The 54388-nt window shown below is 59.5% G+C and carries 53 protein-coding genes and 14 pseudogenes (1 of these 67 only partly in view); 40 read left to right on the top strand and 27 right to left on the bottom strand.

Annotation, left to right across the window (positions count from 1 at the left end; translation table 11 throughout):
- Positions 1–259: 259 nt before the first annotated feature.
- Positions 260–1348, bottom strand: coding sequence for an AraC family transcriptional regulator (locus LPJGGPFB_RS24370; RefSeq protein ID WP_173422531.1), 1089 nt, complete (start codon positions 1346–1348; stop codon positions 260–262).
- 117 nt (positions 1349–1465) lie between these two features.
- Here LPJGGPFB_RS24370 and LPJGGPFB_RS24365 point away from each other — a divergent pair, with 117 nt between their 5' ends.
- Together LPJGGPFB_RS24365 and LPJGGPFB_RS33255 are read left to right on the top strand one after the other, a co-directional pair.
- On the top strand, positions 1466–2896 hold the full coding sequence (locus LPJGGPFB_RS24365; RefSeq protein WP_173422530.1) for a DUF1254 domain-containing protein: 1431 nt from the start codon (positions 1466–1468) through the stop codon (positions 2894–2896).
- Positions 2897–2924: 28 nt separating this feature from the next.
- Positions 2925–3089, top strand: a pseudogene (locus LPJGGPFB_RS33255) (LysR family transcriptional regulator); the annotation flags it as partial.
- Between the two features lie 254 nt (positions 3090–3343).
- Here LPJGGPFB_RS33255 and LPJGGPFB_RS24360 read toward each other — a convergent pair.
- The 3 genes and pseudogenes from LPJGGPFB_RS24360 to LPJGGPFB_RS33250 all read right to left on the bottom strand — a co-directional run.
- Positions 3344–3622 carry a helix-turn-helix transcriptional regulator gene (locus tag LPJGGPFB_RS24360; RefSeq protein WP_173422529.1) on the bottom strand — a complete coding sequence of 93 codons (279 nt, stop codon included), beginning with the start codon at positions 3620–3622 and terminating at the stop codon, positions 3344–3346.
- A gap of 3 nt (positions 3623–3625) precedes the next feature.
- Entirely contained in the window at positions 3626–4963 is a 1338-nt protein-coding gene (locus LPJGGPFB_RS24355) for a type II toxin-antitoxin system HipA family toxin (protein WP_173422528.1), read from the bottom strand.
- Positions 4964–5065: 102 nt separating this feature from the next.
- Positions 5066–5500: pseudogene (locus LPJGGPFB_RS33250) on the bottom strand (Fic family protein); the annotation flags it as partial.
- A 140-nt stretch (positions 5501–5640) separates the two neighbouring features.
- Between LPJGGPFB_RS33250 and LPJGGPFB_RS33760 the strand changes: the two are divergent.
- Positions 5641–5817 (top strand): LysR family transcriptional regulator, encoded by a 177-nt coding sequence (locus LPJGGPFB_RS33760; protein ID WP_427858486.1) that lies wholly within the window; start codon positions 5641–5643, stop codon positions 5815–5817.
- Positions 5781–6020, top strand: a pseudogene (locus LPJGGPFB_RS33755) (type 2 periplasmic-binding domain-containing protein); the annotation flags it as partial. The gene LPJGGPFB_RS33760 and the pseudogene LPJGGPFB_RS33755, both read left to right, overlap by 37 nt.
- A 167-nt stretch (positions 6021–6187) precedes the next feature.
- Here LPJGGPFB_RS33755 and LPJGGPFB_RS24345 read toward each other — a convergent pair.
- From LPJGGPFB_RS24345 to LPJGGPFB_RS33240, 7 genes and pseudogenes are all read right to left on the bottom strand, one after another.
- Entirely contained in the window at positions 6188–6445 is a 258-nt protein-coding gene (locus tag LPJGGPFB_RS24345) for a hypothetical protein (RefSeq protein ID WP_173422527.1), read from the bottom strand.
- A gap of 333 nt (positions 6446–6778) precedes the next feature.
- Positions 6779–7213 (bottom strand): RidA family protein, encoded by a 435-nt coding sequence (locus LPJGGPFB_RS24340; protein WP_173422899.1) that lies wholly within the window; start codon positions 7211–7213, stop codon positions 6779–6781.
- Positions 7167–7372, bottom strand: a pseudogene (locus LPJGGPFB_RS24335) (DUF2442 domain-containing protein); the annotation flags it as partial. The pseudogene LPJGGPFB_RS24335 and the gene LPJGGPFB_RS24340, both read right to left, overlap by 47 nt.
- Positions 7373–8015: 643 nt before the next feature.
- Positions 8016–8213 (bottom strand): response regulator, encoded by a 198-nt coding sequence (locus LPJGGPFB_RS24325; RefSeq protein ID WP_234903029.1) that lies wholly within the window; start codon positions 8211–8213, stop codon positions 8016–8018.
- Between the two features lie 230 nt (positions 8214–8443).
- Positions 8444–9487: a sensor histidine kinase gene (locus LPJGGPFB_RS24320; RefSeq protein ID WP_173422526.1), complete on the bottom strand. Its 1044-nt coding sequence runs from the start codon at positions 9485–9487 to the stop codon at positions 8444–8446.
- Positions 9484–10927: pseudogene (locus LPJGGPFB_RS24315) on the bottom strand (DUF7125 family protein). Before LPJGGPFB_RS24315 ends, LPJGGPFB_RS24320 begins: the two are co-directional and overlap by 4 nt.
- A 287-nt stretch (positions 10928–11214) precedes the next feature.
- Positions 11215–11328: a DUF1016 N-terminal domain-containing protein gene (locus tag LPJGGPFB_RS33240; RefSeq protein WP_234903075.1), complete on the bottom strand. Its 114-nt coding sequence runs from the start codon at positions 11326–11328 to the stop codon at positions 11215–11217.
- 458 nt (positions 11329–11786) lie between these two features.
- On the opposite strand from LPJGGPFB_RS33240, the gene LPJGGPFB_RS33235 reads away from it, so the two are divergent.
- Entirely contained in the window at positions 11787–12137 is a 351-nt protein-coding gene (locus tag LPJGGPFB_RS33235; protein WP_345791084.1) for a BA14K family protein, read from the top strand.
- Positions 12138–12189: 52 nt separating this feature from the next.
- On the opposite strand, the gene LPJGGPFB_RS24295 is transcribed toward LPJGGPFB_RS33235, so the two are convergent.
- A complete protein-coding gene (locus LPJGGPFB_RS24295) occupies positions 12190–12819 on the bottom strand; it encodes a hypothetical protein (RefSeq protein WP_173422524.1) in 630 nt (209 codons plus the stop codon).
- A 505-nt stretch (positions 12820–13324) separates the two neighbouring features.
- On the opposite strand from LPJGGPFB_RS24295, the gene LPJGGPFB_RS24290 reads away from it, so the two are divergent.
- From LPJGGPFB_RS24290 to LPJGGPFB_RS24265, 6 genes are all read left to right on the top strand, one after another.
- Positions 13325–13783 (top strand): MgtC/SapB family protein, encoded by a 459-nt coding sequence (locus LPJGGPFB_RS24290; protein ID WP_234903027.1) that lies wholly within the window; start codon positions 13325–13327, stop codon positions 13781–13783.
- 289 nt (positions 13784–14072) lie between these two features.
- Positions 14073–15845, top strand: a complete 1773-nt coding sequence (locus tag LPJGGPFB_RS24285) for a PAS domain S-box protein (protein WP_173422523.1) — start codon at positions 14073–14075, stop codon at positions 15843–15845.
- Between the two features lie 250 nt (positions 15846–16095).
- Positions 16096–17223, top strand: coding sequence for a PAS domain-containing protein (locus LPJGGPFB_RS24280; protein WP_173422522.1), 1128 nt, complete (start codon positions 16096–16098; stop codon positions 17221–17223).
- Complete coding sequence (locus tag LPJGGPFB_RS24275) at positions 17220–17642, top strand: response regulator (RefSeq protein ID WP_173422521.1); 423 nt, start codon at positions 17220–17222, stop codon at positions 17640–17642. The genes LPJGGPFB_RS24280 and LPJGGPFB_RS24275 overlap by 4 nt, the downstream gene beginning before the upstream one ends.
- A 45-nt stretch (positions 17643–17687) precedes the next feature.
- A complete protein-coding gene (locus LPJGGPFB_RS24270) occupies positions 17688–17900 on the top strand; it encodes a hypothetical protein (RefSeq protein WP_173422520.1) in 213 nt (70 codons plus the stop codon).
- A 141-nt stretch (positions 17901–18041) separates the two neighbouring features.
- Entirely contained in the window at positions 18042–18377 is a 336-nt protein-coding gene (locus tag LPJGGPFB_RS24265; protein ID WP_234903026.1) for a helix-turn-helix domain-containing protein, read from the top strand.
- 217 nt (positions 18378–18594) lie between these two features.
- Here the strand turns inward: LPJGGPFB_RS24265 and LPJGGPFB_RS24260 are convergent, their stop codons facing one another.
- Complete coding sequence (locus LPJGGPFB_RS24260) at positions 18595–18837, bottom strand: hypothetical protein (RefSeq protein ID WP_173422519.1); 243 nt, start codon at positions 18835–18837, stop codon at positions 18595–18597.
- A gap of 92 nt (positions 18838–18929) precedes the next feature.
- Between LPJGGPFB_RS24260 and LPJGGPFB_RS24255 the strand changes: the two genes are divergently transcribed.
- The 18 genes and pseudogenes from LPJGGPFB_RS24255 to LPJGGPFB_RS24170 form a co-directional block, all read left to right on the top strand.
- Positions 18930–19121, top strand: a complete 192-nt coding sequence (locus LPJGGPFB_RS24255) for a hypothetical protein (protein ID WP_210264592.1) — start codon at positions 18930–18932, stop codon at positions 19119–19121.
- A 508-nt stretch (positions 19122–19629) separates the two neighbouring features.
- A complete protein-coding gene (locus LPJGGPFB_RS24250; RefSeq protein WP_173422517.1) occupies positions 19630–20457 on the top strand; it encodes a transporter substrate-binding domain-containing protein in 828 nt (275 codons plus the stop codon).
- Between the two features lie 59 nt (positions 20458–20516).
- Complete coding sequence (locus tag LPJGGPFB_RS24245) at positions 20517–21797, top strand: NAD(P)/FAD-dependent oxidoreductase (protein WP_173422516.1); 1281 nt, start codon at positions 20517–20519, stop codon at positions 21795–21797.
- Between the two features lie 30 nt (positions 21798–21827).
- Positions 21828–22799 carry an amino acid ABC transporter permease gene (locus tag LPJGGPFB_RS24240; protein ID WP_173422515.1) on the top strand — a complete coding sequence of 324 codons (972 nt, stop codon included), beginning with the start codon at positions 21828–21830 and terminating at the stop codon, positions 22797–22799.
- A gap of 7 nt (positions 22800–22806) precedes the next feature.
- On the top strand, positions 22807–23676 hold the full coding sequence (locus LPJGGPFB_RS24235; RefSeq protein WP_345791069.1) for a DMT family transporter: 870 nt from the start codon (positions 22807–22809) through the stop codon (positions 23674–23676).
- Between the two features lie 351 nt (positions 23677–24027).
- Complete coding sequence (locus LPJGGPFB_RS24230) at positions 24028–24759, top strand: UTRA domain-containing protein (protein ID WP_173422513.1); 732 nt, start codon at positions 24028–24030, stop codon at positions 24757–24759.
- A gap of 108 nt (positions 24760–24867) precedes the next feature.
- Positions 24868–25890: a LacI family DNA-binding transcriptional regulator gene (locus tag LPJGGPFB_RS24225; RefSeq protein ID WP_173422512.1), complete on the top strand. Its 1023-nt coding sequence runs from the start codon at positions 24868–24870 to the stop codon at positions 25888–25890.
- 170 nt (positions 25891–26060) lie between these two features.
- Positions 26061–27074, top strand: a complete 1014-nt coding sequence (locus LPJGGPFB_RS24220) for an SIS domain-containing protein (RefSeq protein WP_173422511.1) — start codon at positions 26061–26063, stop codon at positions 27072–27074.
- 82 nt (positions 27075–27156) lie between these two features.
- Entirely contained in the window at positions 27157–28482 is a 1326-nt protein-coding gene (locus LPJGGPFB_RS24215; RefSeq protein ID WP_173422510.1) for an ABC transporter substrate-binding protein, read from the top strand.
- A 13-nt stretch (positions 28483–28495) separates the two neighbouring features.
- Positions 28496–29461, top strand: a complete 966-nt coding sequence (locus LPJGGPFB_RS24210) for a carbohydrate ABC transporter permease (RefSeq protein WP_173422509.1) — start codon at positions 28496–28498, stop codon at positions 29459–29461.
- Positions 29458–30318, top strand: coding sequence for an ABC transporter permease subunit (locus tag LPJGGPFB_RS33650; protein ID WP_173422508.1), 861 nt, complete (start codon positions 29458–29460; stop codon positions 30316–30318). Before LPJGGPFB_RS24210 ends, LPJGGPFB_RS33650 begins: the two co-directional genes overlap by 4 nt.
- 10 nt (positions 30319–30328) lie before the next feature.
- Positions 30329–31048: a sugar phosphate isomerase/epimerase family protein gene (locus LPJGGPFB_RS24200; RefSeq protein ID WP_173422507.1), complete on the top strand. Its 720-nt coding sequence runs from the start codon at positions 30329–30331 to the stop codon at positions 31046–31048.
- Positions 31045–31908 (top strand): PfkB family carbohydrate kinase, encoded by an 864-nt coding sequence (locus LPJGGPFB_RS24195; protein WP_173422506.1) that lies wholly within the window; start codon positions 31045–31047, stop codon positions 31906–31908. The genes LPJGGPFB_RS24200 and LPJGGPFB_RS24195 overlap by 4 nt, the downstream gene beginning before the upstream one ends.
- 2 nt (positions 31909–31910) lie before the next feature.
- A complete protein-coding gene (locus LPJGGPFB_RS24190) occupies positions 31911–33314 on the top strand; it encodes an NAD(P)/FAD-dependent oxidoreductase (RefSeq protein ID WP_173422505.1) in 1404 nt (467 codons plus the stop codon).
- 46 nt (positions 33315–33360) lie between these two features.
- Positions 33361–34488 (top strand): ABC transporter ATP-binding protein, encoded by a 1128-nt coding sequence (locus LPJGGPFB_RS24185; protein WP_173422504.1) that lies wholly within the window; start codon positions 33361–33363, stop codon positions 34486–34488.
- A 342-nt stretch (positions 34489–34830) separates the two neighbouring features.
- A complete protein-coding gene (locus LPJGGPFB_RS24180; protein WP_173422503.1) occupies positions 34831–35151 on the top strand; it encodes a hypothetical protein in 321 nt (106 codons plus the stop codon).
- A 566-nt stretch (positions 35152–35717) separates the two neighbouring features.
- Positions 35718–36098: pseudogene (locus tag LPJGGPFB_RS24175) on the top strand (pyridoxal-phosphate dependent enzyme); the annotation flags it as partial.
- Positions 36092–36343 (top strand): annotated as a pseudogene (locus LPJGGPFB_RS24170) (transposase domain-containing protein); the annotation flags it as partial. The pseudogenes LPJGGPFB_RS24175 and LPJGGPFB_RS24170, both read left to right, overlap by 7 nt.
- Before the next feature lie 335 nt (positions 36344–36678).
- Here the strand turns inward: LPJGGPFB_RS24170 and LPJGGPFB_RS24165 are convergent.
- Together LPJGGPFB_RS24165 and LPJGGPFB_RS24160 are read right to left on the bottom strand one after the other, a co-directional pair.
- Positions 36679–36981 (bottom strand): annotated as a pseudogene (locus LPJGGPFB_RS24165) (DUF1989 domain-containing protein); the annotation flags it as partial.
- Positions 36982–37002: 21 nt separating this feature from the next.
- A pseudogene (locus LPJGGPFB_RS24160) lies at positions 37003–37119 on the bottom strand (SAM-dependent methyltransferase); the annotation flags it as partial.
- A gap of 88 nt (positions 37120–37207) precedes the next feature.
- Here LPJGGPFB_RS24160 and LPJGGPFB_RS24155 point away from each other — a divergent pair.
- From LPJGGPFB_RS24155 to LPJGGPFB_RS32900, 7 genes and pseudogenes are all read left to right on the top strand, one after another.
- On the top strand, positions 37208–37960 hold the full coding sequence (locus tag LPJGGPFB_RS24155) for a FadR/GntR family transcriptional regulator (RefSeq protein WP_173422502.1): 753 nt from the start codon (positions 37208–37210) through the stop codon (positions 37958–37960).
- A gap of 35 nt (positions 37961–37995) precedes the next feature.
- Positions 37996–38988, top strand: coding sequence for a TRAP transporter substrate-binding protein (locus LPJGGPFB_RS24150; RefSeq protein WP_173422501.1), 993 nt, complete (start codon positions 37996–37998; stop codon positions 38986–38988).
- A 73-nt stretch (positions 38989–39061) separates the two neighbouring features.
- Positions 39062–39529: a TRAP transporter small permease gene (locus LPJGGPFB_RS24145; RefSeq protein WP_173422500.1), complete on the top strand. Its 468-nt coding sequence runs from the start codon at positions 39062–39064 to the stop codon at positions 39527–39529.
- 10 nt (positions 39530–39539) lie between these two features.
- Positions 39540–40817 (top strand): TRAP transporter large permease, encoded by a 1278-nt coding sequence (locus LPJGGPFB_RS24140; RefSeq protein WP_173422499.1) that lies wholly within the window; start codon positions 39540–39542, stop codon positions 40815–40817.
- A 15-nt stretch (positions 40818–40832) separates the two neighbouring features.
- Positions 40833–41279, top strand: coding sequence for a ribose 5-phosphate isomerase B (rpiB, locus tag LPJGGPFB_RS24135; RefSeq protein WP_173422498.1), 447 nt, complete (start codon positions 40833–40835; stop codon positions 41277–41279).
- Positions 41280–41822: 543 nt separating this feature from the next.
- Positions 41823–42212, top strand: coding sequence for a hypothetical protein (locus LPJGGPFB_RS32905; protein WP_234903097.1), 390 nt, complete (start codon positions 41823–41825; stop codon positions 42210–42212).
- Positions 42213–42446: pseudogene (locus LPJGGPFB_RS32900) on the top strand (LacI family transcriptional regulator); the annotation flags it as partial.
- Here the strand turns inward: LPJGGPFB_RS32900 and LPJGGPFB_RS32895 are convergent.
- A pseudogene (locus LPJGGPFB_RS32895) lies at positions 42429–42760 on the bottom strand (Fic family protein); the annotation flags it as partial. The pseudogenes LPJGGPFB_RS32900 and LPJGGPFB_RS32895 sit on opposite strands and share 18 nt — an antisense overlap.
- Positions 42761–42854: 94 nt before the next feature.
- Between LPJGGPFB_RS32895 and LPJGGPFB_RS24125 the strand changes: the two are divergent.
- The 3 genes from LPJGGPFB_RS24125 (at position 42855) to LPJGGPFB_RS24115 (ending at position 43937) form a co-directional block, all read left to right on the top strand.
- Positions 42855–43109, top strand: a complete 255-nt coding sequence (locus LPJGGPFB_RS24125; protein WP_173422496.1) for a type II toxin-antitoxin system ParD family antitoxin — start codon at positions 42855–42857, stop codon at positions 43107–43109.
- Entirely contained in the window at positions 43109–43402 is a 294-nt protein-coding gene (locus LPJGGPFB_RS24120; RefSeq protein WP_173422495.1) for a type II toxin-antitoxin system RelE/ParE family toxin, read from the top strand. Before LPJGGPFB_RS24125 ends, LPJGGPFB_RS24120 begins: the two co-directional genes overlap by 1 nt.
- Before the next feature lie 112 nt (positions 43403–43514).
- Positions 43515–43937, top strand: a complete 423-nt coding sequence (locus LPJGGPFB_RS24115; RefSeq protein ID WP_173422494.1) for a hypothetical protein — start codon at positions 43515–43517, stop codon at positions 43935–43937.
- Positions 43938–43946: 9 nt separating this feature from the next.
- Here LPJGGPFB_RS24115 and LPJGGPFB_RS24110 read toward each other — a convergent pair whose 3' ends face one another.
- The 3 genes from LPJGGPFB_RS24110 to LPJGGPFB_RS24100 are packed head-to-tail and all read right to left on the bottom strand — an operon-like array spanning position 43947 to position 45271.
- Positions 43947–44678, bottom strand: a complete 732-nt coding sequence (locus LPJGGPFB_RS24110; protein WP_173422493.1) for an SOS response-associated peptidase — start codon at positions 44676–44678, stop codon at positions 43947–43949.
- Between the two features lie 15 nt (positions 44679–44693).
- Positions 44694–45017, bottom strand: coding sequence for a hypothetical protein (locus LPJGGPFB_RS24105; RefSeq protein WP_173422492.1), 324 nt, complete (start codon positions 45015–45017; stop codon positions 44694–44696).
- A 5-nt stretch (positions 45018–45022) separates the two neighbouring features.
- Positions 45023–45271 carry a hypothetical protein gene (locus LPJGGPFB_RS24100; protein WP_173422491.1) on the bottom strand — a complete coding sequence of 83 codons (249 nt, stop codon included), beginning with the start codon at positions 45269–45271 and terminating at the stop codon, positions 45023–45025.
- Positions 45272–46491: 1220 nt separating this feature from the next.
- Here LPJGGPFB_RS24100 and LPJGGPFB_RS24095 point away from each other — a divergent pair.
- On the top strand, positions 46492–46962 hold the full coding sequence (locus LPJGGPFB_RS24095) for a BA14K family protein (protein WP_173422490.1): 471 nt from the start codon (positions 46492–46494) through the stop codon (positions 46960–46962).
- Positions 46963–47936: 974 nt separating this feature from the next.
- On the opposite strand, the gene LPJGGPFB_RS24090 is transcribed toward LPJGGPFB_RS24095, so the two are convergent.
- The 8 genes and pseudogenes from LPJGGPFB_RS24090 to LPJGGPFB_RS24060 form a co-directional block, all read right to left on the bottom strand.
- A complete protein-coding gene (locus LPJGGPFB_RS24090) occupies positions 47937–48236 on the bottom strand; it encodes a hypothetical protein (protein ID WP_173422489.1) in 300 nt (99 codons plus the stop codon).
- Between the two features lie 162 nt (positions 48237–48398).
- Positions 48399–48620: pseudogene (locus LPJGGPFB_RS24085) on the bottom strand (ATP-binding protein); the annotation flags it as partial.
- Between the two features lie 771 nt (positions 48621–49391).
- A complete protein-coding gene (locus tag LPJGGPFB_RS24080; protein WP_173422488.1) occupies positions 49392–49910 on the bottom strand; it encodes a DUF892 family protein in 519 nt (172 codons plus the stop codon).
- 698 nt (positions 49911–50608) lie between these two features.
- Positions 50609–51741, bottom strand: a pseudogene (locus LPJGGPFB_RS24075) (IS256 family transposase).
- Between the two features lie 347 nt (positions 51742–52088).
- Positions 52089–52346 carry a hypothetical protein gene (locus LPJGGPFB_RS24070; RefSeq protein ID WP_173422487.1) on the bottom strand — a complete coding sequence of 86 codons (258 nt, stop codon included), beginning with the start codon at positions 52344–52346 and terminating at the stop codon, positions 52089–52091.
- A gap of 281 nt (positions 52347–52627) precedes the next feature.
- Positions 52628–52993, bottom strand: coding sequence for a response regulator (locus tag LPJGGPFB_RS24065; RefSeq protein WP_345791068.1), 366 nt, complete (start codon positions 52991–52993; stop codon positions 52628–52630).
- Positions 52994–52996: 3 nt separating this feature from the next.
- Complete coding sequence (locus LPJGGPFB_RS33645) at positions 52997–53854, bottom strand: sensor histidine kinase (protein WP_345791083.1); 858 nt, start codon at positions 53852–53854, stop codon at positions 52997–52999.
- Positions 53779–54388, bottom strand: a pseudogene (locus LPJGGPFB_RS24060) (CheR family methyltransferase); it runs 1696 nt beyond the window's last position. Before LPJGGPFB_RS24060 ends, LPJGGPFB_RS33645 begins: the two are co-directional and overlap by 76 nt.

The following is a 54388-nucleotide window of genomic DNA, read 5'->3' as shown; positions in this document are numbered from 1 at the left end:
TAGGGCCAGCATCGTAACGAACGGACATTCGCTACGGTGGCATAGTGCACTGAGGCTCGATGGGCGTCGCGGCCAGCCTTCGTGCAGGGCTGCGCATGCAGATCGCCCATTTCTTCGGTGACCACCCTATGGGGCAGGCGGGAAGCGACGATGGACGCTGGTCCGTCCCACTTGCCCCCGCGCTGCCGGGCTGGCAAAAGCGTTGGAAGCGATGGACACGGCCGCCATCTGGCCTCGCGCGGCAGAACTGCGCACGGCCTTAGCGAGGGAACGCGGCGTGGAGGCCGCAACTGAATTCCGCAAATGATTGAGGGTCACACCGAGTTGAGCGCGGCGTCTGGACGGTGAACGCGGAGCGAAATTCCTTCGGCCCGTTGCCGGTCGCCTTTCGGAAAGCGCGAGCAAAGTTGGCTGGCGAGGAATACCCTAATTCGGCCGCAACGCGGGTAATCGAGACATTCCTGTCCCGGAGCAGTTCAGTGGCGCGCTGAACCCTAACTGCGGTCGCCAGGCTGCGAAAGTCCGTGCCTGCGCGGTTCAGCTCTCGTTGCAGTGTTCGGACGCTGGTGTCAGTCACTTGCGCGGCACCGTCGATCGACACGCTGCCCGTGAGAACCTGCGCCCGGATCTGCTCCATGATGACGTCGAGCAAATCGCGAGGCGCGCCGCCACGCCGGTCTCGCGCGACATCCTCGATGGTGACGATCGGCCATGCGACGTGCCTTGGACCAGCCGACAGATGACGGCGTTCCATCACAACGGTCACCGCGGGGGCGTTGAAGTGGACCGGACACTGGAAGATGTCTTCCAAAAGAACGGCTTGACGCGGCCTGTCGGTGTCGAGCTCGATGCGCAGCGGTCGCCAATCCCGGGGCAAATAGGCCCTGAAGAGACTGAGCAGGACGCCCGCCGCCGCAAAGCCGACATTTGCATATCCGGCATAGCCTGCCAGCGCAAAGACATAGCTGTATCGTACCTCGTCGCCGACGACCGAGACCGACATTCTGTCATCCGTACTATGAAAACAAAGACTGGAAATCGCGCGTCCGATGGCTTGGCCCAGGGTGCCGGCTCCAAGCACATAGCGTCCGTAGCTACCATAGTTGGCGACGTTCATCATCGGAGCCATCAGTACCCCGAAGTTGGCATCGCCGGCGGCCCGAGCGGCCGCCTCGACGAAGCGGATGACCGCCGCGTGCGGGATGAAGCAGTTTTCTCCCTCGGTCAGTTCGAGGTCGAAGCCGATGGCTCGATTGGCCTGCAGCAGCGCCTTTTGCCCGATTTCACCGCGGATGAAGGCCGGCATGCCATGCAATATGCGGTTGGAGATAACCGGGATCTCAGCCATGCATGCCGCGCTCCAGAAATAATACAACCTTGGCGTAAAATGAGTGGTTTCGAATTACGAATAGTGTCTAGTTCGGCAGATAAACCGGGGGCAGGAAGCCACAAGGGAGTAAGGCAAATGCTGACAAAGCGAGATCTACTTCGCTCCGCCACAATGATCGTCGCTGGCGCCGCGATTGCGAGGCCAAGCCTGGTGATGGCGCAGAACTACCCAGGCATAATCGAGGCCAAGGAGATCGCCGAGGAGGGCTTCATCTATGGTCTGCCGCTCGTTATGAACTATGCCATCATGTACGAATACGCGGTAGATCGCAATTCAGGGCAGTTCAAGGCGCCGTTCAACCAGATTAAGAACGAGCCCAACGTTTATACTTACAAGGACACGGCGATCGTCACACCCAACAGCGATACGCCCTATTCCTTCGTCTGGCTGGATTTGCGGGCGGAGCCGGTGGTGCTCTCGGTGCCGGCGATCGACCCGAAGCGCTACTACTCGGTCATGCTCTGTGACGGCAACACCTACAATTTCGGTTATATCGGCACACGCGCCACAGGAAGCGATGCCGGCGACTATATGGTGGTCGGCCCCGACTGGGAGGGTGAAACCCCGGCGGGCATCAAACAAGTGTTTCGGTCGAGCACGCAGTTTTCCCTCGCGGGCTATCGCACCCAGCTTTTTGGCCCGGATGATCTCGATAACGTCAAGAAAGTGCAGGATGGCTATAAGGTGCAGATGCTGTCGGCGTATCTGAAGCAGACGACGCCGCCGGCCGCGCCAACCATCGATTTCCCCGAGATCGACAAGGATCTCGTGAAGACCAACTTCTTCGACTATCTCGACTTCGCTCTGCAATTCGGCCCGGCGCAAGGCAACGAGAAGGAGATAAGGGCCAAGCTGGCGCGCATCGGCATCGGGCCGGGTAAGTCCTTCGACTTCAAGGACCTGCCACTGGAGCACAAGCTGGAGATTGGCCTCGGCATGAAGGCGGGCCAGCGGAAGGTCGACGAGGCCGTCGCCAATGCCGGCAAGGCGATCAATGGCTGGCGGGTCAGCGGTCTTCCAGGAGACAGCGCCCACTACAAAGGCGACTGGTTGAAACGCGCCATCGCCGCTCAGGCCGGCATCTATGGAAATGACCCGGAGGAAGCGACCTATCCCTACACGCGCGTCGATAGCAAGGGCCAGACACTCGACGGCAGCAAGCACAACTACACGATCACCTTTCCCGCAGGGCAACTTCCACCGGTGAACTCCTTCTGGTCGGTGACGATGTATGACGGCAAGAGCCAGCTTTTGATCAAAAATCCGATCGATCGTTACCTCATCAACTCGCCAATGCTTCCGGGTATGAAGAAGAACGAGGATGGTTCGCTCACCCTTTACATCCAGAAGGACAGCCCCGGCGCGGACAAGGAAGCCAATTGGCTGCCTGCTCCGGATGACACGATTTATCTCGTCATGCGCCTCTACTGGCCGAAGACAGAAGCGCCGTCCATATTGCCGGCGGGCGAAGGCACCTGGCAGCCGCCAGCCGTCGTGGCGCAGTAATTGTCCCGCCTATACTGTGCGTGGAACGCCGGGATGGACGCTGGATCTGCCCAATCGCAATTTCGAGCTCAGGAAGGTGAGGGGCGTCGACTTCAGGATCGGGCTTGGTGCCGCGTGGTCGAAGGATGATCCGACGGCCGCGCGCGATGACATCATCGATATTGCGCGGTCGTTGGTCCGGGCTGTTGAGTGAGGAGCTATGGTCCGCGACGACCGCAACACGTTCATTTCGCGCTGATCATTGAATCGAAGCCGGTCAGAAAAGCGTCCACCATGGCGTGAAGTCGGTGCGGTTCAACTCCATCGCGTGCTTGAACCGAAAGGCCGTGCAGCAAGGTTGCGCAGCAGTCGCCTATGGCGACTTCATCAACATGTGCCGGCATTTCCCCCGAATGTTTGCCCGTGTTCAGGCGCCCGAGTGTTCCGCTGGAGAAAGGTTTCAGGGCCTCATCGCGGGCTTGGTAAAAACCCTACGGTGAAACCGAACAGTCTTCCGATTTTTTCCAAAGTTTCCAAGGTCGGGTTCGCCTTGCCCGCCTCTATTTCGGCGATCTGCCTACGGGTTAGCCCTAGCGTCCTGGCGAACTCCTGTTGCGAAAGGCCGATGCTCTTGCGGATATCGATCACGGCTTCCGGGATTCGCAAGGAGCCCTGCCGGGCGCGCTCAGCCAAATCCTGACGCATTGCCAGGATCTGCTCCTTTGTCGGTTTTTTCCAGCGCGCCATTGGTCAGGACCTCGATGACCCTGCGAACGATGATCGAACGCCATCGGCAATCTCACCGCATCTCATCATGGCTCTATCGACAACTAGATCCGTCGCGCCCAGGTCCCTGGCGTATTGGGGTATCTGCCTCAGGCGGTCCGAAAGCGACTGCAATTGGCTGCCGATCCTCGCCTGGCCGTCCGGTTCGGGCCAAACATCCGCGCAGATCTGGCGCCAGTCCGGAAGATGGTCGCGGGCGGCATCGCGCATCGATGCCCATCGGGTAGACCGCAAAATGCCCTCCCTTGCCAAACGCATCGGGGCGAAATCAAAAAGTGGGGATAGCCGGATCGTCCCGTCCGGATATTTGCTGAGCGCGGAATTTCGGCCGTGATTGTCAGGATTGCCGAGCGCCAGGTTGACGATGTCGCGCTTCAGATATTCGGTCACATCTGCAAGTGGGTCGGCCGAATACGCCTTGAGAATGTCTATATAGGCTTCATGCGTGCCGATATGGCCGAAGTCTGCAACACCGATGGCCGAAACGAGGCTCTCCTGGCCAAGGCGGACCGTTTCTCCGTTCGCGCCCTTCTGTCGGTCGAACCTTGGAATGATCAGGACGCCTTCAGCGTAAAGAGACGGTTCCTTAACGTTCAAACCAAGTTCCAACGCCAATCGGGAATAGAGAGCTTCGCCCTCAAGTATCGTGCGATCAACAGGCTCATTGCTGCGAACGAGCTTGACGATGACGTGTCGAACGGCCTCCTCGTCACTCACGATGCTGTCGGCATAGTAAAGACCGTCTGCCGCTTGGGTCATGGACACTTTTGGCCATTCGCCCTGCAACCCACTTGAGCCCGAGGCGAGCATTGCAAAGCGATCCGCCACCTCCATGAAACGGTCGGAACGCTCGAGAATGTCTCCTTCTGTAACGCCCTGGCGCTGCAATCCGCGCAGGCGCTGCGATTCCGCCTCGGCCGCCTCCTTTATGCGTATGTTGCCTATTCCGCCAGTTGCTGCCCTCAGGAGCAGCGAACGGTCCGATGAGCGAGCCGCTTCGTTGAGACCAAGATGTTCGGCAAGTTTCCGTCTCGCATGCCCTTGTGGCATAAGGTCGAGAAGGAAGGGCGGCCAGCGGCTGCCGTGGCGGTTTTCAAGGTCGACGGGAAAGCGAACTGAGAGCGCACGATGATCGCCGACGGCATTTCCGACCGCGAAATCCCGTGCTGCTGTCGCGATGAAGTAATCAAGGTCGTAGTCGACTATAGAGCTGCCCTGGTAGCCGGCCTCATCATCCTGGAGGGCAACTGTCGCGGCTTCGTGCCATTTGCCTTCGAAGTGAATTTCCAGCGTCAATCTCATTAAACGACCCCTTTGAGGATCATTTAGAGAGAAAGCGCGAAATAATCAACCCATAAAGTGGGTCAATAAAGACTGTTTATACCATAGGGTATCAGTGGGAACTCAGTGGCCGCTTGCTCCGTCGCTGACCATTTCCATGTAGGCGCGATAGACGAACACCCGGCCCCGCCGTCGGCCCGTTACTTCTTCAACGATCCCAAGTCTTTGGAGTTGGTCTGAGCTGCGTTGACGGTCGGCATTGTCAGTCCGCTTCGCTTCATTGCTGCAGTCGCTGTCAAACAGGGACTTGTGCGCATGGCTTCGTGGATCTGGAGGACCGATCCCGTACGTTCAGACTCTCTGATGATCCGGTCGCGGTCGCCGTCGAATAGCCGTGCAATTTGACTGGCAGTCTCAAATGCTTGTTCCGCAGTTTCGGCGATCCCATCGAGAAAGAAACTCGAGCCAAGCTTCCCAGGTGCCGTGTTCTTGGACTTCCTGCAGCAGGCGGTAGTAATCGGACCTGCGTGATTTGAAATAGAAGCTCACGTAGAGCAGGAGTTTGCGCCGGAATGGACGCTGGACCTGCCAATCGCATTTCGAGCTTAGGAAGGTGAGGGGTATCGACTTCAGGGTCGGGCTTGGGGTTGCCTGGTCCAAGGACGATCCGACTGCATTTCGGTCGGGCTGCCGCCCGGGTGTGTATCGCCCAGCCGGCATTGAGCTGTCAGATCCAGTCACTAGAAAAAGAACTCGGCGTCCGTCCGTTGGAGCGCTCGACGCGACGAGTGGAACTGACAAGTGCCGGGAAGGTCTACTGCGATCGCTGTATCCGGAGAGTGTCGCCTATACCTGCGACGACACCTTCTCGCTGATGTCGCTGTTGTCGGCCGGTCTCGGCATCGGCTTTGGGGCGGAATGGACGCTGGCTCTGCCCAATCGCAATTTCGAGCTAAGGAAGGTGAGGGGTATCGACTTCAGGATCGGGCTTGGGGTTGCTTGGTCCAAGGATGACCCGATAGCTGCCCGCGACGACATCATTGATATCGCGCGGTCGCTGGTCAGGGCGGGAAGGTGAGCATCTGCTTCTTGTCCAGGGAATGTAGCAGGCACCGTTCCAGTCATAACTCGTCTGAGCTACGTACCGTGTAACGAGAACGTGCTGTTTCCTCATTACGTGAAGTTTGCGAATTGGAAGCGCCTTCCCGCCTGCTAGATGATCAGGGCATTCATGGGAGTGGTGACCTAGCGGATCATACGGGGGCTCACGCAGGCGAGCATCTTGATGACGTCTTCTTCCAGCGTCTGACAGAGATCCTCATACTCGGCCAAGATCGAACGGTCTGGCGTCGCTTGCTCACGTAACTCGTCGCGCTTTATTGCGGCCAGGCCGTAAGCTTCCAGCAAGTCGGTAAACGCCAAGAAGTACGCATCAGAGATCTGCTCCCGGTGCCTCGGCAGCCGCATCTTCAGGCGGGCCCGCCCCACCTTTTCGAAATCCATCGCCCGCTCCTCACTCCCTCGGACCAGATTGTCCTCCACCAAAACGAAAGTAGCAACAAGACCTTGAGCCGGCGGAAAAATATTGCGGAACTCGCGCTCTTCAGGCCGAACGCTGGGGAAGAGGAGCAACTTGCCGGGCCTAATCTTCCCGGATCCCGGCCGTTGGCCGTCGCCATGCTGATCCTCCGAGACGAGGCTTTCAATCGACCAAACCGCGCGGGAACGGGCTCTGGCAGCAAAGCCGCCCGCGCTTGGTGCGCTGTGCGAAGGATCATCAGCGTTTCGTTACAGAAGATCGCATGATGCGTCGAATGGGATGGGGTGAGATGGGAATCAACCCCCGGCTGGAATTCGAGCGATCACCTTGATCTCAAAATCGAAACCGGCGAGCCAGTTAACGCCGATCGCCGTCCAGTTCGGGTAGGGCGGGTTTGGGAAAACTTCGTTCTTCACCGCCATGATCGTCGCGAACTGGTTCTCGGGATCGGTATGGAAACTTGTCACGTCAACGATGTCGTCGAGGCTGCAACCGCCCGCCGCTAGGGTAGCCTTGAGATTGGCGAAGGCCAGTCGGACCTGCTCGGCAAAATCCGGCTCGGGTGACCCGTCTTCGCGGCTCCCCACCTGACCGGAAACGAACAAGAGATCTCCCGAGGCAATGGCGGCCGAATAGCCGTGGGCCTCGTAAAGCGCGTGACGGTTTTCAGGAAAAACGGGAGTGGGTTTCGCCCAAAAACTCGACTTCCGCCAACTGGGCAGGCGTTGCATTCTCCAGGCCTTGTATCGATCGGGCAGGGACCATGAAAGCTGCGCCATTTGGAAAATCCACGACAATGCGGCCGGAACGTTCATCGAAACGGACCGACGATGGGATCGGAGCGCGTACACCTTCAAGGTGGCTTCTCGGCAGTGACGATTTTCAAAGATGACTTCACCCTTGAATGCTTTCCCATTTCTCGATGAACAAGCGCTGGTTTGCCTGGACAATAGTGAGCGCCACGCTCAAATCTCGCATTTTTCATCCCCCGGTTCGATAACACGGTGAGGTCGAGAATGTTGATGCGGGCTTCACCGTCCGTAGACATGGGCGTGCGCGGGTTAACCATAGAGAACATCCGGACTCCTTTTGAAAAAGCTGGCGTAGAGTTCATTCCGGAAAACGGTGGCGGCGTAGGTGTGCGCTTCTCCAAGCCAAATGATTCAGATTGCCAGAACGCTTGATGCTGCGCTGCGAGGGAATACCTGTCCGCTAGTAGGCATCTTGTACTCGCCGTGACGCTTCCTATCTCAGATGGCATCCTCGACATGGAGCCTCGAGATGGATCAGGTGGCAACGAAAGTATTTTCCGATCACGAGATCGAAGTCATTCCGCCCACGCGTGACAAACGGAACGCGCAAAACACTGCAACCTGTTTGTGTTGTCAAAAGAAGCGTCTGGCCTCGCGAATGGACGTCGATGGTTGCGGCATATGTGAGGAGTGCCTCGCCCCCTGACCGTGTCGGCGTGAGTATTGAGGGGTATGTGGTTCAGGCCGACCTGACGTTTTCGGCTCTCGACTTCGCTGTCTTTCAGTCTTGGCCGATGTCCAAACTGACTTTTTGACCATCTCGCAGCGGATCTGCTCCTTCGATGCTACCGGGCATATCGATGTCCGTGAACATCAGCCGGATGTCGGAACGCGCGTTAAAGATTTGGATCACATCATCCGCATTCGACGCCTCGAAAACAGTAAACCCCTCATGCTCGAGCGACATTGCGATATCCATCCAACAAGTATCTCGTCCTCTACGACAAGAACCGTGATCCCCGTGTGCGCCATGCCTGACCATCTCCGTCTTTCGCGCTGTAAATTTACTTTTTTCTTAAAGTCGGAAGAACTGAGGTAACGCGTGCAAGACAGGCACGATCCAACTGGGAACGACTATTTTTCAGGGCATTAGGAAGGGGTCGACGCCTTTGCGATCGAGCAATTGGCGAAAAATCGATCCTACGGTTTCTAGTTGTTCGGAGAGATCCGTGAAAGCGGACCGCTCACGTCGCACCGAAAGCCACCGGGGGCAAAGGTGATGGCAGGTGACGATCCGAACAGCGCGCCCAAAGCTGAACGCACATACCGAGTTCCGTATCCTTGCCGCGAGGGTTCACGCACTGGAGGACCTCCCACTTCGACCCAGTTCAGGGAAAAGACGGGGTTATCCGATGTCGAGAGTTCCCAAACCACGTCGACCTTTCCATCGGGACGAGACAATGCTCCGTATTTGATGGCGTTTGTTATGAGTTCGTGCAGGCACAGTGCGACTGTCGTTCCCGCGTCCCGGGTGACGACAATGTCGGGGCCTTTGGCATCAACACGGCTTATGCCGTCGCTGTTGTAGGGAGATACGGTGCGTTCCACGACGGTGCTAAGCGAGACCTCCTCTCCACCCGCCTCGAAGACTGCGGCATGGACGTCGGAAAGCGCCTGAAGGCGAGCTCTGAAATCCTCTGCCAAGTCCTCGACGGTCGCGGTGCCACGTCTCGTCATCTGAAAGATTGAGGTGACGGTCGCCAAGATGTTCTTCACCCGGTGATTGAGCTCCAGACGCAGCTCCCTTTCGCGCTCAATGGAATCGCGGACCTGGCGCTGACGCAGTCGCACCAACAAATTTGACTGGATCGCGTTGACGAGTTCCAGCTGGGCGATGGGTCTTGTGTGGAACAACAGACGCGAGCCTGGCCATGAGGCCTGCAACTGACTGCGGATCCTTGCTATCGGCGCTCCGCGCTCCAATAGGATTATGATCGGCACTTCAGACCAGTCGGGCTGTTCCGCGAGATGCTCGGTTATCCTGGCGACCACTTCAGGGTTGAGCGCCTCATGCGTCATGACGATGACGCCCGGAAACAGTTGGAGATACTGGATTAAGTTGTCGCCAGTCCTGACGGCCCTGACCTCAACCTTCTGTTCCTGAAGGAAGGCGGAGATGTAGTCCGCGTCCTTGCGAAAGGGAGCAAGGACGAGCACCCAGTCAAGTTCGTCGGTGGGGTGAGTTGGATTCATTTCGGATCAGGCAGGGGATTAAAGGCAACAACGCTGACGCTGCCGCTTTCAATCAGCAGTTCCTGGATATTGAGGTCATGCGGTCCGTGACGTTTTTTCACCACGGTGATATTCCGTCGCAAGCGCCCTTCGTGCTCCATTATCCGCAGTAGGAGAACGGTGTCGCCAAGAAAACTGACATCGACATCAATCCCCACATTCTGGCCAATCAAACCATGCTGAGCGACGATCAGCATGGTCAGGACACCGGATCTCGCAAGATATTTGAGCAGTGACTGAATGTCACGAACCGCTTTCTCACGGTGGGGGAGGGAATTCAGATACCCGGTCAGGCTATCGATCACCACGACGCGCGCTTTATTCTGCGTCACCGCCTCCTGAACGATCTGGCCGAATTCTCCGGGCGAGATCTCGTTCGGGTTGAAATCGCGCAGGATCAGTTTGCCATCCTTATGGAACTGGCGCAGTTCCATGCCCAGGCCTTCGGAGCGGCGGAAGAAGGTTTCCAACCGTTCTTCGAACAGAAACAATGCGACATTCTCGCCGCGTTTCAGAGCCGCGGCCGCATAGAGGGAGGACATGGTCGATTTGCCGGTCCCCGATTGGCCGATGACGAGTGTCGTGGTTCCCGCCTCCTGGCCGCCACCGAACATCTCGTCAAGCTCTGCGACGCCGGACTTGATCAACTGCGGCTTGGAGCTCTCAGATGCGGTATTTGGCATGATGCGGGGGAAGACGACAACCCCTTTGCCCTCACGAATAGCCATGTCGTGATAGCCATCGGCAACCGGCACGCTCCGCATCTTCGAAACCTCGATCCGGCGGCGCACTCCACCATACTCCTCCAGCGATTTGTCAAATCGGATGACACCATGGGCTAGCCCCTCTACCTCTTCTCCGCTTCGGTCATGGCCGGTGGTCTGCGTGTCCAGCAGCAGCGCTACGACATCCTGTCTCGCAAGGAAGGACTTGAAGCCGATCAGCTCGCGCCGAAAACGAGGTGAATCGCCGGTGATCAGGCGGATATCAAGGAGTGAATCGTATACGAGGCGGCGAGGCTTGTGTTCCTCGATTGCCGCTTCGATGGCTTTCCTGGTCTCGTCCAGCCGGAGATCAGCGGTCATGAATATGCTCTGGTCATCAGCCTCATTGGACTGTGCCCGACGTCGACAGCTCTTCAACGCGGATGCCGTCCAGCGTCCAGCCATGCGAAGCAGCTATCGCCTCGAGTTCGGCGGCCGTCTGCGAAAGCGTAAGATAGATACAGCGTTCCCCCGCCTCGACACCGGCGCGCAGGAACTGGAGCGCGGCGGTCGTCTTGCCCGATCCCGGCGCTCCTTGAAGCATGTAGAGGTTCGATGCTGGCAGGCCGCCGCGCAGGATTTCGTCGAGCCCGGTAATTCCCGTGCTGACAATGGTGGGCTTTTTCCGTTTTGGCATGTTCGTCCTTCGCTACTCAAATCGATGGCGCGCATCATCCCTGGAAAGGCGCATAGACGTTATATTTGTCTTTCCCGAAACATCAATCACGTCGGTTATGCGAGTTGAACCACATGCAGTCGCATTGCTCGCAATAGTAGATGCTGATGGATGGAAAACTAAAGGTTGATCTTCGGTTGCCGCGCGAGTGGCGACGCAATTGTGCAACAAGCTGTTGCACGATTTGCTCGTCGAGGACGCCTCAGCAAAGGCGCGCAGGTATTTGTGGTTTCGTGGCGAAAGGCCCGTCACCTCGGGAAATCGCGCCGAAGGTCCGAGGCCAGTTGATCGATGACGCGGCGGCGCCATCCCTCAACGTTCTGACGTGCGAGGATCTCGCGGCCGATGCCCGAATAGAGCAGAATGAGTTCTCGGTTGACAGCAATGGCTGTCTTGAGGCGCGCTGATCGGATTCGCTCCTTGGGAAAGGAGAGAAGCGTAGCTGTCGCCGTCAGACGAAGAGATGGGTGTAGTCATGCGTGAGTCTCTAGCAGATCCGGGATGGATAGAATGCCTTCATCCACCCTCTGCGATTGTCGTCCGCCGGTGATAATGGGGTCAGCCGGGGACCGTTGCGGGAAGCATTTCATCGGCGTCAGGAGCGTCATCTGATCACGCGTATTGCAAATCAGCGCGCTCAGGTCATCCAGGCCACGCCTGGACGCCTTAATCCTCTGTTCAGCGATGACGAAATGATGGAACCACTTGCGGCTCGGGAGGCGGCGATCAAGGTCACGGCGGACGAGCTCGAGACCCTCAAGGAAGGCATTCGTCACCACGAGGCGCGGCTGCTTGGCTTGGACCGAACGCTGAGCCAGACATCCTCGCCGATCTGCAAGCCGCAAAGACGCGGGAATGGTGCAGCACGCGGTATCGATCTTACGATCCTGACGACAATAGCTACCAGCCCTACGGTGGAGGGCCGAGGCGTACATGCGCAACCCCCATCGAGATGCCGATGGCTCCTGGTCGCCAAGTCGCAGACATCGGCAGCGCGAACGAGCCTGACGCGAACGCGCGGTGGTGCAGGGAGCGGTACAGTTCGTATCGGGTCAAGGACAACACCTACCAGCCGTTTTCGGGGGGAAGGAAGCCGTGCCCGGGGCCGCGGTCCCAGTCGGCCAGTAATTCAGATCGGACTGCTGTTGGTTCTTCGGTGATCCAATTCTAGGGTTCCAGTTCAGCCCCAAAGGCCGCAGACCCGATGTTTCCGCGAAGGTGGATCAACGCAGAAAGCCTTCCCGTCCGAATTCTTCCCAACCCGCCAAACTCACGTCGGCCTCGTCGGAAGCCGGATTTGCGCTCGTCGCTGACTTCGGGGCGTTCTTCAACGACCGCGTCAACTTCGCTTTGTAAGCGGCCCTCCGTCGGTTTTCGGCTGCAGCCTCTACATCTTCGTCCCGCCACTGATCAACCAGCCCGCGGTCAAGAAGGTCTTCGACGACCCGCGGATCAAAGACGTGGAAGGTGATCTGCCTTGCCCGTCCTGCGAGCCGCACCGTCCGCGTCCCAGCGCTGAGGAGACGACCGTCGGCGAGCCAACGATGCCTCTCGCCCGGCTTGATTGTCAGGATGTCCTGTATCTCGCGGGGAATCACCGGGAGGTCTTCGATGTCCTTCATTGCGGAGGAAACGATGGTCGCTGCGGCGTCGAACTGCGTCTTGTCATCCGCGGGCATCGACAGCATGAGTTCACCCGCCTCCAGAACGAGCGATTTCTTTGAAGATATGGGAAGCCGCGAACGCATTTCTAACAGGATGCCGTGAGCCCGCACGGATGACCCAAGTGTAGCAGCTGGCGGCAGGGTCCAAGTCCTGAGGAGCTCGATATCATTCTTCTGTTGTTTCGGCATGGCACTTAGATGGGTTCTCGCCCGACAAGTTCAACGCAGCAAAACGGTCCTTTTCCCCGAAATGACGTTATCAGACGGCTGCGCCGCATTGGCTACAAGGATGCGAACCAATCCGCATACGGCGTGTTTTCCACCAAATGCCTGTTGAAGTCCGGCTTACCGTCGTCCCACCAGACGGGACCTCTCTCCCCAAGGGCGATCTTGGCATTGTCGACCCGGCTCCTTGCGACGATCGTCGCTATGCTATCGCCCTTGGCATCGCGAACTGCCCGTCTGGCGGACATGAGCTCCCTGACTAGTCGGTCGCGCTCGTCTGCCGGGAGAGCTGGATCGCTTTTGCGCCAAAGGCGGCCACGAACGACGAAGTATCTACCGTCGGGGGTGTCGGGGTAGTTTTGTCGATCATTAGTTCTCGTCATCCGATCCTACGTTGCCACGCGCCATCCGCTTGATGTGTTTGTCTGCGCCGCTATGTGCTGTCGACAAGAACGAGGGAGGATGGAATTTGATCGATCAGCTTGCCGCAATAGGAGTAACATTCGATGTCATTCCACATCTTGGCGCGCTCGTGGGGGCATATTTACTGGCGCTTCCTATCGGATGGGATCGGGAAAAAGGCGAGAGAAGCGCGGGGTTGCGCACATTCCCACTCGTCGCCATAGCCAGTTGCGGATTTATACAGGCCACCGAAAGCCTGACCACCGGAAACCCGGAAGCCACAGCCCGGATCGTCGAAGGGCTGATCACTGGCATGGGGTTTATCGGAGGCGGAGCTATCCTTGTTGTCAAAGCAAGCGTGCGTGGAACTGCTACAGCAGCGAGCCTTTGGGCGACGGGCGCGATCGGCACTTCCGTCGGTCTCGGCGCTTACGACGTAGCAATCGTCCTCGCAGTCATGACGTTCCTTACCCTTCGTCTCAACGTCAATCTCAAACCGGACGGCCCAGAGACCAAACCGGATTGAGTTGCCTTCATCCGCAGCGGACAAGCCGCGGTTTCGATCCGACAAGCAAGTATGATCGGCTCCAACCGGCCGGATCGCTGACTGAGGTATCTGTTGCGCGATTGGTGAAACTCGTCGATCCCTCTACCCAATCGCAGGACTCGACTGCAGCTTTCAATGCCCTTGATATCGCTGGAAGAACGACTAACTTGGCTCGGAAATTTCCGTGTGCGACGACAGAGCTTGGGGCTGGTTTTCTGTGACTTCACTTGGACAACACCGCGATCGGGCTTCCGCTGAGATCGCGCGCATGATTGAAGACGGGAATTGGGACGAGTCTATCCTGGGGCCGCCCTCGGCATGGCCGGCCTGCTTGAAGTCTGCCGTCGACCTCATGCTTCCATCGCACGCCCAGATCGTGATGTTTTGGGGCGAGCAGTACGTCGCCCTCTACAACGACGCTTACGCTCCGTCCATCGGCCTCAGGCATCCTCAGGCGTTCGGGCGCCCGGCAAAGGAGAACTGGAGCGAGCTCTGGGAAGACCTCAAGCCGTTGCTTGATCGGGTCCTTCACGGTGGCGAGACGGTGTCTGCGAAGGATCGCCAATTCTACATCGAGCGTCACGGGCATCCGGAACAAGTCTACTTCGACATCTCCTATTCGCCGATCAAAGACGAGAACGGCAAAATCCGCGGCGTCTTCTGCATCGTCAGCGAGACGACGGAAAGGGTGCGCTCGCAGCAGGCCCTCAAGGAAAGCGAGGAACGTCTGCGGGTGCTTTTTTCCCAGTCCGCTGCAGGTATCGGACAGATTGATCTTTCAGGCCGGATGGTCCTCGTCAACCAGCGCTTCTGCGAGATGCTCGGCTATCGAAGAGACGACCTGGTCGGCGTTCGGTTTCAGGACATCACGCATCCAGACGACCTCGCGGAAGCCGAGCGACGGTTCGAGCGCCTCGTCAACTTCGGCGAATCCTTTGACATGGAGAAGAGGTGCGTCAGAAAGGACGGGTCCCTCGTATGGACGGCGATATCGGTTTCGGCGCTCAGGGGTGACGATGGCCGGATCCGGCAGGTTGGATTCATTGCCATCGACATTTCGGCGAGCAAGGATGCGCAAGAGGCGGAACGCCACCTGGCTGCGATCATCGAGTCCTCGAACGATGCGATCCTCGGTATCGATCTCGGCATGACGATCACAAACTGGAACGCCGCCGCCGAAAAGCTCTACGGATATTCGCGAGACGAGGCGGTCGGAAAGTCCGTTTTGATGCTTGTGCCGGAGGAGCGGCACGACGAGGAGCCGGAAATCCTGCGACAGGTCAGCGCCGGGAATGTCGTAGAGCCCTACGAAACGCAGCGTCGAAGAAAGGATGGTCGTCTTGTCGACGTCCAACTCAGCGTTTCTCCTATATATGACAGCGGCGGAAAGACGATCGGCGCCTCGAAGATATCCCAGGACATCACGGCGAGAAAGGAGGCTGAACGTCTGCAGACGGTTTTGACCGGTGAACTCAATCATCGCGTCAAGAACGTCTTTGCCACGGTCCTCGCCATCGCGAAACAGACCCTGGGGCGGGAGGGGACGGGGCAGGACGAAGTGGGGGCCTTCCAGGAACGGCTCACGTCGATGGCGAAGGCGCATGATCTGCTCACGCATCGGGACTGGCAGCGCGCCGATCTTTTGGCACTGGTCAGGCAAGTGCTCGAGCCCTATCCCCCAGAACGTTTCAAGATTGAGGGACCTCCCGTGCTTCTACCGCAAAAGGCAGTTGTCTCGTTCTCTTTGGCTATCCACGAGTTGGCGACGAACGCCGCAAAATATGGCGCATTGTCTGCCGCTCAGGGCAAGGTCCGGATCTCCTGGCGCCTTGGGGAGGGGCATGAGGGAGCGAATGCCAGGTTACACTTCAGGTGGGCTGAACAAGGTGGTCCCACCGTGAAGCCGCCAACAAAGAAGGGCTTCGGTTCGCGTCTGGTTGAGAGGCTTCTCGCGGCCGAGCTGAACGGCCGGTCGACCATCAGCTACGATCCTACAGGGGTCGTGTGCGAAATCGACGCGGTGCTCGACATAGATGCGTGAGCCAGGAAACAGTTCGGTTGAATGGCGACGACCGATGCTCGCCCCGAGGTCCACCGCCAGCTCAATGTGCACTTCTTGGCAGGCTTTTGCTTCCGATAATTTGATTCCTTGAATTCGAAATTCTTCGGCCTAATTGCCTCTCCTGACATCTCTCATGGTTGGGGGATACAAAGAGACGAGCCGCATTCTGGGCAATGGAGCTAGACGGCACACGCCGCATTAAGTCTGATGATCAAACAACCAGGCCGCCATGCAGGAATATGATCAGAGACGTGCAGACGCGCGAGACGCCGGACAGCGCCTTGTTGCGCGACAGGTGCGCGAGGACCCCTTTGCGGCCGCCTTCAAGGCGACGCGGATGCCGATGATTGTCACCGATCCGACCCAACCTGACAATCCCATTATCTTCTGCAACACTGCCTTCGAGAAGCTCACCGGCTATTCAAGCGTCGAAGTTGTGGGGCGCAACTGTCGCTTTCTACAAGGCGCGGATACCAATCCGGGAACCGTAGCGCGGATCCGCTCGGCAATTGACGCCGGATCAGATATCGCAGTCGACATCCTCAACTACAGGAAAAACGGCCAGTCGTTTTGGAACGCGCTGTTCCTGTCGCCGGTTCGCGACGACAATGACAAGATCGTCTATTTCTTCGCCTCGCAGCTCGATTTCACCAACGTCAAAAGTAGAGAGGCAGAACTTGCCGCTGCCCGTCACCAGGCTGAGGAGGCCGTGGCCGAGGCAACGGGGAACCTGCGAGCCGCGCTCGCCACGCGCACGCTGCTCGTGCATGAAGTCGATCATCGCGTTAAGAACAATCTTCTGACGATGGCGTCGATCGTGAAGATGCAGGCGCGATTGACAAAGGACGAGGGGCAACGGTCTGCGTTGATGTCGGTTCTCAACCGCATTGAGGCGATCAGCACCGTCCAGCGAAAGTTGTTTACGACCGACGACGTCGCCCGGTTCGACATTGCCGACTTCGCTCGGGAGCTGGCGACCGACCTTGTGGGAGCCATAAAGCGTGACGACATCCACCTTACCCTTGATCTCACCCCGGTCTACGTCCCTGCGGTAAAGGCTTCTCCACTATCATTGATCGTCAACGAACTCGTCGGCGATGCCGTACGCCGGGGCCTCAGCGACGGTGGAGGGGAGATCCATATCCTCGTCAAGCGGCTCAACGGTCATTTCCTCATTCGGGTCGAAGACACCTCCGAACCCGTCGAACCCGATGAAACCAGCGCCGAGTTGGGTCGGATGCTGCTTGAGGCTTCGGCACGCCAGGTTGAGGCCACCATCGAGCGAACCCAGGCGGGCAGGCGAACGATTGTTGATGTTACGCTGCTTGTGGAAAGCGAAAAGGATGTACCCTGTTGAAAGTCATGATCGTCGAGGACGAGATGCTGCTCGCCATGGAACTGGAGAGCGAAGTGCAGGCGGCGGGCCATTCGGTCGTCGGGGTTGCGGCAAGCAGTGGGCAGGCAGCCGACATCGTCCGCGACGCGCCGCCGGAGTTTGCTTTCGTCGATATCCAACTGCAAGACGGGCCAACGGGAATTAACGTGGGACGTATGCTCGCCGAGAAGCGCATTCCCTACGTCTTCGTCAGCGGCAACATCAAGAAACTTCCGGACGACTTCGCAGGCGCCATCGGGGCAATCGAGAAGCCTTATACGATAAACGGCATGGCGAACGCGCTAGCCTACATCTCGGCGTTGGTACAAGGAGACGACAGCGTGCCGCCGCCTGCCAGCCTTGTGCTTGCGCAAGACGCTCTGAGGCGTGTCCGCAATTAATCATCCCCACAAGCTATCGTTATCGACGCCCTGTCGCGCTATTGCATGGCGCTGGTCGGTGATGATCAGAACGGCTTATGTAGTCAGTCTTGGGTGCCGATTGACAGCGACGAAGGTGCCGGTGGCCAATTCCCGTACCAGCGGCTCATTGAAGGGCGTATTGGCGAAGTCGAAGACACCCGGTCGATCAAGAGCAGCCATTGCCATGAAGTCGGATGCGAGTGTGCAGATGCTGCGGGCATCCTGGGCGCGGCCTGATTGCATCTGTCCCGTAACCCTGACACGAATGCAACGTTGCGTAAATAGCCTTAGACACAGCTGCCGCCCCCCAACATCTGAGAGTTGCCGAGCGCGGGATGGTGAACATATAGCGTCCGAGTTCAAACGACAGGAATGCATATGGGCAAGATGACGGAAACAGCGATGGAAACTTCCGTGCAGATTGGCGAGCGTCTCAGAGCCATACGCCAAACGCGCGGGCTCTCCCAGGAAAAGGTCGCGACAGCTCTTGGCATCACGTTTCAGCAGGTGCAGAAATATGAGCGTGGGACGAACCGGATCTCCGTGCCAACACTGATTCAGATCTGTGAAGTGTTGAAGGCGCACCCCATGGAAATCATCGGGGACTTTCCGGAGGATGACGGAGCAGAGAGACCTAACGTCCTGCTTCAGCGGCTTGAGAAGGCAGAGGGCAAACTCGCACGGGTACAGAAAATACTCTCCGAGCGGGATTGACGCTGACCTGCAGCCATTGCCAGCGACTGTTTTTGGCCGAGAATTGAACAGCAGCGCTAGTTTGGCGTCAGGGCTCGGCTCATCGATAAGTTGTGCCACGATCCCCTGGGATTTGGGGCAACAACTCGGCCGTGATCATATGCTGTCCTTCGGCGAGGTTAAGTTCGCCGTGCGCCCCGACCTTTACCCAACAGGAGCCGGACTTGCCTGCAGGGAGTTACTTGATAAATCCCGGATACTGTACTTCTTCCTTGTTCACTCCCTTGGAATCCAACCGAACCGGAGCAGGCCCCGACACGTCGGCCATGTACCGGCGTGCGACAAGCCAGTCGCGCAATATATTCTCAATCGCGGCGGCTCGACCAGCGGGCCGTGGCGAAAGGTCCGGATCGGTCATGTAGGCCGCGAGCCCGGCCTCAAGGTCATCTGCAAGAAGAGACAAGTCTGTTGAATCGGGCATGGTAGGCTCCTCTAGGCTTCAGCAAGATAACGAGCATTCATGGCGCCGGTTCCCAGCGAGGAGACGCGATCGGGCATCGGATGGAACGGCAGATGGGGCTGACCGGCATTCCACGGTTGGGCGCCCGCACAGCATTCGTGCGCATTGAAGAAGGCGTCGAAGACCGGATCGGGGGCAGCCTCAAGACGGATCATTACGGTACCGATAAAGGTTCCGGCTTGGTTGAAGGTTGCACAGCGACCGCCGTCGGCGACGATCTCGCGAACGGCCTCGCTGGCCGATAGACAAGCGCAATGACCCAGCCGGGACGAGCAAGGGCTTCGACCGAGCGTAGCGCGCTGTTCGTGGAGTATCCCGTGGAGGGGCCCGAATGGTCGGTAGGGACGGCCATAGGCCTTCTGGATGCTGGTCCTACTGGCTTAAGGCCTCGCAACCCGTGCTGAGCATCCCATGCTGGCTGCCTTGCGGCCGGATCGGTTCAGGTCATAACCACGAAACCGCTATACAAATTTGACCCCTGCCAGGGTGCGCCTTTTGTCGTGATGAGGCGCGACGGTTATCAGGAATGCGTGTCCCCCTAGTCTTCTTCTCGATCGAAGCAAATGGTTTGATCTGGAGTGGCCGATCTGTCGACCAGCCAGCTTCATATCTATAAGACATGTATTGATCTCGTTCTTTCATGAATCGGAAAGAGTGGCCCCTTGACTCGCGACAGCGGGTGTTGAGACACTTGGGTTGTCAGACATCTTACATAAACGGGGATCCAAACTGACGGATCACAAGGAGGACCACATGAAAAAGCTCTTCATGCGACTGACCGTAGGTGTTGCCTTTGTCGCTGCCGCCGTATCGGCCCATGCTGGCGAGACGTTGGATCGCGTCATGGAAAAGAAGGCGATGGTCGTCGCCACCAACAGCGGCTGGCCACCCCAGAGTTATCTCGACGACAGCAACGAGATGGTTGGCTTCGACATCGACGTGTCGCGCGAGATCGCCAAGCGCCTCGGGGTCGAGGTGAGCTTCGAGACGCCGGACTGGGCGACCCTCACGGGTGGGCGATGGCAGGGCCGTTACGACCTCGGTGTCGGTTCGGTCACGCCCACTAAGGCACGCGCCCAAGTGATCGATTTCGTCGGTATCTACTACTACAGCCCCTATGTGTACGTCGTGCACAAGGACAGCGACGCCAAGACCGTCACCGACCTCAACGGCAAAGTGGTCGGCGTCGAAACGGCGACGACCTCGGAAGACTTCATCAACCGCAAGCTGGAAATCGACGCCCCGGGCCTGCCGCCGATCGAATACAAGCTCGAGCCGGGTGAGGTCCGCACCTTCGCCGATTCCATGCTGCCCTTCGACGACCTGCGCCTCGGCGCTGGCGTTCGCCTCGATGCGGTGATCGCACCCGAACAGACCGCTATGAATGCCATTAAGAATGGCTATCCGGTCAAGGTTCTCGATGGCGAATATGCCTTCCGTGAGCCACTCGTCGTTATCGCCGAGAAGGTCGACCCGGAGTGGACGGCCAAGGTCGGTGGAATCGTCGAAGAGATGAAGAGTGACGGCACGCTCGGCCAGCTCACCACCAAGTGGTATGGCAAAGACTACAGCGCCGACTGATAAACACCGGTGCGGGCGTCCTTTCGCCCGCAACCTTTCATTGGAGGGGGAGCGTGCCGATGACTTATCCAGACACCTACTATAGACGAACGATGGCAGACCGAACGGGGCGACCAGCCCTTTCGGGTACGGTCGAATGTGACGCGGTCATCATCGGCGGCGGCCTTGCCGGCCTTTCGACGGCGCTGCAGCTTGCGCGCGCCGGTAAGAGCGTCACGGTGCTGGAGGCCGAGAGCGTCGGCTTCGGTGCGTCCGGCCGAAATGGCGGGTTCGTCAGCCCCGGTTATGCAACCGGCGGCGACGACATAGCCCGCGTCACCGGCAAAGATGCGGCGCGCAAGCTGCACCTCCTCTCCGTCGAAGGCATGGAATTCGTCCGCGAGAACATCAAGGCGCTCGGCATCGATGATGCGAAGCCAGAGCGGGGGATCATGAGCGTTCTGCGATACGACGATAGCGCGAGCCTAAAGGCCTATGCCGAGGATGTGAGCCGCGAATACGGCTACGAACTCGAATACATGGACCAGGACGCCGTGCGTGCCGTGCTGAAATCCGAGCGCTACTTCCAGGCATTGCGTAATCCGAATGCCTTCCATATGCACCCGCTTAACTATCTGCGTGCCATCGCGGCGGAGATCGAGCGGCTTGGTGGGCGCATCTGTGAGCAGTCGCCGGCGACTTCAGTGGATTCTTCCCATTCTGAAAAACGTGTAAAAACCGCACGGGGCGAGGTTAAGGCCCGTGACGTCGTCTTCACGACGGGTGGGTATACCGGTTCGCTAAATGCCAGGCTGAAGCGTTCCTATCTGCCGATTGCCACGTATGTGATGGTCAGCGAGGAGGCGCCGGAGCTGATCGCCACAGCGATCGCCACGAAGAACGCAATCGGCGACAACCGCCGGGCGGGTGACTACTACCGCCTCGTCGACGGCGGCCGCCGGATCCTCTGGGGCGGGCGTATCACCACGCACGCTGCCTCGACCGCTGGCCTCGTCAAGGAACTGCGGGCCGAAATGGTCGATACCTATCCGCAACTCGCCGGACTCAAGACGGAGCTCGCCTGGTCAGGCCTCATGTCCTATGCCCGTCACCTGATGCCTCAGATCGGGCGTATGAGCCCAGGCATCTGGTACTGCACCGCTTTCGGCGGTCACGGCCTCAACACCACGGCGATCGGCGGCAAGGTCATTGCCGAGGGCATTTTGGGGACAAGCGAACGTTACAAGCTTTACGAGCCATTCGGTCTCGTCTGGGCCGGCGGCCTTGCCGGGCTTGCGGTGGCACAGCTCACCTACTGGAAACTCCAGGCGCAGGACTGGTGGCGCGAGCGTGCGGCTTAAGCAGCTTCTACATTAAAAAGGGGGCGGAATATGATTGGTCGACTGATACTCACCTATCCCGAAGCGTCGCGCAGGGCCGGCGGCTTGCTAATCCTTGCGATCGTCGTGGTGCTCCTTTACGCCCTCGGGGTCAGTTCCGCCTGGATCGGCCATGTTCTGCCGTCCTCGACAGACTGGCTAAAGGAGAACCCTGCGATCAGCCGCGTAGCCTCGTCGGTGCTGATCGCGCTCATCGTTGCCGCCAATTGGAAGGCGCTGCGCCAGCTGTCACGCCGCCAGCAGATCATCGCTGTCTGGCTTGAGCTTTTCGCGCTCCTGATGCTGTTCTTCTACTCCTTCGATCTTTCCTTCGCCTTCATCGCCAAGAAGATCGGCTTCCTCATCACGCAGGGCGTGACGACGACGCTCTTCATTTCGGCGATTTCGATCGTCATCGCCACCATCATCGCGCTGGCTGGCGCCATCGCGAAACTCTCCAACAATGGCGTGATCTACGGGCTTGCAACGTTCTATACGTCGCTTTTCCGCGGACTGCCGCTGCTCATGCAAATCTACATCATCTATCTCGGCCTGCCGCAGGTGGGTTACGTGATCGGCGCCGTACCGGCCGGCATTCTTGCGCTCTCGCTCTGCTACGGCGCCTACATGACGGAAATTTTTCGCGCCGGTATCCAGAGCATCAATCGAGGACAGACGGAGGGCGCCACCGCGCTCGGTCTTAGCCCGGCGCAGACGATGATGCTGGTCATCTTGCCGCAGGCCATGCGCGTTATCATCCCGCCAACCGGCAACCAGTTCATCGCAATGCTGAAGGATTCCTCGCTGGTCTCCGTCGTCGGCGTCTGGGAAATCATGTATCTCGCCCGCACTCAGGGCCAGACGGAATTCAGACATATCGAGATGCTGATCACCGCCTCGATGATCTACTGGGCCCTTTCGATTTGCCTGGAATATGCCCAGTCCCGCATCGAGGAAAGGTTTGGCCGCTTCAATGTCCGCTGAGGCATCCGTGGCAGACGGGGACGGCACGCCGGTCGTGCCGTCCAACGGTCGGGGCGCGCTGCTCGTGCTCGCCGCCTTCTTTGTGTTCTCTGCAACCGATGCGATCGTCAAGATCATGGCAGGAAAGATGCCGGCGCCGCAGGTGACCTTTTTCGTCACCATTGCAGCTCTCCTTCTGCTCCTGGTCCATGCGCTCGTGACCGGCCGTCTTCGCCGCCTCATCCCGCGCGAACCGTCGCTCGCCTTCTGGCGAGCGCTGCTGCTGGCCCTCGATACGCTGCTGATACACTATGCCTTCGCCAAGTTGCCACTTGCGGAAGCCTATCTTATCGCCTTCATGACGCCGATCCTGGTGGCGATGCTGAGCTTCGTCTTCCTCGGGGAACGGCTGTCGCGTATTGGCTGGGCCGGTGTATTGATCGGGTTTGCCGGCGTCGTCGTGGCGCTGAAACCGGGCGTCGCGCCGCTCAATTTCGGCCATCTCGCCGCCTTTGGTTCCGCCGTGCTTTTTGCACTTTCGTTAATCCTCCTGCGCCGGGCGAAGGTGGCGGAAACGGATGAAGCGCTGGTCGCCAGCCTGCTCGTCGTCATGACGCCTGTCGCCTTCGCGGTTGCGGCTGTTTCGGGCGAGCCAGCGCCGCCCGATCTTTCCGATCTTGGCTTCTCAGTCGCAGGCGGTGCCTTGATGCTGGGTGGACATGCGTTGCTGGTGCGCGCTTTCCGTGTTGGCGAGGCTTCGGTCGTTGCACCGTTCCAGTACAGTCAGATCATCTGGGGCTGCCTATACGGCATGTTCCTCTTCGCAACGCCGTTAGAGGTTTACACGCTGCTGGGCGCGGCAATCATCATTCTGTCCGGCTGGCTTGTCCTGAAATAGCCTCGAGGGCAGTGGGTTTCTGGCGGCGGTGCTGGCAAGAAGATGATTTCTGTGCCGGCCGAAGACAGGATACGATCACCGTTTCGATCCGGTTCGGCGAGCCGAGACGCCCGACTGGGTGCGCAGGAATGGCTGTTCGTCGAAGTTCAGCATGGCCTGTCTTCATTGTCACAGATTCCAAAGTTGTAAGACAACGGACATTGTGGATATGGCCTGTCAAGGTGACGCTTGGAGATCCAGCGGCTGGTAGCGCACCATCTCGCGCACGATTCCTGCATGCGCCATGCACTTGACCATCCCGGATTTGTCAGACAAGGAAGTTGCAACGACAATGAATGACGAGGCACGCCGGTGGAGGAACCCCTTCGCGATTCACGCACCCTCGCTGTCCAGCTCCGGGACCGGATCGCCGATCTTATTAAGGATAAAGGGCTGAAGCCGGGCGACAGGTTGCCGACCGAAGCACAGCTGACGCAGCGTTTTAAGATTTCCCGGCCGGCGCTGCGCGAGGCGCTGAAATTGCTCGAACAAGACGATGTGATTAATGTCGAGCACGGCCGCGGCCGGTTCGTCTCGGCGCTCTCGGCCGTGCAGGTCGATCGACCGATCACCGTCTTCGAGAGCGTCACGGACATGGCGCGGCACTACGGCTACCGGACGGTCAACAAGGTGCTTTCGATCTCCGAGGAGGCGCCGGACGCGTGCGTCGCCGAGAGCCTAAGGCTTGGCCCGGCGGAACGCGTGATCCGTATCGAGCGCATCCGCCTGCACGAGGATGAGCCGATCCTCTACTGCATCGATTACATGCCGCGCAGCCTCATCGAAGAGCGCCTCTACGACATCGACTGGAGTGGCTCGCTGATGCAGCTCATGGAGGAATACGGGAACCGTCCGCGCATGTCGGCGGCCAGCGTTTCCGCCGTCATGCTGCCGGACGACGTGGTCGAGCGCCATGGCCTAAAGGACTTCGGTCCGGCGCTTCTCATCACGGAAACCTGTTTCAACGCTGCCGGCGCGCCGGTTAACTACGCCATCGACTACCATCGCGGCAGCCATTTCTCCTTCAGCCTCGTTCGTAAATGACGCCGCTTTAGGGGCAGGAAGTCGTCCGTCACCCGCATGACTAGGCGAACCTGCTGCCCGAAGCTACAAGGGATCGCGAAGCGTCCTGCTTGTAAGATTGGAGGTGACATGGTCCGTAAACCGGCGACTTTGAAGGATGTGGCGGCGCTGGCCAATGTATCGCGCGCAACGGCCGCGCGGGCTCTCAACAGTTACGGATATGTCGGCGACGAAACCGCCCAGAAGGTCCAGGCGGCCGCAGAAAAGCTCGGCTATCGCGGCAACCGCCTCGCGCAGGCGCTGCGCAGCGGTCAATTGCCGATCGTCGGCTGCATCGTCGGCGATATCCAGAACCCGTTCTTCGCCCGTATCGCGCACGATGTCGAGGTGCTCGCGCGCGAGCGCGGGCACAATCTCGTCATCGGCAGCAGCGAGGAGGAGTTGGCGCAGGAAATTTCCCTTCTGGCGAGCCTGCGGTCGCTCAGCATACGCGGCTTCATTGTCGCGCCAACCTCGCAGGGCAACAACGCCCACCTGCAGGGTCTGATCGACGAGGACGTGCCGCTGGTGCTGATCGACCGTGTCGCCGAGGGCGTCGATTGCGACAGCGTCGTCGTCGACAACGAGGGCGGCGCCCGCAAGGCCGTCGAATACCTGATCGGCATGGGCCATACCCGCATCGGTCTGTTGCAGGACGACATGCGTATCTTCACCTCCCGCGAGCGCAGGAGCGGTTATAGGTCGGCGCTCGCCGCCGCTGCGATCGCGGCCGACGACCGTATGGTCGCCGTGTCGCAATCCACGGTGGAACACGCGGTCGATGCGACCATACGGCTCTTCAGCCAGAAGTCCCCGCCGACGGCGCTTTTCACCGTCGACAGCCTGATGACCCAGGGCGCACTGCTGGCCTTCCGTTCCATGGGCGTTTCCATCCCGCACGACGTCTCGCTCATCGGTTTCGACGACTTCAATCTGGCGACGTTCACCGATCCGCAGATTACGGTCGTTTCGCAGCCCGTCCCAGAAATCGGCCGCGCGGCCGCCCGGATTTTATTCGAACGGCTCGCCGGCAAGGACGACGCGCCGCAGGAAATCCGGTTTGAAACCAAGCTGATAGTTCGCGGCTCCGTCAGTCGTCGCAGCGGCGTCTGAGCGTAGCAAACCCCCGCCTCAAAATATTCGAGACGCCCACTTGCCAGCGCGAAAGTCTTGTGCACTAAATATATGTGAGATCGATCTCACATCGTCTCAGAGATTATTCGCGCAAGGACGCCACGTCGCCTCGGAGGCGATTTCGCGCAGCGCAAAACGGGAAGGTACAAATGCTCAACTTCGATAGAGATCGCTTTGTGAAAATACAAAGCGGTGCAGTCGCAATCGCCGACGACATGCGCGCCCTGATGCGCGGTCTGCTCGACGACGGTCTGGAACGCATTTTCTTCATGGGGACCGGCGGCGTGCAGTTCCTCACCCAGCCGGCCATCGAGCTTGCGCGCGCTTCGACGGTTTTCCCGGTTTCGGCGGCCTATTCGGCGCAAGTCGTGCTGGAGCCCCCGGCCGGCCTGAACGAGAAGGCGTTGGTCGTCCTGCCCTCGCTGTCCGGCACCACGAAGGAAAGCGTGCAGCTCCTGTCCTTCCTCAAGGAGCGTGGCGTCAGGACGCTGTCGCTCACCGGCCACAAGGACACGCCGCTCGGCCGTGACGCCGACCACAACTTCACCAATTTTGCAGAGGACGATACCTCCTCGGAATCCTTCTACCTGCAGACCCTGATCATCGTCCTCGCGCTTCTGGCCGAGCGCGGCGAATATCCCGATTTCGATGCGACGGTGGCCGAACTCAAGCTGCTGCCGGAGCTGCTGGTTTCGGTTAAAGAAGGCTATGAGGCTGATGCCGCGGCCCTCGCCAGGGACATCAAGGACGAGACTTACCATATCTTCACGGGCGCGGGCGCCGCGTGGCCGGAAGCCCACTATTACGGCATGTGCATCCTCGAAGAGATGCAGTGGATCCGCACTCGTCCGGTTCATGCGTCGGACTTCTTCCACGGTACGCTCGAGCTGCTGGAGCCGGGCGTCAGCCTGTTCATCTTCAAGGGTGAGGATGCTTGCCGGCCGCTCACGGAGCGTGTCGAGAATTTTGCCCGACGCTACACCGACAAGGTGCGTGTCCTCGATGCCGCGTCCGCCAGCCTGCCGGGCGTTTCCGGCAAGACTCGCAGCGTCATCTCCCCGGTCCTCCTCGCGACCATGCTGGAGCGCCTGAGCGCCCATCTGGAAGTCCTGCGCGATCATCCGCTGACGACGCGCCGCTACTACAAGCGCGTCGAATATTGAGGTTCGCCCGGTCCGGCGAACGCGCCGGACCGGGATGCCGTCATGCATGCCCCAGGAAACAAAAAAAGAGAGGAACTGCGAAATGAAGACCAACACGTTCTTGAGCACGACAAGGCTCGGGTCGACTGTCGCGGCCGCATTCGTCATCGGCGGCGTCAGCGGCGCGAGCGCGGCCGATCCCGTCGTTGCCGATCCCAATGCCGCGGTCGAATATTCCGGCACGGTCAGCGTGCTGACGAAATTCGGCTTGCAGCAGCTCTCCCCCTTCTTCGTCAATGCGGCCCAGGCATACGAAAAGCTGCATCCCGACGTGAAAGTGGAGCTCATCCAGGAGAGCGACGACAGCGTGAAGGGCAAGACGAAGGCGCTGGTGGCTTCCAATTCGCTGCCAGATGTCTATTTCACCTGGACGGGAAGCTGGGGCGAGAATTTCGTGCGCGGCAACCGAGCCGTCGATCTGACGCCGGTCATCGGCCCGGAAACCGAATGGGGAAAGACGCTCGCCGCCGCCGCCGTCTCCGCCTTCCAGTACAACGGTAAGCTTTACGGCATTCCGCTTTATCTTGACGCCAAGTTCATGGGCTACAACAAGAGCCTGTTCGAAAAGGCGGGCGTTTCCGTGCCCCAGACCTTCGACGAGCTCCTGGCTGCTTGCGCTGCACTGCGCAAGTCGGGCGTCACGCCGGTTTCTTTCGGCAATAAGGAGGGCTGGCCGGGCGTGCACTATGCCGGGCAACTGCTCGCCTACAACGTGCCGCAGGCGACGCTCGAAAAGGACTTCGTCCCGGCTACGGCGGAATTTGCAGATCCCGGCTACGTCGCCAGCCTAACGCAATTCAAAAAGCTGATCGACGAATGCTCCGACGGATCGGGCACCAACGGCTCCTCCTATGCCACGGCCCTGCAGCAGTTCAGCAACGGCCAGTCCGCCATGTACTACCAGGAGATCATCGAGTTCGACCAAGCGACGGCCGACGGTGCGCTGAAGCGCGAGGACTTCGGCTTCTTCAAGCTGCCGGCGCCCGCCGACGCCAAGGGCGACGTCAAGTCCATCGAGGGCGCGCCCGAGGGATACATGATCAGCACCGCCTCGAAGAACATTCCGCTGGCGATCGACTTCATGCGGTTCGTCACCTCAGCCGACAACGGCAAGGTGCTTTCGGCGCCGCCCTACGGCCAGCCGAGCGCGACGGTCGGCGGCTATTCCGCCGATGCCATGAACCCCGCGGTCGTGGACGGCCTGAAGGTGATCGCCGATTCCTCCTATCTCATGCCCTGGCTCGACACGGCCAATCCGCCGCGCGTGGCGGCCGCCTGGCTTTCGGGCCTCCAGGCGCTGATCGGCAACACCATGACCCCTGAAGAGGTCATGGGACGGGTCAGGGAAGCGGCGGCTTCGTCCAAGTAGGAACAGGCCGACGATGACTGTCATAAAGCAAGACTATAAGGGTGGAGCCGTCAAAATCGGCTTCGCCGGGCCGGGCCGGCCTGAAAAAGACCGGCTCGGTCCGTTCGCCGGGATCCTGTCCTTCCGCTGGGTCCTTATCGCCTTCGTCCTGATCCTCTGGTTTGTCTATTACCCGATCATTGACAACTTCTTCGTCAGCACGCGGAACCAGGACATCTTCACGGGCCAGACCGACTTCGTCGGGCTCGACAATTACCGGCGCCTGCAGGACGATCCGGTCGTATGGACGGCGATCGTCAACAACACGCTCTATGCGGTCATCTCCGTCATTTTCCAGGTTTTCGGCGCGTTCGTGCTCGCCGCGCTCATCGAGGGGCTGAGCGAGGAGAGATGGCGCCGGTTTTGGCGCGCCGTCTATTTCATACCCTCGGCCATCTCGATCACCGTCACCGGCCTCCTGTTCTATTTCATTTACCAGCCCGATATCGGCCTACTGGATTCGGCGTTGACGCAAATCGGGTTTGCGCATTGGTCCCGCGCCTGGCTCGGCGAGGAGGGAACCGCGATCTATGCCATCATCGCCATGAGCCAGTGGCAGGGCTTTGGATATTCCACGCTGCTGTTTGCCATCGCGATCCAGAAGATCCCGCGCGAACTCTACGACGCAGCGATCATGGACGGTGCGGGAACCTGGCGGCGCCTGTGGAACATCACCTTTCCGCTGACCCGCGAAATGACTGGCCTCATGGTGATCGTCACGATCACCGGCGCGTTCCAGGTCTTCAACGAGGTCATGGTGATGACCGGTGGAGGGCCGAACAACAGCAGCCAGGTGCTGGGCACATGGCTCTACCAGCAGGGCTTCATCGAAAACGACTTCGGCTACGGCGCGGCCATCGCATCGGTCATCTTCGTCATCACGCTCATCACCGGCTTCGCGCAGCTCTGGTACACCAAGCGACGGAGGGTCGATCTGTGAGCACGTCCTCTCAACTCCCGGAAGCTCGGCGCACCGATTTCATCGCCGGATTAGCGAAGGTCTGCCTCGTCACCTTCCTCGTCAGCCTCGGCGTCATCGTGCTCTATCCGCTGTTGTGGATGGCGCTGAACGGCTTCAAAACCAATGCTGAGATCTTCGGCAATCCGTTCGCCTTACCGGGCGGTTTCAGCATCGCGAACTACATCTCGGCCTGGAACCAGGGCATCCGCAACTATATCGCGACGAGCATCATCGTCACCTTGGGCTCGGCCATCTGTACGGTGCTGGTCAGCGCCTGTACCGCCTACGGCCTCACCCGCTCGAAACTGCCGGGAAAGCCCTTCTTCGTCGGCATCGTGCTCGGCGGGCTCATGCTGAGCCCGACGGTCGCGGTCATCCCGCTCGTGCGCATGATGCAGGAGCTCGGCCTCTACAATACCTACTGGGCGCTGATCATCCTCTATATCGCCTTCCGCATTCCCTTCACGACCTTCCTCATCCGCGCCTATATGCTCGGCCTGCCGCGTGACCTGGACGAGGCGGCCATCATGGACGGGGCGAGCGAAGGCCAGATCTTCTGGCGGGTGACGCTGCCGCTCTGCAAACCGATCCTGGTCTCATGCGTGATCCTGCATGTCCTCTTCGCTTGGAACGAATATCTCTTCGCCATGATCTTCACCAGCGGCGCGGACCTCCAGACACTGCCCGTCGGCCTCACCTCCATCATGTCGAAGCACGGAACGAACTACGCCGTCGTCTTCGCGGCGATGACGCTCTCGGCGTTTCCCATCGTCGTCACCTTCTTCGCGGCTCAGCGCTTCTTCATCCGCGGGCTTGCCGAGGGCATCGGCAAATAGGGCAGGGCATATGTTGAACCGCAAACAGCTCATCGGTGCGAACTTCTCCTTTCAGCACCATCCGTTCCGCTGGACTGCCGAGCACCTGTGCGCCATGGGGTTCGACCGGATGGAACTGTGGGGGATCGCCCCCCATCTCGACCTCTTCCACGACAGCTGCGCGCAACGTTTCCTGCACGCCGCCGACATCTGCGCCGAGCTTGGCGCGACTTACCTCTTCCTAACGCCGGGCCGTGGCTTCGAGTGCGAAAGCCGGGACATCGCCTTTGCGCATTCGGTCGCATCCATCACCCGGATTGCGGCGCATGCCAGAGACATTGGCGTGTCCTGCCTGCTGGAGCCGCTCCAGCCCGTCGAAAGCAATATCCTAACAAATGCGGATGAGCTTTATGCCCTGAGGCGTTCGCTCGACGACGACCATATCGACGTGGTTCTTGACCTTGTCGCCATGGCGACGGCGGGCGACAGCGTCTTGGGCTATTTCGAGCGGTTCGCAAAGTGCATCGCCCACGTCCATGTCGTCGACGGCACGCCGGCTGGGCATCTGGCCTGGGGTGACGGCAACCTGCCGCTCAGCGACTATCTCGCCGAACTCGGCATGTATGGTTTTACCGGCACGCTGACGTTCGAGCCCTTCGGCAACGGAAGCTATGCCCTCGATCCCCCTTTCACCTGGCGGCGGTGCCTCGAGGCGGTTGCCCCTCATTTCAATCAAGTGGAACAAGCATGAAGAACGCCAATCCTACCCTGATCGCCGTCGGCGACAATTGCCTCGACGCCTATCTCAGCAAGGGCTTCCTCACCGTGGGCGGCAATGCCCTCAATGTCGCCGTCCAGTGGCGCCGGCAGGGCTTGAATGCCCGTTATTTCGGCGCGCTCGGGCCGGACGAGGAAGCGGAGATCATGGTTGGCGCCATTGAGGATGCAGGCCTCGCCCGGGCCGATATCGAAATACGTCCGGGCGCTTCGGCTGTGACGCTCCTGAGCGACGACGCCGGCGAGCGGCGCTTTCTCTTAGAGTCCCTCGGCGTCGGCGAGGACTATGTCCCTAACGCTGAACGTTACACAGCGCTGTTGCAGGCCAACTGGGTGCATCTCGGTACAAATTCGAGCGAGCGGCTGGTCCGCCGCCTCGTCGCCGATGCCGTGGCATTCAGCATCGATGTCTCCACACGGCATTTCGACCTCCCGCTCGAAGGGGTGCCACTGGTGTTCGCTTCCGGCCCTGAAGACCCTACCGAGCCGGTCGAGCCGCTGATCGCGCGGTTCAAGGCGGCGGGCGCGCGCCAGGTTGTGATCACCTGCGGCAGGCGCGGTTCCTTCCATGACGATGGCGGCACGCTGTTTGAGGCCGGCTCGGTGCCGGTGGCCGTGGTCGATACCTGCGGCGCGGGGGACAGTTTCATTGCGACTTTCCTCGTATCGCGCTTCTTCGAGATGCTTTCCGGGGAGGCGGCTCTTGACCGTTCTGCCGGGAGGGCAGCGGAAACCTGCACACATCTCGGTGGGTTTCCCCAGCCGATCCAGGCAATTCCCCAATGGTTGCTGGACAAGTACGACAGCGTTATCCGCACGACACAAAGGGCTTGAGCATGAACATCATCAAGATGAGGCCGCCTGTGGCTGCAGCAAAGGGTGACCGTTCCTACTGGCTGCAGAGCATCGATGCGGACGCCGTCACCGCTCCTTTGCATGGCAGTGAGGACTGCGACGTGGCGATCGTCGGCGGCGGATATGCCGGTCTCTGGTCGGCTCTTCGGATAAAGGAGGAAGCCCCGCAGACGCGCGTGACCGTTCTTGAGGCTGACTTCTGCGGGTCGGGCGCTTCTGGCCGCAATGGCGGTCAGGTTCACAGCTGGTTTGCCGAAATCGATATGCTGCGGGCGCTTGTGGGTGCAGATGAAGCACTCATGCTGTGCCGCGCGACCACTGATGCCATCGAAGAACTGAGCAGCTTGCAGGCCGCAGGCACCATCGACATGGATCTGCGGCTCGACGGCTGGCTGTGGACGGCAAGCTCGACCGCTCAGGAAGGCGCCTGGGCGCAAGCTTGCAACGTGTGCCGTACGATGGGCGAAGACCGCTTCCGACCGCTCAAGCGTACAGAAATCCTGCTGCGCACGGGCTCCGTAGCCTCCTATGTCGGCATCGTGGAGGAGAGGGCAGGGACTGTCCACCCCGCAAAGCTCGCCCTCGGCCTGCGCCGGCTCGCCCTTTCCAGGGGCGTCGTTATTCGCGAGCACAGTCCGGTTCTCGAAATCGTGCCAGGCGACAGACCGCAGTTGCGAACAGCAAAAGGCGTGCTGTCTGCCGGCAAGGTGATCCTTGCCGCAAACGCCTGGCTGTCGGCAATTCCGGAACTGCACCCCTATCTCTACGTCGTCAGCAGCCAGGTCATCGCCACCGCACCTGTACCTGACGTTCTGGATGAAATCGGCTGGACCGGTGGCGCCTCGATCTGCGATGCGCAGCATCACGTGCTCTATTATCAGCGAACGCCAGGCGGCGAAGTCATCTTCGGGCGTGGCACGGGCGGCATTGCCTTTGGTGACCGGATCGACCATCGATTCAACCGCAGCGGCGATGCCGGGGCGGACAATATCCGCGAAATGCATCGGGTCTATCCGCAACTCAAAGGCGTGCCAGTTCTCTACGATTGGACCGGGCCCATCGACTGCACGGCGCAGCACCTCCCGGTTTTTGATCGTCTGAGAGATCACCCGAACATCTTCTATGCCATGGGTTTCAACGGCACGGGCATCGCGCAAGCGCCAGTCGCCGGGAAGATCATGGCAAGCCTTGTGCTGGGCCGCGACGATGTGTGGAGCCGGTGCGGGCTGGTCGGCATCGCCAGACGGACGCGGCTGCCGCCAGAACCCCTGCGCTACGCGGGGGCCAGGGTAGTCCGTGGGGCCATTCGCCGGAAGAATGACCTCGAAATCCAAAACCGGAAGCCGGATCGGATAACGCGGTTCCTGGCCGGGCTCGCGCCCTGACGGGCGGTGTCTTCGCGGGTGAAATCAAGGAAATGGAGCGGGAACGATGGCTGATCTGACGCTGAGAAACATACGCAAGGCTTATGCCGATTTTGAGGTGCTGCACGGGATCGACCTCGATATCAAGTCGGGAGAATTCATCGTCTTTGTCGGGCCCTCCGGCTGCGGAAAGTCGACACTGCTGCGTACGATCGCGGGTCTCGAGACGATAACATCGGGCGACCTCGTCATCGAAGGGGAGCGGATGAACACGGTGGCGCCTTCCAAGCGCGGCATTTCCATGGTGTTCCAGTCCTATGCCCTCTATCCGCATATGACCGTCTATGAAAACATGGCTTTCGGACTGCGCATTGCCGGCGTGTCGAAGACCGAGATCGACGGGCGGGTTCACAAGGCGGGAGAGATCCTGCAACTCGGCAAGTATCTGCAGAGGTTGCCGAAAGCGCTTTCGGGCGGACAGCGGCAACGGGTTGCCATCGGCCGCGCCATCGTCCGCAATCCGCGGGTCTTCCTCTTCGACGAACCGCTTTCCAACCTCGACGCGGCGTTGCGGGTGGCGACACGGATCGAAATCGCCAAATTGAAGCGAAACATGCCGGATGTGACCATGATCTATGTGACCCATGACCAGGTAGAGGCAATGACCTTGGCCGACCGCATCGTCGTATTCAAGGACGGGAACATCGAGCAGGTTGGAACGCCCCTGGAACTATATAAGCGACCGGCCAACCTTTTCGTCGCCCAGTTCATCGGCTCGCCCGCGATGAACATTCTCGAAGGCACGGTCGTCGGGAAGTCGGAGGGCGTCGCGCACCTCATGCTTCAATGCGGCGCGGCGCTAGAGGTGTCTGACGATCGCGGGGCGCTGTCAGTGGGCGAAAGGATCAGCATCGGCATTCGCCCTGAGAACACGCACCTCATGGCATCAAGGGAAAGTGGACCGGTGATTACCGGCACGGTCGATTTTGTCGAGCATCTGGGCGAAGTTCAGATTCTTTACGTCGATGTGGCCGGTTCTGCGCAAAAATACCTGATCAAGGCGGCGGACGACAGAGCATACGCAAGCATGGACACCATACGGTTCACGGCCCAAGCGCCTGACATCCACATTTTTGATGCAGAAGGTAGTTCTATCGCCGGGCGAGTCCTGGAGGCACACCCGCTCGAGCGATAGTGCACTCACCACACCGGGTGGCGGGCGCGCATGGCTGCAAATGTCGCACCGTTACCGCTTGATCGACCCGCGTGCCGTACAAGCCCTGAACTCGACCGCTTTTTCATCGGTTCACGATGCTAAAACTATAGCCGTTAGCCATGCACCCAGTGCCAGCAACAGCCACACTCTAGCGGGCTTGAACCGCCTCCTGCGGGCACCTTCCCAATCGTAGGTCATCATGTCCTCCTCTCGGTGGCGCACAATGCACAAATGTAGGCCAGAGGAAAAGCCCGTTAAGAAAGAGTTCGCGCGATAAGCAGGGGGCGCGACCTCTGGTGGTGCGTTACTTAGAGACGGCTCTTGAGCCCTTACGATCCCCTGCTTTTCGGCATGCTTGGCACCCGGTCAATCGCACTCATCCGCCTGGACGAATTCGAGGAAGCCGCAGAATCGGCGGTCAAGGCGGCGGCCCGCCCGAATGCGCATGTCCACATCCTGGCGACTGCCGCCCATTGTCTCGCACTCTCCGGGCGTATCGGTGAAGCCCGCAACTATGCTGCCCCCATCCGTCTCCAGAACCCGGATTACCGAACGGATAACTTCCTCGACGCGGTCCCTTTCACGCCCGACGTCATCGCCCGATATCGCGAAGCGGCGGTCGTGATCGTACTGGCGACCTGAGCCATCGAACAGAATGGGTCAAAGTGGGTGAAGGGATGGCTGAGTGTCGGCGCCCGGAATTGTTCAGATAATTCGCATCCAGTGCGCCTGCATGCTCGGCACGGTGATTGATCGGATGCGGCGGTCGCCGCCTGGGGATCTCCGGACTGCGGGTGTACGAAGGCGAGCGCATAGTGACCGTGGGCAAAGTTGGGGCTCAGATGGATGGAGTGCTCCAATTCGCGCACCGCCTGGTCGTGGTCGCCCGTCAGCCAAGGGGCGCGACCCATCGACCAACAGGCTCTGCCCGGCCGCTTCAGCGCCTCCTTAGCCTCGGCGTCGCGGTCGCCCCAGAGCTGGAGTGCCCTTTGCCAGTGGGTGAAGGAGAGACCCGCGTGCGCCCGCGAGAATGTCGGGCAAGGTCACGGCCACGCCGTGCCGCATGAGCGTCATCGGTCCGAGGAGCCGGAGTTCCAGCTCCTGCGCCGAAAAAACCACGCTTGGGCCATCCGTTTGCATGCGCACTCCCACGCGGACAGTTTAGCATCCCTGGCGCAACCAAGAATCCGGAAGTGTGAGAGGTTTCCATGCCCATCAATTCAGGACAAGGAACCACGAGCGGCCGCGGGCGGCTTTTCGACAGTGTGCTTGAGACGATCGGGGACACGCCGGCGATCCGCGTCAACAATCTCCGGGCCGGCAATGCGACGATCTATGTCAAGGCGGAGTTCTTCAATCTGGCTTCGTCTGTCAAGGACAGGCTCGCCATAGCGATAATCGAGGAAGCCGAGCGCTGCGGCAAGCTGAAGCCCGGTCAGACCGTGGTCGAGGCAACCAGCGGCAACACCGGCATCGGGCTTGCGATGGTCTGCGCGCAAAATGGCTATCCGCTCGTCGTTACCATGGCCGATAGTCTCTCCGCCGAGCGCCGCCGGCTGATGGGCATCCTGGGTGCCAAGGTCGTGCTGCCGAGCCAGCTCTGCGAGGCTTCGCACTCGGCAGAAAATCGTGGCTCTTCGCCGGATCAGATCGGGGAGCTGACCCTGCCGCTTTCATGGCCACGCTGATCATGAGTGCCAAGCTCAACGACATCGATCCGCAGGCGTGGCTTGCCGAGGTTCTTACCCGCATCGCGGACACTCCGATTACCAGGTTGGAGCAACTGCTTCCGTGGAATTGGACGCCCCCGACCATCAACGCTCAAGGGGCCTGACCTGCGGCCTTCACCGGATGCTTACAGAGATCAGGCCCGACTACAAGTTCAACGTGTTCGTCGATCAGGATATCATATTCCCCGGGTCGTATACGAACAAAACCACTATTGGATGAGAAACGAACGAAGCCCTTGTCGAGGGAGTCCACCGCCCCACGTCCTTGAAAAGGCATCGTCGGCATCAGTTTGAGAAGCGCGGCTCGCTCGTTCGAGCTTCAATTTAATCTAACAGAAGCCTGCCTACTAGCTAAGCGGTTTGGCCGCTGGCGTCCCAAATAGGAGGCAGCGTATAGTTCCGATATGGCGGTGGTAGTCCAAAAACGTGGCGCGGCCTTTTAAAGTCCGTGCGAGCGATCGTAGCCATTTACCTGCGGCGCCTGCCAACCCTTGGGCAAGCCCTGCGGCTTGTAGATCTCGACAGTCAACGGATAGCAAGGGGCAGTGTCGGAGGAGTGTTCTGAGGAGCAATCGCCGCCGGGGCAGGCCGACATATTGCCGAGCAAGTCGATTTCGGCGAAGAACTCGAGATAATCGCCCGGACGCACGGGGCTGGCTTTCATGAAATACTGCCCGGTGTTGCGGGTGAAGCCGGTGCACATGAAGAGGTTGAGCACGTCGTGCACATGAGGCTCGGCGTCCTTCTAACTGCGGTCGCGAACCAGGTTCTGGCGGCCCGCAGACGCCCAGGCGCCGAGTTCCGGCCCCAACGGAAACCGGTGGCCGAAAGCCAGGTCGAACATTTCGGACCGTTTCCACCAGTGGTCCCTAATCACCAACCCGACTTGAAATTTTCCCCGTCGGTGGCAGCCGCCTTGACGTCATATACAACTGGTGTATTAGTGGTCATACCAGTGGAGGCCAGTTATGAATACAGTCGTTGCGGAGGAGGCAGCGGACATTGCAGGGACGGAGAAGGTTCTCACCTTCTTCCGGGAGCAACTGCTGTCCGGAGCGCTGAAAGAGGGGGATCGCCTGCTGGGCGAACGGGAACTGTCGCTGACCCTTGGTGTCTCCCGGCCCGTTTTGCGGGAGGCGCTGCGATCGCTGGCGAACCTCGGCTTTCTCGACATACGCCACGGCAAGGGGGCATTCGTCCGCAGGGCGGACATGGCCGTGCTCGGCGACTTTCTGACCTTTTGCCTGGCCCAGCAGCCCGACATGATGGATGATATCATGCAGGCGCGCATCGCTATCGAGTGCCAGGCCATCCGTCTTGCATGCCTTCGCGCGACAGACGGCGACCTTTCCCGGATCGGTGGACTGCTAGCCCGCCTGATGGAGACACTGGACGACGCCGAGGATGGCGGTGCGGCCGACTTCGCATTCCATCACGCGCTGGTCGAAGCCAGCCGAAGCCCGGCGCTCATCACGATCTACCAGTCCATCGCGACCTTGCTGAGGCGCAGCCACGTCAATCGGCGCGTGGAGACGCACGAAATCGGCGGTATCCGCGACTACCTCGTCGAGGCCCATCGCGAGATCTATCTCTGCCTGCTTTCGCGCGAGCCGAACGAGGCAGAACACAAGCTGAGACAACATTTTGCGATTGGCGACGAGCTCCGACGCAAGGGCTACATCGCCGCATTCACCAAGAAGGATCTGCCGAAAGAGGAGTGAGGCAGATCAGTCTTTTATCCAAGGAGGAGGAAAAAATGCTGAACATACTGAAACTGGGCGCCATAACAGCGGTGGCCCTGGGAACATCACTCGCCGCCGTCACCGCGATGGCCGCCGAACTGCGATATGCGCATGTCGGCGCCGAAGGAGACATTCAGACGGTCTACGCGGCTCAGGCTGCAGAAGCGATCAAGGCCGCGACCAATGGCGACGTCACGGTCACGGTCTATCCGGCCAGTCAGCTTGGCGGCGTTGCCGAGATGGTCGATGGCGTGCGCATGGGGTCCATCTCCATGGGCCATCACGACTTCGCTTCGCTTGCCCGTCTCGTGCCGGAAGTCGCGGTGTTCAACGCGCCTTTCATCTATCGTGACGGCGCCCATGCGCTGGCGGCAACCGATCCGGACACTTCGCCGGCCCTGCAAGCGGTCAATGAAAAGCTGATTGCCCAGGGTGTACGCATCATCGGCCGCATTTATCGCGGCGACCGGCATATATCATCAAACTTTCCGGTCAAGACACCGGCCGATCTCGCCGGCAAGCCATTCCGCGCAGTGCCGCTCGAACTTTGGGTCTCCATGGTAAAGGGCTTCGGCGCCATTCCCACGCCGGTCGAGGTCGCCGAGCTTCCGACCGCCCTAATGACCGGGGTCGTCGTCGGACAGGAGAACCCGTTGACGATGATAGCATCCAACAACCTCAACGAGGTCCAGTCGCATCTTTCGATGACCGGCCACATGCGGGCCGTGCTGGCTGTCTTCATCAACGAGGAAGTCTGGCAGGGCATGAGCGAGGAGCAGCGTGCCGCGATCACCAAGGTGTTGGACGATGAGGCGGAGAAGTCCTTGCAGATGGCAACACAAGCTGAAGCCAAACTGGTCGAGGACCTCAAGGGCCGGGGCATGACGGTGATCACTGAAGCCGACGGGCTGGACGTTGCGACCTTCCGCGAGAAGGTGAGCGCTCAGATCAAGCAGGACTTTCCGAACTTCGAGCCGCTAATCGCCCAGATCGAGGCCGTTGAGTAACCATCGGCAGCGCAGGGGCGGACATGCGACGCCCCTGCGACAAATTCCCATATTCCGCATAGGAGTTAGCAAGATGCGCTTGCCCGAACGCGTCCTGACCGCGATCGTCGCCGTGCTCGTCGCGGGCCTGGTACTGGTGCCGACCGCGCAGGTCGTCATGCGCAACGTCTTCACCCTGCCCTTCATCGGGGCGGAGGAACTGACGCGCTTCCTTTTGATCTGCCTCGTCTTCTGCGCTTATCCGCTTGTCGTGGAGAACGGCGAGAACATCGTCATGGGGGAGATCAAGGCCAGCCTGCCCGCAAAACTGCGCGCGATCGTCAATGTCAGCATTTCCGTCAGCGCAATTGCAATCACCGGATTTCTGGCCTGGGTCACGGCCACGAACATCTCGAAGAACCTCGCGAATGCCACGCCGACGTTGGGCATCCCGTTCTGGATTTTCCTAGGAGCCACGCTCTTCGGCTTCGCCGGCGCAGCGCTGGTCCATCTGATCCACCTGCGCAAGCCGCCGCAGGCGGACAAGAATATCGCAGTCTGAGGAGCGTCCCATGGGTTTTCTGGTCGTCGTCGCCTTTTTGGGCCTCTTCATTCTCGGCTTTCCGGTCGTTTATGCCATCCTGTTGCCGTCCATCGCCTACGTGCTCATCGAGGGGCTGCCGTTTGGGCTGCTGGCGCAGCGAATAACCTATGCGCTGGATTCCTTCCCGCTCGTCGCAGTGCCGCTTTTCATTTTTGTCGGCAACCTCATGAACCTTTCCGGTATCACAGACCGCATTTTCCGGTTCGCCTATACCCTGGTCGGTCGGATCCCCGGCGGCCTGGCGCAGGTGAATGTCTTCGGCAGCCTGGTGTTTTCCGGCATGTCGGGCGCCGCGCTTGCCGATATCGGCGGCCTCGGCCGCATCGAGATCGACGCCATGAGAAAACGCGGCTTCAACCCGGCCTTCGCCGGCGCGGTGACCGCAGCGTCCGCCACGCTCGGACCGATCTTCCCGCCCTCAATCCCGCTGATCGTCTATGGCTCGGTCACCAGCGTCTCCATCGTCCAGTTGCTGGTCGCCGGTATCATGCCGGCCATCGTCTGTACGATCCTTCTCATGCTGACCGTCCTGGTCGTGGCCCTGCGCCACAAGCATCCGCGCGCAGAGCGCTGGTCTACCCCCGGCGAAATCTTGCAGACGCTGCTGCCCGCTCTGCCCGCCATCGTCGCGCCTGTGCTGATGGTCGGTGGAATGATCGCCGGCGCCTTCACGCCTACCGAGGCCGCAGCGATCACGGCAGTCTACGTCATATTCATCAGCGCCGTGTTCTATCGCGAACTGACCTTCGCGCACCTGTGGAATTCGGCCGTGCTGACGGCCCGCAGTTCCAGCGCCATTCTCATCATCGTGGCGTCTGCGGCGCTGTTCGGCTGGATCCTGGCGGTTGAGCAGGTTCCTCAGACCTTCGCGGCAGCACTTCTGGGGCTATCGAATGATCCGCTGATGCTGCTGATCATAGCCAACCTCATCTTCTTCGTTGCCGGCATGTTCCTCGATTCCACCACGGCGACGCTGCTTCTGGTTCCGATCATCGCACCACCGCTGGTGCTGGCCGGCGTCGACCCTGTCCAGCTCGGCATCGTGACGATCTTCAACCTGATGCTGGGCCTGTTGACACCACCCATGGGTTTGTCGCTGTTTCTTGTTTCGGACATTGCCAAGGTGTCGGTGAGACAGCTCCTGCGCGCCCTGCTGCCCTTCTATATCCCGCTCCTGTCCACACTGATGATCCTGACCTTCGCGAAGGATTTCACGCTGTGGCTGCCCCGCCTGATTGCTCAATAACCTGGAGAACCAAAAATGCGCATCGTCATCGGCTCGGACCACGCCGGCTTTCCGCTCAAGTCCACCATCGTGGAGCACATTAAGTCCCTCGGCCACGAGGTCGTGGATGTCGGCTCCTATGATCCGAATCCCGTCGACTTCCCGGATGTCGCGAAGAACGTGACTGCTTCCATCATTGCCGGAACGGCCGAACGCGGCCTGCTCGTCTGCGGTACCGGTGTCGGGGCCTCGATTGCGGCGAACAAGGTCAAGGGCATCCGCGCGGCAGTTTGCCACGATGTCCACTCCGCGCACCAGTCGGTGGAGCACGACGATGTGAACGTCATGTGCATCGGCGCACAGATCGTCGGCGCATGGCTCGCCACGGACCTGGTCGATGCGTACCTCAAGGCCGAATTCTCGACGGATGAGGACTTCCGCCGCCGGGTGCGCAAGCTCGCCGACATGGACGACCAACGCTAGGCTTCGCCGCGGCTTTGGACAGTCGATCATGGGTGCTGGCGGCGACGTGTATAGACCCGTCGCCGGCGGCCACGCGGAACGTGCCGCCGCGATGGTCGCGTCGCCTTAACTGGTCACAATTGCGAACCCTCGTCCACTGACCGGGATGGCCTATGTCCGTGCCGGTCGCATCTCTCGAGTTCACAAAGAGCTGGCACCCTGAGCCTCAGAGGGTTGAGGCCCGGAGGCAACGCGAACGAGAGCATGTCGCCTGATCCAAATAAAGGACGCACATCGGATCTTCAGCGCTTGACCATAACGCCGAAGCAGAGAGGCGAACCTTGACCTCCGAAGTTGTCGCGTCGACTGGCGCATTGCCGAGCTCGAACAGCGCAGCATGGATATCAGGCTCAATGTCTATGCCAAGGCGGCGGCGGGACTTGCCGAAGAGCCCGACCTCGTCTTCATCGTGACCGGCGGCATACCGGATTTTCGGTCCGGTCGTCGGGAGCGAAGTATGCCTCAGCGTGGTCGGTGCGCTTGGAAATCCCAAGCAGGTTGCCGATGATGATCTATGATGCGAGCGGACGCCACCCAGCGCCCTCGGTTGCCGCGGAAATCGCGGCGGCTGGCAAGGCAGTGACGTTCGTTGCGCGCGCACGAGGGCGGCATGAGGTGGTGTTGCGTGATTTGCTGACCGACTGGGAATTACGCGAACCCAACGCGCAGGTCATTGTCGAACATGGGACGATGCCAGTGAACGACGTCTTCGACGAATTGCGGCCGCTCTCGGTGAATGCTGGCGTCACGGAGATCGAAAGACTAGTCGGTTCAACGCCTCTGCGTGCCCGGCCCCCCTCTGGCTTCGAACTGCACAAGATTGGCGACGCGGTCAGCAGGCGATCGGCTAATGCGGCCATGCTGGATGCCCTGCGGCTTGGGGTGCAGTTCTGACGGCGCATCATGTCTGCCGAGGTGTCGCGCGCAGGCCTGATCTTGGCTGTTCCCAGCAGTCCAACGGTCAGTGCGGCAGTAGAAGCAGTTGTGGAGCGGGGTCTCCCGGTCGTCCATGTTGTAACGCGTGCCTCTGGGACGAAAGGGGAGTTCGTCGGCATTGACAGCTACGCTGCGGGACGGACTGCGACTCATCTTATTGCTCGAATGACCCGCCCAAAGGGCTCGGTTGTTGTATTCTCGGACTTCCTGCAGCAGCCGGTAGTAATTAGCCCTTCGCGATTTGAAATAGAGGCTGAGATAAAGCAAGGGTTCCCGAAGTACGCCGGTGGCGCAAAGAAATAGCGTGATCAGGAGGCGGCCGAGACGACCATTGCCGTCCAGGAAAGGGTGGATGGTTTCAAACTGAACGTGAATGAGCCCCGCCTTGATCAGCGGGGGAACCTCGGGTGTATCCGAATGAACGAAGCTCTCCCATTCTCCGAGACAATTCATGACTTCGTTGGGAGGAGGGGCACGAACATGGCGTTTCCGGCAGGACTCGAACCTGCGGTCAATCGGTTCGACAACGTCCTCCGCAGTCTTCTGTGATTTGACAAACTTTGCCATCACGGAGTATTTTGAGATACCAAGGAGACTCGAATGGCGACGATGAATGTGTCCCTGCCGGACCCGATGAAAGAGTGGGTTGAAGCGCAAGCCAAGACCGGTCGATACTCGAACGCGAGTGATTACGTTAGGGACCTTATCCGCAGAGACCAAGCCCGTACTGATAAAATTGCCGAAATGCAACGTTTCGTCGATGACGGACTTAAAAGTGGCGTTGGAACTCGTTCGAAGGACGAGTTGTTCGCAGCAGCAATCGCGCGAGCCGAGATCACCCGCGGGCGCGATTAATGCCATTCAGCCTCTCTGTCGAAGCGGAAGAGGATATCGTCTCAATCGCCGAACAAGGCGTCCGCGATTATGGATCCCCGGTCGCCGAACGGTATCACCATGAGCTTTTTGTTCTGCTTGAGCTTATATCCGCGAACCCTCGAATGGCACGTGAACGCCATGAGATTTCCCCGCCTGTTAGGATCCATCCCTTCAAGGTCCACCTAGTAGTCTATCGGATCAACGACGATGGAAGAATTTTCGTGATCCGCATCCGCCACGCGCACGAAGATTGGATTGGAGACTCACTTTAACGCTCCGTAGGATAACCGCAAGTCAGTAAACGGCGTCCCGCAGCTCTGCAACTGGCAATGGCGTTGCCCTCTATACCGAAACAGTTTCGCCCAGCGGCTCGGCCGCGCGGTAATGAACTCCCTTGCGGAGATCATAGAAACCGACGGCGGCACGGATGGTTACCTCTATGATGCCGAAGGCATCGCCCAGGACATCGACGCGTGTTACCAAAAACTCGTCGCCGAAGAGGAAGCGGCCGAGCCGCCTGATGTGCCGCGACAGACCAGCCACGGGACGCTAATCTTCGCCAGCAGGGGTAGCGCGATGATCACCGGGGCAGATTTGCTTCAGATTTCCCTCGCTCGCGTAAACATGGACCGGTCCGACTTTGAGGCCGCCGGCGTGATTGATGCAGGGCAGGCCGGTGACAAGGCCTGGACGAACTTCGGACGGGACGTGGGCACCTTTATATTGAAGTTGCCTGAGTGGCGCCGTGCTGCGCTGGCGGCTCTAATCAGGGAGCGATCGGGCCGCCGTGACGAGACACCCCACTAACGGTTCGCGTTAGGCCGCTGGATTGTCCGCCACCTGAACGACCTTGAGTTCGCCGTCGGGCAGGGGACGCTGCAGCTGCTGGGCCTCCGTCCAGGGTGCAGTCAGCCACGCCTGGACCTCTTCCCTTGAGGTCAGGACGACCGGCATCGCTTTTTGATGGATCGGCGCAACGATGCCGTTGGGCTCTGTCGTTAGGAAGGCGAAGATGTCGATCGTGATCAGCCCTTCTTTGACTTTGCGAACGCTGGTCCAATCCTTCACCCAAATGCCGGCAAAGAACATCAACGGTTCGTCACTTGTGCTGGCGAACCATGCATTTGGAGTGCGGCCGCCTTCGACCTTGCTTGCCGGGTCCGGTTCGGCGAAGCGGGTTAGGGGAACAACGCAGCGGTTTTCTACTCCCAGCCAACGCTTCCAGTGTTTGCTGGAAGTGTTTCGGACGTTGGTTGTGCCTCCGTCCGGCTCCATCTTCAGGAGTTCGGCAAAGTCCACTTCCTTGCCCTTGGCGCGAAGCTTATCCGCGCGCTTCGTGGCTGCGTCCAATTGCGCCTTACTCGATGAAGGCATGCCCCAGCGAGCCATTGCGAGTTCGCGACGATCCTCGTTGTTGCGAATGATCGGCGCGAAGCGATCGGGGTAGACGTCGATGGATTGCTCTAGGTTACCCACCAGATCATGGGTGACCGAAACGAAGTCGCGGATGGCTTGCTGGTTCGTCGTCAGATTGTAGAGATTGCACATCGCTCTTGCTCACCTTCAATAGAAGTCGTCTTTCCACACTGGCTTTAGAACTGTCTTGATCCTTACCAGCTTTCGGATGCGGAGCTTTCCAGTGTCGGCGGGCCATGGCAACTCGAACTCTGCCCGCAAGTATTCCTTTTTTTTGCATTTCTCGCAGTAAAATTGCGGCGATATCTCGTCGATCGGTACGTCGCCGCAGAGTTGCAGCAGATCGCGACAACGGTACCGATGCGTGATCCGGCAGTACATGCATTCGATCTTGACAATCTGGCGGGTTCCCTCGGCCTTGCTCAGGGTGTGCATGCGCTGGCGACGCGTTAAACCGTTTTGTTCGGGCATGTTGGTCAGCCTGAAACGATTGCGCCTTCCACAGCCGCGGCGGCCGGCTCGCGGCATGGGCGCCATCCACGAGTAAAGCCAAGGCTCAACGAAATCTCGGCCAATACGAGCTGCTGGCGCAAATGTTTGCAGTTGGCGAGCAAAGTCCGGATAGTGGCCTCGGCATCGCCATCGTGCCAGGCGAGAGCGGCGGTGAAATCGTCTTGGGCCTGATCGATCTCGTCATTCCCTATAGTTTTCTGAGCGGCGGACATGGTTTCTCCTCGTCCGGGGTGCCCTCCCGGAGCATTCGTCTTGCAGGTTTTAGGTTGGCGGCCGCATCGCCGGTGAAATTAGGATCTCTTGGCCGGTGGCCATTCGATCCTGTGTGCGAAGCAATACCAATTGGGCGCAGCGCTGCCGTTAGCAAAGCCGAAGCCGCCCCATGCCTTGCAGCCCGGCTCCTCGCACAAATGCACGAATGGGCCGCTCTCCGTCTTCTTGATCGCGCCGGTTTCGTCACTCATGTTGCAGGCCTTCTCAATGGGTACGTTCTACAAATGTTCTCATTGAGGGCGAGAGTCAACACCCTCTTTTAGCGGAATGGTCAATGGTACTTCGGTGCGATCAGGACCACGCCCGCGCCAATTTCTGTTCCGCGTTCCAGGGCCAGTTCCTCAGCCCGGAGGACGACCTGCTCGTCGAGATGAAGAACGAGAGCGAGGATATCGGCCACCTGCATCCGAGGTATTTGCAGATACGCTATTTGCGGCGCCTTTGTGACCGAGCAAGAGGTCGAGTTTCTTCCGGCCCTCACCGAATTGATTGACGAGCCGCTCCGCTTCCTGCGGACTGAGGGAATAATTTTGACGGGTCGCTCGATCGTCTTTGGATGAACGCGTTCTTGTGAGGTTGGCATCTCATTGTCCTTTCCAGTCGGAACGGTAGAGTCGGCTCAGAAGTCCCACACGAAACTCCCGCCGTTTCTGCGGTTCAGACAGGAGCCTTTAGTTGCAGGCACGCTGTAGCGGTTCCAATCGAATGCGGTCGGGGAGACGCGCTTGCTATGTTCGCCGAAACCGTCAAACGCGGACGGCAATCCCATCAAGGATGGTCCGGCGAAGCTTCGTTAACTCCAAAGTTCAGCAGCGGCTCATCGCTGATAGCTTGCAGTCCTGGCCGCCGAGCTCCGCCTGCAACAACTGCTGCCGCCATCTACGGGCACCGCCGCTTCACCGTCAGCGATCATCGTCGATGGGTCGGGTTATTGGGGGACCTAAGTGTCCAGAGCCCACCGGCTTGAGCGGCATATAGGACCTTTGCGGGACGGCCATAGGACTGAGGTCCTATGGTACGCGATATTCTTGGCGCTAAGTGATTGGGCAAGCGGGTTCGCTTTGTTCACCATCGGAAGTCAGCCCGAATTCGACGCGCAGCCCTTTAGTGGCGCGACTAGTCACAGATATGTCTTGGCAAGGAACTTTTGGGTGAAGTCATGAAAACAATAGGTACAATATTCGTAGCAGCCGCTGCTGCATTGTCGGCGGTCTCGGCTCAGGCCGTGCCCATGTCTCCCGTTGCGAGCGGCCAGTCTCTCTCTCGGTCCGTCGAGTTTGTCCACCACAAGCCAGGTCACTACGGTGGCCCGCCGCGCTCACGGGGGTACAATGGCTATCGTTACGATGCGGGCCCGCGATACGGCTATTACAATGGCCATCAGGGCTACCGCTACCGTCGGGACGGTTATCGTCGACACAGCGACGGGTGGTGGTACCCTCTCGCTGCCTTCGGAGCTGGAGTGGTTATTGGTGGTGCGATCGCCTCACCACCCCGCAGGGTCTATTCCAGCGCACCATCAGCGCATGTCGAATGGTGCTTTGACCGGTATCGGTCATACAGAGCCTACGACAACACCTTCCAGCCCTATTATGGGCCACGCCAGGAATGTGTGTCGCCGTATTATTGACCAGGACGCCTCTCGGTTCGGGAATGAACCGTGCCGCTTTCGCTGTTTTACAAAGCGTTCGGTAATGTCCGGCCCCGCCTCCAGCCGCCCCAGCAGGATGTCGCGGTAAGTAAATCCGGTGCGGCCTTGGCCTCGGTGCGCGCGAAGGCAGGCCGGAGATCTCGTTTGTCAGGCCAGCCGGCGGCAACTGGGCTCGCAACAGGTCCGGGCGATGCGGGGAGGAATTGAGGGTAGGTCCAGACGGCCCGGGGCGAACTAGACCGTCTGGGTCAGCGTTAGCACTGCCTCCACAATAAGCCAACGCCAACGTACAACACATAATGCGCCGGGACTGATATTGTTCCATTGCTAATGTATTAGGATTCTGCTGGTCGACCGTGCATGCGGCAGACCGCAATGCGGCGACAAAGGACACCATTTTACACGTACGATCTTCTCGATTTTGACGGTCACGACCTGCGCGACATGGATCAGCGAGAGCGGCCGGTTCCCTTGAGAAGATGATCAGAGAGAGGGTCTGTCATTCGCGTCTCGGTAGAGATCGAAGACCACCGGCATTCTCGCGCAGGCATGCAAGTTCAATCTGGACGGATCATTGCCCGGAACTGGCAAACACCTTATTTATCCGAACAGGTGGGCTACTGGCTGAAACTGAAATGCACCCAGAGCGTCAGCTTTGTTATCGCGGGCTACCGTCGACGAAAATGGCAGCGCGGCGGGACTATTTGATGGCCGCCAGGCGCGCTGGCGAGGTGGTCTACGTTGGACGCGAGCTTTGCCAACAGTTGCCAGCCTGCCGACGATCGCCTTGAAGCGGAAGAACGCTGTGTTTTGCGAGCCGGCTTTGTCGGTGGAAATCGCGGAGTAGATCGGCCTCAAAGTCCGCTGTGCATTTCGATTCAACCTGCGCGACCGGGCAGGTGAGGGTGGGGGTCATCCCTTTCACCGCCCGTCACGCTTTGTACGGGCAAGCCTTAGCGGCTGCTTTTCGGAAGCTCTTCATCGAAGCGGGTCCTTTCGCGCGCCGGGTCGTCCTCCAGGAGCTTCTCCTCGCTGTCTTCCGGCAACACGTCATCCGGGCCAATGTTGGCCTCATCGCGGCTCGGAACCGGTGGCACGCGTCCAGTTTCGGCGGGAAGTTCATCCACCTCGTCAGTGGCAGCCCCGGATAGGTCTGGCAGTGGAATTGGTTCGAGATCCATTTCGGGTGGGCGGGGCTGCGAGATCGGTTCCAGAATCGGATCTGTGGTTTTCTCGTCCTTCGGGTCGCTCATCATCTGTCTCCTTTCCACGTGAAGGTGAACCTGTTGGCGCCGGTAAAGTTCCGAAGGCACTCCATATGCAGCATCCGCGAACGACGACCAAGAAGGGCCTGACTCCGTCCGCATGCGCGTCACCGAGAAGATCTCAGCCGTTACCCGTCACGGCAAGCCCACGCTCTTTCCCGTTCCCGGCGGACCGAGGAAATGAACTGCTTCGTGGCGGTCGACGAAGCCAAGCTGCGCCAGAGTGAAGATGCGATCTCGGTCGAGCGAGGGTTGGAATGTAAAGTCGGAGCCGGCCAGGGCCTTGATCGTTGCAGGCCTGCCCATTCGCAGGGCGGTCTTGATGCGGCTTTACTCGCGCAGCGTCAGTTCCTCGGACATGAGGACGTCGATGTTTCGTCATGCATCAGAACCTATCGAACGTCCTGCATTGCCATCTCGCGGCCTAATCGGCGGCGCTGCGGCGCTGTTCTTTCATAACCCTTCATCCGAACTGATGTGCCGGGATGCCCTTAGCGGGTTGTGATTTCTCCTCGTGGCGAAATCGCACCAGGTCGTCCTGTCCATGCGACAGACATTTGAAAGAACTCTCCCAGAATAGCGCTGGCTGGATGATCGCGACCCATCCGGTCGCCGGTCGTCTTAGGGGAACCAGGCCGTTTCAAGGGAGTTCTACTGAAGCATTTATCACGGATGGAGCGCCCCATGGAAAGAATGGAATTTCAGATCTCGGCGCACAGGGAGCTTTTAATCGCCATTCTATGCATTTTACGTCGCACCCGGCCTCAGGATTGGGACGACCTTGTTTCTGGCATGGAAGACGACTTGGTCGTGCAGGACCATGAGGAGGATCCAGGTGTGGTCCCAAGCTCTGCCTTTGCGGTTCAAAACGCACTCAGCCACGAACTTGCGGCCATATTAACTGCTGTCCGGGCGCGGTCCGTTCGGTCAATGGGATAGCTAAACTGTTGGCGCCGCCAATGCCTCCCCACCTCTACGATCGATCGAGGTGGCAGGGGTCGGGATTCCGTTCCGGTGTGGGTTTATGTCGAAGCTCTGTTCCTGGACCTAGCGGGTCAGTGTCGCTGACGGCGCGATCGAGGCTTCCTTGTCGATGGGTTTTCGAAGAAGGGCAAGGCCTGTATTGGGGGAAGATCTGCCAGACTACAGGAAATCTCCATCGCATGCTTCAAATGCGAAACCGGTCACAGCAAACGCGCACCAACTTCCTTCAGACACATCATTAAATCCGAGGCGGCATGAAACTCGTCTTCTTATGGGAACGGCTCGATCGTAACACCTTTGCTTTCCACCGACTTCGCGGAGGGATAAAATGCTAGTCGCCACGCCGATGAGATTATCTTCAAGCCAGCCCGCCATCGCCGGCTCCTCAGCGAGATTGGTCTGGAGCACCAACACCCCTGCGGTGTAGCCGCCGGCTTCGGCGATCGTCAGCCGAAACCGGTAGGCGGCGATTTCGAAGTCTCGAAGGCAAAGTTGGCGAATAAGTTTTTCAGCATTTTGTCGTCTGGAACCGTGTGAGAAGGCGGCCATCACCCCAGTGAACGAGAGAGCAATATCCTTCATTTGGGAAAGGTGTTCGTTCAGGGTGGCAAGCACATCTTCGAGCCGCCGGCTCTGAACCCCCGTTTCCGAAATGTGCTGCTGCAGCCCGGTTGCCACTTCGGGATGGGTCTCGATACGTTCAATCTTGCGGCTTCATCGTGCTGAGCGTCTGGTTCTTCATTGCTTGGGCACTGCGAAGACTGGCGACGAAGGCCTTTCTGACTTGATCGGTTGGGATCAATTCTCTCCCTACTCTCGCGGCGTATTGATGTTCCAGTGCGGCTCCCAGCACGACACGTTGGATGCGTTGGAAGACCCAATTTCACATCCTTCTTCTTTACGCCGGGAACATTGTGGGCTTCCGTCGTTTGGAGTGCGCCGACCGATCCACGGCCTGATGCAACTCAAGGAGAACGAAGATGCCCAATTAAGGCGGCCAAGGCGGCAGCAGCGAACAACATCGCAAGGCCAGCGAGCAAAGCCACAAGAACGATGACAAGCGCGAATCCACCAGCAAGGATAGCGGTGGCGGCAAGAGCGGTTCTGGAGGTGACTAGGGAGGCGCCAGCGGTAGCAGTCGCAAAAGTTGAGGCTGCGGGCCTTGGTAGCTGACGGCTGTGTCAAACCGCAAACTAGGGCGAGAATAACAAGCGGCGAACCTAATTCGAACACGGTTCGCCTAGAGACAGGCGCGATCAGTATTCCGCATTTGAACAGTTTCGGAAACTTGCAGACGAGCCGGCAGGATCGTGTCCACGTAGGTGGTGTAGCTGGCGGCTGATTGCCGTGCTTTCCGCCCCAGGTCGGAGCGATTATCAGCGGGCCACAGCGGGCAAACTGATTTGGGGATCATCGCTCATTTGAGCCATGGTCTCAAGGGTCAGGTATCTGCCTCGCTGGACGGTCCACTCATCGTTCGCCTCCATGAGCAATGCGCCGACGAGACGGACGATGGCTTCATCGTTGGGAAAGATGCCGACGACCTCGGTGCGGCGTTTGATTTCGCCGTTGAGACGCTCAATCGGATTCGTCGAGTGTAACTTCGCCCGGTGCTCTTTCGGAAAGGTCATGTAGGCGAGCACATCGCCTTCAGCGTCATCCATGATCATGGCGAGCTTCGGCACTTTTGGTCTGATCTGGTCGGCGACGCTGCGCCATTGTGAGCGCTGGCCGCCTCCGGCGTCTCCTGGGCAAAGGCTGTAGCGATGAAGGCGGAGACAACTCGCCTCCCGCTCTTTCCGGCATGTGCCAGCACATTCCTCATGAAGTGAACGCGGCACCGCTGCCATGTGGCGTTGAGAACCTTGGAAACGGCAGCTTTGATGCCCTCATGCGCATCGGAGACAACCAGCTTCACCCCGCGTAGACCTCGGCGTGTCAGCCGACGCAAAAACTCCGTCCAGATTGGCTCAGCTTCCGATGTGCCGACTTCCATACCCAGGACTTCGCGCCGACCGTCGCTGTTGACGCCGACCGCGATGATGACGGCGACCGAGACGATCCGGCCGCCACGCCGGACCTTGAGGTAGGTCGCGTCGACCCAAACATATGGCCATTCGCCTTCAATGGGGCGGTCAAGGAACGCCTTCACCTTGACGTCGATCTCCTCGCACAGCCGCGACACCTGGCTTTTGGAGATGCCGCTCATCCCCATGGCTTTGACCAGATCATCGACCGACCGCGTCGATATTCCTTGGATATACGCCTCCTGGATAACAGCCGTCAGAGCCTTCTCTGCCATGCGGCGCGGTTCGAGGAAGCTCGGAAAGTAGCTGCCCTTGCGCAGCTTCGGAATGCGAAGCTCGACCGTGCCAGCTCGCGTCTCCCAATCGCGGTCACGGTAGCCGTTGCGCTGTGCAAGCCGCATCGGGTTCTTCTCCCCGAACCCTGCACCCGTAGCTGAGCCGACCTCCAGCTCCATCAGCCGTTCAGCGGCAAAGCCGATCATCTCGCGCAACAAATATTTTGGATGGTGCTCAGATTTGGCCCTTCGCTTTTGAGTAAGAGTGATCGCGCCGCGCATCTCACTCGTCTGCGGTTCGATGATCCGACGACTGCTCGGGTGCGACATCATCGATATCGCCAAGTCGCTGGTGAGGCCGGGCAGGTAGGGGCAAGGTCCCGAACACCTCGTTGTATGCGGTCCCTCAAGCAGACGCCGCGGCTTGCCGGGCCCTGGCAGACACTGCCGGGGCCAAATTCTGAAGAACGGAAACTGATGGGGCGTTCTGGCAACCGGCACGAGCCCATTGGGACAGCCTGCTAGATTTTCATTGCAATCATGGGAGTGGTGACCTAGCGGACCATACGGGGGCTCACGCAGGCGATCGTCTTGATGACGTCGTCCTCCAGCTTCTGACAGAGATCCTCATACTCGGCCAAGATCGAAGGGTCTGATATCGGTTGTTCACGTAGCTCGTCGCGCTTTATGACTGCCAGACCGTAGGCTTCCAGCAAATCGGTAATCGCCAAGAAGTTGGCATCAGAGATCTGCTTCCGGTGGTTTGGCAGCCTCATCATCAGGCGGGCCCGCCCGACCTTTTCGAAATCCATCGCCCGCTCCTCACTCCCTCGGACCAGATTGTCCTTTACCAAAACGAAAGTAGCAACAAGACCTTGAGCCGGCGAAACAATATTGCGGAACTCGCGCTCGTCAGGACGAAAGCTGGGGGGAAGAGGAGCAAATTGCGGGGCCTAAACAACACGGATCCCGGCTCTAATTACTGCCGAATGGGATTTCAGGGCAGGTCAGATCGTCAGAGCTCGCTCCTAGTTCCCGCTTCGGTTTTGTCTGGCGCCCGGCTACGGTGTTTGCGCCGGATGCTTTAGAGATTTCAGGGAGCCTTTTCGCCGAGGGCGCAGCTCAACGCCTCAAGCACTTCGCTGTGGGGTTCGAGTTTTGAAACATGGGGCACTTGAGCAAGATCCTCAGGTATTGCGGTCCTGGTAAAGCTGGTGAAGAAGATGAACGGCAAGCCGAGTTCGACCAGTCTGCGTGCCACGGGGAAACTCGTGCCATCGGTCAGTTGAATGTCGAGCACTGCAGCGTCCGGATTGACGCCCGCGATCGTTTCGAGAGCGAGGCGGACGGAGGGGGCCGGGCCGGCAACCTCGTAGCCCGCAGCTTGTAGTGCCTGGACGAGATCCATTGCCAGGAGGAACTCGTCTTCGACGATCAGAATGCGGGGGCGGGGCGCCACAAGCTACCTCTCGAACGGAATGCTGAACGAAACGACCAAACCCGCCGGATCGAATTTTGTTTCTAGTTTCCCTTGTAGGCGGTACTCGATTTCGCCGCGTAGCAGTTCCAGACCGAAGCCGGACGATGTCGGCTCACTCACGCTCGGACCGCCGCGCTCGCGCCACTCCACAAGCAACCGGTTACCTTCGCTCCGCCAACTGACGTCGATTGTGCCGTGTTCCTTTGAAAGCGCGCCGTACTTTGTCGCATTGGTGGCCAGTTCGTGTGCGACCATTGCAAAGGAAAGGCCCAATTGCGGTTTCAGGTAGAGGTCCTCGCCCTCAAGCTTGAAGGTCTCGGGCCCAAAGGGCTTCAATTCGCCGGCGAAGATCTCCCGGATCGATACCTCCTTCCACACTTCGTCCGACAAAAGACCATAAGCGCGACCGAGTGCGCCCATGCGGCCGTCGAACGCCGATTGGAAGGCCTCGGTCGACGAGGTGCGCTGCATCGTTCGCTTCACGATCGCGGTTACCACAAGGAGTATGTTCTTGACGCGATGGTTGAGCTCCGAGATCAGAACCTGCTTGTGGGCCTCCGCCTCGGCAAGTTGCGTCACATCCACCATCGTCACGACAACCCCGTCGATGTCTTCGCCCGCGGAGCGGTAGGGGATTATCCGCACAAGATAGTGTTTGCCGTCACCGTCGCGCGCGAGTTGGTGATGAAGTGGCTCACCTGTGTCGAACACACCTCGGATATCCGCCTTGAAGCTCGGGTACTCAAGGCGGCTCGAAAGCTCCGTCAGCGGCCGTCCGACATCGGAGGGCCGCAGGTTGAAGAACGCTGCGGCGGTGGGGGTGTAGGTGCGGATGACCAGTTGCCGATCGAGGAAAATGGTGGCGATCTGGGTACTGTCAAACAGGTTTCTAAGGTCGCCGTTGGCGTGGTCCAGTTCCTCGATCTTGCGTTCAGTTCGGCATTGATCGTATTGAGTTCTTCGTTCAGGGACTGAGTTTCCTCCTTTGAGGCTTCCAGTTCCTCGTTGCTGGACTGTACCTCTTCGTTGACGGACATCAGTTCCTCGTTGGAGGATTTCAGTTCCTCCAGCGCTGTCTCGTATTCTTCGATCGTCGACTGTAGGCGCTCCTTGGTATCGCGCAGCTCCCGTTCAAGCTCATGGCCGCCTTCCACGTTGTCGCGCGCCGATGTGCCGTCGGCCTTCGTCTCGGAGGTTCCATCCGACCGGAAAATCACGATGTAGAGCTTTTCACGACCGCCATCGATCGGTTCGATGGTGATGCCGGCATAGTGCAAGGGATCTCCATCGGGATCGACCACGACGTTCAATCGGCTGACCGGTTTATGCGACGTGATGCATTCGCGCAGCGCAGAACGCAGATCGAGACGCAGT

This window comes from Ensifer adhaerens (genome assembly GCF_013283195.1).
Taxonomy (GTDB): domain Bacteria; phylum Pseudomonadota; class Alphaproteobacteria; order Rhizobiales; family Rhizobiaceae; genus Ensifer; species Ensifer adhaerens_G.
This window is presented reverse-complemented; position numbering and strand designations above follow the sequence as displayed.

Excerpts from the sequence above, each read along its gene's own strand:
- LPJGGPFB_RS24370 (WP_173422531.1), bottom strand. The coding sequence starts at position 1,348 with ATGGCTGAGATCCCGGTTATCTCCAACCGCATATTGCATGGCATGCCG.
- LPJGGPFB_RS24365 (WP_173422530.1), top strand. The coding sequence starts at position 1,466 with ATGCTGACAAAGCGAGATCTACTTCGCTCCGCCACAATGATCGTCGCT.
- LPJGGPFB_RS24360 (WP_173422529.1), bottom strand. The coding sequence starts at position 3,622 with ATGGCGCGCTGGAAAAAACCGACAAAGGAGCAGATCCTGGCAATGCGT.
- LPJGGPFB_RS24355 (WP_173422528.1), bottom strand. The coding sequence starts at position 4,963 with ATGAGATTGACGCTGGAAATTCACTTCGAAGGCAAATGGCACGAAGCC.
- LPJGGPFB_RS24345 (WP_173422527.1), bottom strand. The coding sequence starts at position 6,445 with ATGGATTTCGAAAAGGTGGGGCGGGCCCGCCTGAAGATGCGGCTGCCG.
- LPJGGPFB_RS24340 (WP_173422899.1), bottom strand. The coding sequence starts at position 7,213 with ATGCAACGCCTGCCCAGTTGGCGGAAGTCGAGTTTTTGGGCGAAACCC.
- LPJGGPFB_RS24325 (WP_234903029.1), bottom strand. The coding sequence starts at position 8,213 with ATGGATATCGCAATGTCGCTCGAGCATGAGGGGTTTACTGTTTTCGAG.
- LPJGGPFB_RS24320 (WP_173422526.1), bottom strand. The coding sequence starts at position 9,487 with ATGAATCCAACTCACCCCACCGACGAACTTGACTGGGTGCTCGTCCTT.
- LPJGGPFB_RS24295 (WP_173422524.1), bottom strand. The coding sequence starts at position 12,819 with ATGCCGAAACAACAGAAGAATGATATCGAGCTCCTCAGGACTTGGACC.
- LPJGGPFB_RS24285 (WP_173422523.1), top strand. The coding sequence starts at position 14,073 with ATGATTGAAGACGGGAATTGGGACGAGTCTATCCTGGGGCCGCCCTCG.
- LPJGGPFB_RS24280 (WP_173422522.1), top strand. The coding sequence starts at position 16,096 with ATGCAGGAATATGATCAGAGACGTGCAGACGCGCGAGACGCCGGACAG.
- LPJGGPFB_RS24270 (WP_173422520.1), top strand. The coding sequence starts at position 17,688 with ATGGCGCTGGTCGGTGATGATCAGAACGGCTTATGTAGTCAGTCTTGG.
- LPJGGPFB_RS24265 (WP_234903026.1), top strand. The coding sequence starts at position 18,042 with ATGGGCAAGATGACGGAAACAGCGATGGAAACTTCCGTGCAGATTGGC.
- LPJGGPFB_RS24260 (WP_173422519.1), bottom strand. The coding sequence starts at position 18,837 with ATGCCCGATTCAACAGACTTGTCTCTTCTTGCAGATGACCTTGAGGCC.
- LPJGGPFB_RS24255 (WP_210264592.1), top strand. The coding sequence starts at position 18,930 with ATGGGGCTGACCGGCATTCCACGGTTGGGCGCCCGCACAGCATTCGTG.
- LPJGGPFB_RS24250 (WP_173422517.1), top strand. The coding sequence starts at position 19,630 with ATGAAAAAGCTCTTCATGCGACTGACCGTAGGTGTTGCCTTTGTCGCT.
- LPJGGPFB_RS24245 (WP_173422516.1), top strand. The coding sequence starts at position 20,517 with ATGACTTATCCAGACACCTACTATAGACGAACGATGGCAGACCGAACG.
- LPJGGPFB_RS24240 (WP_173422515.1), top strand. The coding sequence starts at position 21,828 with ATGATTGGTCGACTGATACTCACCTATCCCGAAGCGTCGCGCAGGGCC.
- LPJGGPFB_RS24225 (WP_173422512.1), top strand. The coding sequence starts at position 24,868 with ATGGTCCGTAAACCGGCGACTTTGAAGGATGTGGCGGCGCTGGCCAAT.
- LPJGGPFB_RS24220 (WP_173422511.1), top strand. The coding sequence starts at position 26,061 with ATGCTCAACTTCGATAGAGATCGCTTTGTGAAAATACAAAGCGGTGCA.
- LPJGGPFB_RS24215 (WP_173422510.1), top strand. The coding sequence starts at position 27,157 with ATGAAGACCAACACGTTCTTGAGCACGACAAGGCTCGGGTCGACTGTC.
- LPJGGPFB_RS24210 (WP_173422509.1), top strand. The coding sequence starts at position 28,496 with ATGACTGTCATAAAGCAAGACTATAAGGGTGGAGCCGTCAAAATCGGC.
- LPJGGPFB_RS24200 (WP_173422507.1), top strand. The coding sequence starts at position 30,329 with ATGTTGAACCGCAAACAGCTCATCGGTGCGAACTTCTCCTTTCAGCAC.
- LPJGGPFB_RS24195 (WP_173422506.1), top strand. The coding sequence starts at position 31,045 with ATGAAGAACGCCAATCCTACCCTGATCGCCGTCGGCGACAATTGCCTC.
- LPJGGPFB_RS24190 (WP_173422505.1), top strand. The coding sequence starts at position 31,911 with ATGAACATCATCAAGATGAGGCCGCCTGTGGCTGCAGCAAAGGGTGAC.
- LPJGGPFB_RS24185 (WP_173422504.1), top strand. The coding sequence starts at position 33,361 with ATGGCTGATCTGACGCTGAGAAACATACGCAAGGCTTATGCCGATTTT.
- LPJGGPFB_RS24155 (WP_173422502.1), top strand. The coding sequence starts at position 37,208 with ATGAATACAGTCGTTGCGGAGGAGGCAGCGGACATTGCAGGGACGGAG.
- LPJGGPFB_RS24150 (WP_173422501.1), top strand. The coding sequence starts at position 37,996 with ATGCTGAACATACTGAAACTGGGCGCCATAACAGCGGTGGCCCTGGGA.
- LPJGGPFB_RS24145 (WP_173422500.1), top strand. The coding sequence starts at position 39,062 with ATGCGCTTGCCCGAACGCGTCCTGACCGCGATCGTCGCCGTGCTCGTC.
- LPJGGPFB_RS24140 (WP_173422499.1), top strand. The coding sequence starts at position 39,540 with ATGGGTTTTCTGGTCGTCGTCGCCTTTTTGGGCCTCTTCATTCTCGGC.
- rpiB (WP_173422498.1), top strand. The coding sequence starts at position 40,833 with ATGCGCATCGTCATCGGCTCGGACCACGCCGGCTTTCCGCTCAAGTCC.
- LPJGGPFB_RS32905 (WP_234903097.1), top strand. The coding sequence starts at position 41,823 with ATGATGATCTATGATGCGAGCGGACGCCACCCAGCGCCCTCGGTTGCC.
- LPJGGPFB_RS24125 (WP_173422496.1), top strand. The coding sequence starts at position 42,855 with ATGGCGACGATGAATGTGTCCCTGCCGGACCCGATGAAAGAGTGGGTT.
- LPJGGPFB_RS24120 (WP_173422495.1), top strand. The coding sequence starts at position 43,109 with ATGCCATTCAGCCTCTCTGTCGAAGCGGAAGAGGATATCGTCTCAATC.
- LPJGGPFB_RS24115 (WP_173422494.1), top strand. The coding sequence starts at position 43,515 with ATGAACTCCCTTGCGGAGATCATAGAAACCGACGGCGGCACGGATGGT.
- LPJGGPFB_RS24110 (WP_173422493.1), bottom strand. The coding sequence starts at position 44,678 with ATGTGCAATCTCTACAATCTGACGACGAACCAGCAAGCCATCCGCGAC.
- LPJGGPFB_RS24105 (WP_173422492.1), bottom strand. The coding sequence starts at position 45,017 with ATGCCCGAACAAAACGGTTTAACGCGTCGCCAGCGCATGCACACCCTG.
- LPJGGPFB_RS24100 (WP_173422491.1), bottom strand. The coding sequence starts at position 45,271 with ATGTCCGCCGCTCAGAAAACTATAGGGAATGACGAGATCGATCAGGCC.
- LPJGGPFB_RS24095 (WP_173422490.1), top strand. The coding sequence starts at position 46,492 with ATGAAAACAATAGGTACAATATTCGTAGCAGCCGCTGCTGCATTGTCG.
- LPJGGPFB_RS24090 (WP_173422489.1), bottom strand. The coding sequence starts at position 48,236 with ATGAGCGACCCGAAGGACGAGAAAACCACAGATCCGATTCTGGAACCG.
- LPJGGPFB_RS24070 (WP_173422487.1), bottom strand. The coding sequence starts at position 52,346 with ATGGATTTCGAAAAGGTCGGGCGGGCCCGCCTGATGATGAGGCTGCCA.